Source organism: Leptolyngbya cf. ectocarpi LEGE 11479 (genome assembly GCF_015207065.1).
Classification (GTDB): domain Bacteria; phylum Cyanobacteriota; class Cyanobacteriia; order Phormidesmidales; family Phormidesmidaceae; genus Leptothoe; species Leptothoe ectocarpi.
Map to the genome: position 1 here is coordinate 1 of NZ_JADEXP010000005.1, position 50,379 is coordinate 50,379.

41 protein-coding genes are annotated in these 50,379 nt (G+C 49.0%); 23 read left to right on the forward strand and 18 right to left on the reverse strand.

Annotated elements, in window-relative coordinates:
• From IQ260_RS01400 to IQ260_RS01425, 6 genes are all read left to right on the forward strand, one after another.
• A partial coding sequence (locus IQ260_RS01400; RefSeq protein WP_193990147.1) for a transposase occupies positions 1–114 on the forward strand: 114 nt, incomplete at its 5' end.
• 104 nt (positions 115–218) lie between these two features.
• Positions 219–344, forward strand: a complete 126-nt coding sequence (locus IQ260_RS01405; protein WP_322744872.1) for a DUF933 domain-containing protein — start codon at positions 219–221, stop codon at positions 342–344.
• A 36-nt stretch (positions 345–380) separates the two neighbouring features.
• A complete protein-coding gene (locus IQ260_RS01410) occupies positions 381–854 on the forward strand; it encodes a VOC family protein (protein ID WP_193990149.1) in 474 nt (157 codons plus the stop codon).
• 122 nt (positions 855–976) lie between these two features.
• Positions 977–1,816 carry a GDSL-type esterase/lipase family protein gene (locus tag IQ260_RS01415; RefSeq protein ID WP_322744870.1) on the forward strand — a complete coding sequence of 280 codons (840 nt, stop codon included), beginning with the start codon at positions 977–979 and terminating at the stop codon, positions 1,814–1,816.
• Positions 1,817–1,878: 62 nt separating this feature from the next.
• Positions 1,879–3,099: a 4-hydroxy-3-methylbut-2-enyl diphosphate reductase gene (locus IQ260_RS01420; protein ID WP_193990151.1), complete on the forward strand. Its 1,221-nt coding sequence runs from the start codon at positions 1,879–1,881 to the stop codon at positions 3,097–3,099.
• Positions 3,100–3,564: 465 nt separating this feature from the next.
• Positions 3,565–4,932 carry a hypothetical protein gene (locus tag IQ260_RS01425; protein ID WP_193990153.1) on the forward strand — a complete coding sequence of 456 codons (1,368 nt, stop codon included), beginning with the start codon at positions 3,565–3,567 and terminating at the stop codon, positions 4,930–4,932.
• Here IQ260_RS01425 and IQ260_RS01430 read toward each other — a convergent pair.
• Positions 4,929–5,732 carry an ABC transporter permease gene (locus IQ260_RS01430; protein ID WP_193990155.1) on the reverse strand — a complete coding sequence of 268 codons (804 nt, stop codon included), beginning with the start codon at positions 5,730–5,732 and terminating at the stop codon, positions 4,929–4,931. The two genes, IQ260_RS01425 and IQ260_RS01430, sit on opposite strands and share 4 nt — an antisense overlap.
• Before the next feature lie 287 nt (positions 5,733–6,019).
• Between IQ260_RS01430 and psaD the strand changes: the two genes are divergently transcribed.
• A complete protein-coding gene (gene psaD, locus IQ260_RS01435) occupies positions 6,020–6,484 on the forward strand; it encodes a photosystem I reaction center subunit II PsaD (RefSeq protein ID WP_193990157.1) in 465 nt (154 codons plus the stop codon).
• 160 nt (positions 6,485–6,644) lie between these two features.
• Positions 6,645–8,189, forward strand: a complete 1,545-nt coding sequence (gene trpE / locus IQ260_RS01440) for an anthranilate synthase component I (protein WP_193990159.1) — start codon at positions 6,645–6,647, stop codon at positions 8,187–8,189.
• A 48-nt stretch (positions 8,190–8,237) separates the two neighbouring features.
• Here trpE and IQ260_RS01445 read toward each other — a convergent pair whose 3' ends face one another.
• Positions 8,238–8,915 carry a glycerophosphoryl diester phosphodiesterase membrane domain-containing protein gene (locus tag IQ260_RS01445; RefSeq protein WP_193990161.1) on the reverse strand — a complete coding sequence of 226 codons (678 nt, stop codon included), beginning with the start codon at positions 8,913–8,915 and terminating at the stop codon, positions 8,238–8,240.
• Between the two features lie 205 nt (positions 8,916–9,120).
• A complete protein-coding gene (locus tag IQ260_RS01450; RefSeq protein ID WP_193990163.1) occupies positions 9,121–10,200 on the reverse strand; it encodes a mannose-1-phosphate guanylyltransferase in 1,080 nt (359 codons plus the stop codon).
• Positions 10,201–10,546: 346 nt separating this feature from the next.
• Between IQ260_RS01450 and IQ260_RS01455 the strand changes: the two genes are divergently transcribed.
• Both IQ260_RS01455 and IQ260_RS01460 read left to right on the forward strand, forming a co-directional pair.
• A complete protein-coding gene (locus IQ260_RS01455) occupies positions 10,547–11,893 on the forward strand; it encodes an LCP family protein (protein WP_193990165.1) in 1,347 nt (448 codons plus the stop codon).
• Between the two features lie 12 nt (positions 11,894–11,905).
• The gene (locus tag IQ260_RS01460; protein ID WP_193990167.1) at positions 11,906–12,055 is read left to right on the forward strand and encodes a hypothetical protein; all 150 of its coding nucleotides are present in this window, start codon (positions 11,906–11,908) and stop codon (positions 12,053–12,055) included.
• Positions 12,056–12,072: 17 nt separating this feature from the next.
• On the opposite strand, the gene IQ260_RS01465 is transcribed toward IQ260_RS01460, so the two are convergent.
• The 3 genes from IQ260_RS01465 to glnA all read right to left on the reverse strand — a co-directional run bounded on the left by IQ260_RS01465 (position 12,073) and on the right by glnA (position 14,881).
• On the reverse strand, positions 12,073–12,771 hold the full coding sequence (locus IQ260_RS01465; RefSeq protein ID WP_193990169.1) for a GDSL-type esterase/lipase family protein: 699 nt from the start codon (positions 12,769–12,771) through the stop codon (positions 12,073–12,075).
• 232 nt (positions 12,772–13,003) lie between these two features.
• Entirely contained in the window at positions 13,004–13,204 is a 201-nt protein-coding gene (locus IQ260_RS01470; RefSeq protein WP_193990171.1) for a hypothetical protein, read from the reverse strand.
• Between the two features lie 255 nt (positions 13,205–13,459).
• Positions 13,460–14,881: a type I glutamate--ammonia ligase gene (gene glnA / locus IQ260_RS01475; RefSeq protein WP_193990172.1), complete on the reverse strand. Its 1,422-nt coding sequence runs from the start codon at positions 14,879–14,881 to the stop codon at positions 13,460–13,462.
• 846 nt (positions 14,882–15,727) lie between these two features.
• Between glnA and apcB the strand changes: the two genes are divergently transcribed.
• A complete protein-coding gene (apcB, locus tag IQ260_RS01480; protein ID WP_193990174.1) occupies positions 15,728–16,237 on the forward strand; it encodes an allophycocyanin subunit beta in 510 nt (169 codons plus the stop codon).
• 322 nt (positions 16,238–16,559) lie between these two features.
• Here the strand turns inward: apcB and IQ260_RS01485 are convergent, their stop codons facing one another.
• Both IQ260_RS01485 and IQ260_RS01490 read right to left on the reverse strand, forming a co-directional pair.
• Complete coding sequence (locus IQ260_RS01485) at positions 16,560–21,143, reverse strand: HD domain-containing protein (protein ID WP_193990176.1); 4,584 nt, start codon at positions 21,141–21,143, stop codon at positions 16,560–16,562.
• A gap of 3 nt (positions 21,144–21,146) precedes the next feature.
• Positions 21,147–21,443 (reverse strand): Pepco domain-containing protein, encoded by a 297-nt coding sequence (locus IQ260_RS01490; RefSeq protein WP_193990178.1) that lies wholly within the window; start codon positions 21,441–21,443, stop codon positions 21,147–21,149.
• Positions 21,444–21,541: 98 nt separating this feature from the next.
• On the opposite strand from IQ260_RS01490, the gene IQ260_RS01495 reads away from it, so the two are divergent.
• Complete coding sequence (locus IQ260_RS01495) at positions 21,542–22,801, forward strand: FGGY-family carbohydrate kinase (RefSeq protein WP_193990180.1); 1,260 nt, start codon at positions 21,542–21,544, stop codon at positions 22,799–22,801.
• A gap of 92 nt (positions 22,802–22,893) precedes the next feature.
• Here the strand turns inward: IQ260_RS01495 and petG are convergent, their stop codons facing one another.
• Positions 22,894–23,007: a cytochrome b6-f complex subunit V gene (gene petG, locus IQ260_RS01500; RefSeq protein WP_006516887.1), complete on the reverse strand. Its 114-nt coding sequence runs from the start codon at positions 23,005–23,007 to the stop codon at positions 22,894–22,896.
• Positions 23,008–23,454: 447 nt separating this feature from the next.
• Here petG and IQ260_RS01505 point away from each other — a divergent pair, with 447 nt between their 5' ends.
• Positions 23,455–23,865 carry a cytochrome c gene (locus IQ260_RS01505; RefSeq protein ID WP_322744871.1) on the forward strand — a complete coding sequence of 137 codons (411 nt, stop codon included), beginning with the start codon at positions 23,455–23,457 and terminating at the stop codon, positions 23,863–23,865.
• Between the two features lie 90 nt (positions 23,866–23,955).
• Here the strand turns inward: IQ260_RS01505 and IQ260_RS01510 are convergent, their stop codons facing one another.
• A complete protein-coding gene (locus IQ260_RS01510; RefSeq protein ID WP_193990182.1) occupies positions 23,956–25,014 on the reverse strand; it encodes a D-alanine--D-alanine ligase family protein in 1,059 nt (352 codons plus the stop codon).
• Between the two features lie 345 nt (positions 25,015–25,359).
• Here IQ260_RS01510 and IQ260_RS01515 point away from each other — a divergent pair, with 345 nt between their 5' ends.
• Entirely contained in the window at positions 25,360–25,683 is a 324-nt protein-coding gene (locus tag IQ260_RS01515) for a hypothetical protein (RefSeq protein ID WP_193990222.1), read from the forward strand.
• A gap of 24 nt (positions 25,684–25,707) precedes the next feature.
• On the opposite strand, the gene IQ260_RS01520 is transcribed toward IQ260_RS01515, so the two are convergent.
• The 3 genes from IQ260_RS01520 to IQ260_RS01530 form a co-directional block, all read right to left on the reverse strand.
• Positions 25,708–27,489 (reverse strand): TolC family protein, encoded by a 1,782-nt coding sequence (locus IQ260_RS01520; protein ID WP_193990184.1) that lies wholly within the window; start codon positions 27,487–27,489, stop codon positions 25,708–25,710.
• 203 nt (positions 27,490–27,692) lie between these two features.
• Positions 27,693–29,060 (reverse strand): TIGR03279 family radical SAM protein, encoded by a 1,368-nt coding sequence (locus IQ260_RS01525; RefSeq protein ID WP_193990186.1) that lies wholly within the window; start codon positions 29,058–29,060, stop codon positions 27,693–27,695.
• A 91-nt stretch (positions 29,061–29,151) separates the two neighbouring features.
• Positions 29,152–30,057 carry an undecaprenyl-diphosphate phosphatase gene (locus tag IQ260_RS01530; protein ID WP_193990188.1) on the reverse strand — a complete coding sequence of 302 codons (906 nt, stop codon included), beginning with the start codon at positions 30,055–30,057 and terminating at the stop codon, positions 29,152–29,154.
• 526 nt (positions 30,058–30,583) lie between these two features.
• Between IQ260_RS01530 and IQ260_RS01535 the strand changes: the two genes are divergently transcribed.
• From IQ260_RS01535 to nadB, 4 genes are all read left to right on the forward strand, one after another.
• Complete coding sequence (locus IQ260_RS01535) at positions 30,584–31,285, forward strand: DUF3120 domain-containing protein (protein ID WP_193990190.1); 702 nt, start codon at positions 30,584–30,586, stop codon at positions 31,283–31,285.
• Between the two features lie 327 nt (positions 31,286–31,612).
• Positions 31,613–32,608, forward strand: coding sequence for an adenylate/guanylate cyclase domain-containing protein (locus IQ260_RS01540; protein WP_228015351.1), 996 nt, complete (start codon positions 31,613–31,615; stop codon positions 32,606–32,608).
• Positions 32,609–32,729: 121 nt separating this feature from the next.
• Positions 32,730–33,146, forward strand: a complete 417-nt coding sequence (psbU, locus tag IQ260_RS01545) for a photosystem II complex extrinsic protein PsbU (RefSeq protein WP_193990194.1) — start codon at positions 32,730–32,732, stop codon at positions 33,144–33,146.
• A 277-nt stretch (positions 33,147–33,423) separates the two neighbouring features.
• A complete protein-coding gene (nadB, locus tag IQ260_RS01550) occupies positions 33,424–35,121 on the forward strand; it encodes an L-aspartate oxidase (protein ID WP_193990196.1) in 1,698 nt (565 codons plus the stop codon).
• A 3-nt stretch (positions 35,122–35,124) separates the two neighbouring features.
• Here the strand turns inward: nadB and IQ260_RS01555 are convergent, their stop codons facing one another.
• Positions 35,125–37,434: an NACHT domain-containing protein gene (locus IQ260_RS01555; protein ID WP_193990198.1), complete on the reverse strand. Its 2,310-nt coding sequence runs from the start codon at positions 37,432–37,434 to the stop codon at positions 35,125–35,127.
• 412 nt (positions 37,435–37,846) lie between these two features.
• On the opposite strand from IQ260_RS01555, the gene IQ260_RS01560 reads away from it, so the two are divergent.
• Positions 37,847–38,575, forward strand: coding sequence for a hypothetical protein (locus IQ260_RS01560; protein WP_193990200.1), 729 nt, complete (start codon positions 37,847–37,849; stop codon positions 38,573–38,575).
• Between the two features lie 126 nt (positions 38,576–38,701).
• A complete protein-coding gene (locus IQ260_RS01565) occupies positions 38,702–38,962 on the forward strand; it encodes a hypothetical protein (RefSeq protein ID WP_193990202.1) in 261 nt (86 codons plus the stop codon).
• Between the two features lie 437 nt (positions 38,963–39,399).
• Here the strand turns inward: IQ260_RS01565 and IQ260_RS01570 are convergent, their stop codons facing one another.
• Positions 39,400–41,460, reverse strand: a complete 2,061-nt coding sequence (locus IQ260_RS01570; protein WP_193990204.1) for a thioredoxin domain-containing protein — start codon at positions 41,458–41,460, stop codon at positions 39,400–39,402.
• Between the two features lie 60 nt (positions 41,461–41,520).
• Positions 41,521–42,240 carry a hypothetical protein gene (locus IQ260_RS01575; protein WP_193990206.1) on the reverse strand — a complete coding sequence of 240 codons (720 nt, stop codon included), beginning with the start codon at positions 42,238–42,240 and terminating at the stop codon, positions 41,521–41,523.
• Between the two features lie 191 nt (positions 42,241–42,431).
• On the opposite strand from IQ260_RS01575, the gene IQ260_RS31610 reads away from it, so the two are divergent.
• The 3 genes from IQ260_RS31610 (at position 42,432) to IQ260_RS01590 (ending at position 45,723) form a co-directional block, all read left to right on the forward strand.
• Positions 42,432–43,613, forward strand: coding sequence for an S-layer homology domain-containing protein (locus IQ260_RS31610; protein WP_193990208.1), 1,182 nt, complete (start codon positions 42,432–42,434; stop codon positions 43,611–43,613).
• A 19-nt stretch (positions 43,614–43,632) separates the two neighbouring features.
• Positions 43,633–44,253: a DNA-3-methyladenine glycosylase I gene (locus tag IQ260_RS01585; RefSeq protein WP_193990210.1), complete on the forward strand. Its 621-nt coding sequence runs from the start codon at positions 43,633–43,635 to the stop codon at positions 44,251–44,253.
• Between the two features lie 120 nt (positions 44,254–44,373).
• The gene (locus IQ260_RS01590; RefSeq protein ID WP_193990212.1) at positions 44,374–45,723 is read left to right on the forward strand and encodes a leucyl aminopeptidase family protein; all 1,350 of its coding nucleotides are present in this window, start codon (positions 44,374–44,376) and stop codon (positions 45,721–45,723) included.
• Between the two features lie 349 nt (positions 45,724–46,072).
• On the opposite strand, the gene IQ260_RS01595 is transcribed toward IQ260_RS01590, so the two are convergent.
• Positions 46,073–48,853, reverse strand: a complete 2,781-nt coding sequence (locus IQ260_RS01595) for an AAA family ATPase (protein ID WP_228015355.1) — start codon at positions 48,851–48,853, stop codon at positions 46,073–46,075.
• A gap of 108 nt (positions 48,854–48,961) precedes the next feature.
• Complete coding sequence (locus tag IQ260_RS01600; protein ID WP_193990216.1) at positions 48,962–49,258, reverse strand: hypothetical protein; 297 nt, start codon at positions 49,256–49,258, stop codon at positions 48,962–48,964.
• Positions 49,259–50,379: the final 1,121 nt, after the last annotated feature.

Sequence of the window (50,379 nt, forward strand, 5' to 3'; positions counted from 1 at the left end):
ANCTTTTTCGCTAAGTTGAAGCAATACCGGGCGATTGCAACGCGGTACGATAAGACAGCTCGCAATTTCTTGAGTGCTGTTCATCTCGCTGCTGTTGTCATTTGGCTTAATTGATGACACGCCCTAGCATAGTTAGGAAAATGACCGTTCAATTCTCTTATGGTCCGTACCTCTTCTAATTCATCTGGTTTGAATATGAAGCATTCCTGTTTTCTGATATCAGAAACGATCTAGTCGAACACGGCTCCATGAATGCCGCCAAGGAAAAAGGCTTACTTCGTAGTGAAGGAAAAGACTACACCGTTCAAGAAGGTGACGTCATGCTCTTTAGGTTTAATGTCTAGAGGTTTAATGCCTAGCCCAAACCCAATAAATATGGCATGAATACGGACAGTCCCATCCCCTCTAGCCTGCACTTAAAGCGGCCTTGTCTGCTGGTGGCCGATTTAGAACGCTCACTCACCCTGTATCGTGACTGCTTGGGGTTTACCCTCGACTATGTGGGGAAGGCCGATCCTGATTCATATCTTTATCCCGTATTTCGCCTCCCAGCAGCAGCCCAGCTAAGATTTGCCGCCCTCAGTACAGAACAAGAACCCCGCGCCTTAGCCTTAACCGAAGTTCAGGGGAGTCCATTACCGGCGGCATCTGTCCCCCATCGGGGTGCTACCGTGATTCGAGTGCCCTGCCTGGCTGAGATCGTACCGACGCTGCGGTCGTTAGGTTTGTCCCCGATTAAAGCCAGCTCATTTACCACCCCACCCAATCTAGTCTTTACAGAGCAAGCTGTTTGTGACTTCGATGGGCATTTGATTGTACTGTACGAGGTGCAAGGCTCGACTGATCAGGGCTAGCCCGCCGCAACATCAGAATATCTAGTTCAGCATTTGTAAATAAAGATCTACCGACAAAGACTATCTATCCATGGCGGATCCTATTAGAATCTGTCCAACGCTTTATCACTTGATCGGACACTGTGGCTAAACGGTTTCTGAAATTTCCGTTCACAATTCCCTCCTGGGCCATCCTCTCGCTGATGATGAACGGGGTGCTGTTTATTGCGCTTCTTGTTATCTGGCAAGAGAAATCTGACGGTGGCGAACCATCCGTACTGCCCCAGGCTAATGCAGCCTATGCCGACCATCCCACCCCCGCCGCTATCACTACAGCACCAGCAGGGGGTCGGCAGCGACTGACCTACCAGCAGTGGGTCACCCTGTTAGGCCAAGAAATAGAGACGATGGCCGCCAAAAATCCAGACCATCTGACTATTTTGCTGGGTGACTCCTTGAGTTTATGGTTTCCAGCAGAATTGCTGCCGGGCCGCCGGGTTTGGATGAACCAAGGTATTTCAGGAGAAAAGACCCATACGCTCTTGAATCGACTGCATCTGCTGGATGTGGCCGATGTGGACACGATCTTTTTGATGATCGGCATTAACGACCTGATCTGGGGCCAGAGTGATCAGCAAGTGCTGACTAACTATCGCGACATCATGGACTACTTGAGCACTCATCACCCTGACACTCAAGTGGTTGTCCAGTCGATTTTGCCCCATGGAGCCGAAGCTGCCACCTGGGAAAGTCGCGCGCTGCTGCTGGAGCTGCCCAATGAGCGGATCAGAGCCATGAATAAATCATTACAGAAGATTGCTGAGGGATATGATGCCCACTATCTAGAGCTGTATCCGATTTTTTCCAACGGCGACGGCAACTTGAGACCGGACTTAACTACCGATGGTCTGCATCTCAACCGGGAGGGCTATCTGGTGTGGCGAGCTGCGATCGCACTTTACAGTCAGCTAGAGCTGCCGTAAAGAAAGGATAGGGATTCGGTACACTAAGTGTGTCTTCTGCCTTTTGCCCCTTGATAAAACCAATGGATACCAAAGCATTTCGCCGTAGTCTCAACAAGTCTGATAACTACTACCGCAATCAGGGCTTTGGCGAAAAAGAGCAAATCGCAGCCCAGATGAGTGATGAATATCAAAGCGACTTGATTCAAACCATCCGCGACCGGGGATACTCCTATACCCAAGGGAATGTCACCATCAAACTGGCCAAAGACTTCGGGTTTTGCTGGGGGGTGGAGCGAGCCATTGCCATGGCCTATGAAGCTCGACAGCATTTTCCCAATCAGCGCATTTGGATTACCAACGAAATCATCCATAACCCTGGGGTGAATCAGCGGCTGCAGGAAATGAATGTGCAGTTTATTCAGGTCATTGACGGCGAGAAGAATTTTTCAGTCGTCGAACAGGGGGATGTGGTAATTTTGCCCGCCTTCGGAGCTAGCGTTGACGAGATGAAACTCCTCAACGATCAAGGCTCCACCATTGTGGACACCACCTGTCCTTGGGTCTCGAAGGTATGGACAACCGTAGAAAAGCATAAGAAGAAAGCCTTTACCTCAATCATTCACGGTAAATACAAACACGAAGAAACCGTCGCCACTCGGTCCTTTGCCAGTACCTATCTCGTGGTCCTCAATTTGGACGAGGCTCAGTACGTCGCTGATTACATCCTTAACGGTGGAGACCGTAACGAGTTTCTAAGAAAGTTTGCTAACGCCTATTCCCAGGGATTTGACCCCGATCAAGATTTAGACGCGGTGGGCATTGCCAATCAAACCACCATGCTCAAGGGGGAAACGGAACAAATTGGCAAACTGCTAGAGCGTACCATGCTCAAAAAGTATGGCCCCCAAGCCCTCAATGACCATTTTTCCAGCTTTAATACCATCTGCGATGCCACCCAGGAACGGCAAGATGCCATGTTTGAGCTGGTTGATATGAATATGGATTTGATGGTGGTCATCGGCGGCTTTAACTCCTCCAACACAACACACCTGCAAGAAATTGCCATTGAGCGAGGCATCCCGTCCTACCACATCGATGGTCCCCAACGGTTACTCCCCGGTAATCGGATTGAGCACCAGCCCCTACACCAAACTGTCACCATCTCCGAAAATTGGCTACCCGCAGGCAAAATCGTCATTGGCATTACCTCAGGAGCCTCTACACCTGATAAATCAGTAGCCCAAGTCATCCATAAAATCTTTCAACTCCAGGTAGAACTGCCAACACCTGCCACCGTGTAGGCCTCCGCTCCAGGGGACGATCGCCGGATGAATAAGTCGATGCTGCCAAGCAATAGGGTCTTTATAGCCACAACAGCAGCTAGAGAGGACGCATCAAGCAGATGATCACCGCTTACAGCTCAAAACCGTCACTAAACGCCCTCAAGCGTCCTAAGTGGCGGCGGACAGGGGTTTTTCCCTAAAATAGGGGAAGGGGTACGTGACGTTATCCACGTCTGCGCCCTTCAGGGTCAGCTGCTCGTTGACTACCCATCCCGTTTAATCTCACTAGATTAAAACAGTTAGATTAAATCCTTGTTCTCAGTCTATGGAGGCCATCCGTCTTTTTAGGCATAGGCAATACACGCTGTAATGCTTGAGGTGTAGCTTCCGTAGGGCCACGGGTGCATTACATTCAAAAATCGTTGATTCTTTTAGGTAGACTTAGCTGACACTCTTAAGTTCCTGATTGAGTTCCTGGTGATTATGACTCGCACAGATATCCAGAATGCCCAGCACATCCTATATGACTTCTTTTTGTACAGTGTTCAGACAGAACCTGTGGAAGCTGTGTTGGGTACATTTCGCCGCTTATTTGTAGAGTACACCGAATCATCCACTGAATCCGAACTCCCGGTGGCGCTATATTCTATTGTGATCGCCAACAGTGAGCAGCAGTTTCTCTTCACCCTCAAACGTGTCTGCTATATCTTGATCAATAACTGGGGTATTCAGCGGCGACCAGACGCCATCAAAAGTTTAATCGCCATGTTTGACGACCGCATTCTAATGCGGCCAGGGGTTTCACTCATCCTCAAACGCCTGCGCGGTTGGATGCAGGACTTTGTTCACAGTCAGGATTTTCAAGATCTCAAGCTGTTTGCCGCCCGCTATGAACAGGATGAGCATTGGAGCAGTCGCTACACCTCTTATCTTTTAGCCCCTCAATATCTCAATTTAGATAACCCCCTGGAGCAGCGCGAAGCAGCTCGTAATCTATCGTCACAGCTCAAATCAAAGTTTCGGTTTGATCTGGCGATGTATACCGCCAAATCCCAGCTCGAATCGTGCGTCGCTACCGTGGACAACCCGACGGTGCTAGGGGAAGCTGCCATTAATTTGGTGAAGATGCTCCTGATCCAACCAGGGCAGTTTAGCTATGAGAACCTGGCCAATCTTTTGCACAAACAATGCCAGCAGCTTAACTATTGGGACTTTAAACGGGCGCTATTGCACTATCTGGTCTACGCCTTACCGACTAAACCCATAACCTTTTCCCTCAAGGCAAAACTACCTGACTCTGTCCTGCCCCTATACAGACATAACAATTCAGAACCGATCACAGAAGCCTTGATTTTGCGCACCTGCAAACGTGTGGTGGATGTCCTAACATCTGAAGATGGAGAAAAGCCTTCAACTGTTTTTAGTATGTTTCTGGCCCAGGGTAACCCTCTGATACTGGTGGTTTTACTACTGAAGGTCGCCTTATTTTGTCCCCATGTGCAATCCCATTTAGAGCTGCGTATTGCCAGCCTTATTCGTTACTATGAGGCCTACTCAGAGGAGGATTGCCGCTGGGTGATCAACTTTTTTGAGGTGTTCCGCATTACCTTTGCGGTCTATGCCAGCGGCACCCTTTACAATCTTGTACCGGTTGCCCCAGGTGATTCGCCCGCATCCTCCCTCAGTGCCTATCGGATTTTCTCTCAGCTACGTGACCAACATTTTGAGCAGAACCAGGCCACCACACCACCAGAGAATCACCTGGCTCAGGATCTGCCCATACCGATGCCCCAGCTAGCTCCAGAGATGATGATGATTTCACCTCATATGCCAGACGCGATCGCAAGCTAGTCTTGCTGTCGTGCAAACTGACGGGCACCGTTAATCGACAGGGCCAGTGCAACTAGCAGCAGCACCGGGATCGAATACCAGGGAAACTGCGATAGGGGCTGGTAAGCCGCCGCCCGCAAACCAACCGTTGTATAGGTGAGCGGCAATAGATAAACAATCCCCTTAAGCAATGGGGGCAGAGTAGCCGGATCAAAAAACGTCGCTCCCAAAAACGACATCGGCACAATCAAAAAGTTATTAAATAGCCCCACACTTTCTAGGGACTGAACATTTAACCCAACAATTACACCCAGCCCTGCAAAAACAGCGCAGTTCAGCACCAGCAGCAGCAAAAACAGAGGATTGAGGAAACTCCACGGATCGCGGGTAAACAGCACCGCCACAAAGATCACCGACCCAGCCGTCAACAGCCCCCGTACAATCCCCGCCAGCATCTTACCTAAATGCATCGACAGCGGATGAATCGGAAACAGCAGCATTTCCTCAAAGTTTTTTGTAAACAGGCGCTCGCCACAAATAGAAAACGTGGTGCCCCCAAAGCTAATCACCATTGAGGACAGCGCTACCATCCCCGGCAAAATAAACTCTAAATAGCTGTCTCCCACAGGCGGCGGCGCTACTTGATCTAAGGAACTACCCAGACCCAACCCAAACGCCAAAATATAGATCAAGGGCGAAACCAAGCCCGATGCCGCCACTTGGGGAATACGCACACGCAAATCTAACCAGTCCCCCCAAAAGATAGTCAAACTATCGGCGAATAACGTTTGTAATGTGCGCGCTCTTAAAATTTTCACCATGGAACCGTCACCGTGGGGAGGTGAATTATTAAATCTATCTTTATTATCAACGGCAATGACCCAGTTTGCCCCACCTTATTTGCAGACAAGTAGCATACTAAAAATTTCGCCTGGCTGGCGTGGGCTGAATTATCCGTCCTCCGCCCAACTTGACAAAGTGCCACAGCACTGTAACGAAAAGGTGCATCCGAACTCTGAAGAACTGTTACACTTCCTCACAAACAGTGTAAATGGCGTCATGCACGGTGATAAATTGAGGAGCGATAAGGTTGAGAGATAATATTTTCATGTCTGAAGAAATTACCAAGACCGAAGGTACTGCGGCCCCCGAAGGCCCTAGTGGGAAAACTCCTATATTTGGTGGCAGCACAGGTGGTCTCCTCTCTGCTGCTGAACGCGAAGAAAAGTACGTTATCACTTGGAGCAGCAAGAAGGAACAGCCCTTTGAGATGCCCACAGGTGGTGCCGCCATCATGAATGAAGGCGACAACATGCTCTATCTTGCTCGTAAAGAGCAATGCTTGGCCCTCAGCCGTCAGCTTAAAACCAAGTTTAAGCCCAGAATTACTGATTATAAGATTTATCGCGTTCTGCCTAGCGGTGAAACCACTTATCTACATCCTGCCGATGGCGTCGTTCCTGAGAAGGTGAACGAAGGCCGTGAGTATAACGGTAAGAAGGATCGTCGCATTGGTGAAAATCCTGACCCCGCGACCATTAAGTTTAGTGGTAAGCAACCCTGTGAAGTGTAAGGATTTTAGCTGCTGTACCCAGCGTACACTGGCTTAAGCCAAACCATTATGGTTTCGAGGAGGCAGTCTATGGGCTGCCTCTTTTTTATGGGATAGTTTTCTGTATAGCAATTTCTGGGTCTAACCTGGATGTAGTTTGTGCCCACTGCCCCAAGGCTTCATGATTTTTCCAGATCTCGCTACATTTAAGCAGCTTGCCAAGCAGGGAAACTTTGTCCCGGTGTATCAGGAGTGGGTTGCCGATCTCGATACGCCTGTATCTGCCTGGTGCAAAGTATGCGCGGGCCAGCCCTACAGCTTTTTACTGGAATCGGTGGAAGGGGGTGAAAATATTGGTCGCTATAGCCTACTAGGATGCGATCCGCTTTGGACCCTAGAAACGAGAGGCGAGCGTACGGTCCAGCGATTTCGAGACGGTGCTGAGCAGGTATTTAAAGGCAACCCGTTTGATGTGTTGGCGGACTGTTTAGCGCCCTACCAGCCCGTCAAACTGCCTGAGTTACCCCCTGGCATTGGGGGGCTATTTGGGTTTTGGGGCTATGAACTGATTAAGTGGATTGAGCCGACGGTGACTATCCATCCGGCCAGGGCAGATGAGCTGCCGGATGGGCTGTGGATGCAGGTGGACAGTTTATTGATTTTTGACCAGGTCAAACGCAAGATCTGGGCCGTTAGCTATGCGGATCTGAGATCGCCTGAGGCGGATCTTGCTCAGGCTTATCAAGAGAGCTGCGATCGCATCGCCAACCTGGTCAACAAACTCAACCTCCCCCTCTCCAATCAGGACAGTCGCCTAGCCTGGACGCCACCGGCCAGTAATCGTGACAGTAACCCAGCGACTGAGCTGGCCTATACCAGTAACCGTAGCAAAGACGAATTTTGTCACAGTGTCGAAACCGCAAAAGCTCACATCAAAGCTGGGGATATTTTTCAGGTAGTCGTCTCCCAACGTCTCACCACAGACTACATCGGTAATCCCTTCGACCTTTATCGGTCTTTGCGACTGGTCAATCCCTCGCCATATATGGCCTATTTCAACTTTCAAGACTGGCAAATCATTGGCTCTAGTCCCGAGGTCATGGTCAAAGCCACTCGCGAAGAGGATGACCATACCCTCACAGCCGTTCTACGTCCCATTGCCGGCACCCGCCCCCGAGGCAAAACTACAGCCGAAGATGACGCCTATGCCGCAGACCTAATGGCGGACCCTAAAGAAATTGCCGAGCATGTCATGCTCGTGGATCTGGGCCGCAACGACCTAGGCCGTGTCTGCACCAGCGGCACCGTCAGCGTGGACGAGCTGATGATTATTGAGCGCTATTCCCACGTCATGCACATCGTCAGTAACGTCATCGGGGAGCTGGCACCTGGCAAAACCGCTTGGGACCTGCTCAAAGCCTGTTTCCCAGCAGGCACCGTCAGTGGCGCTCCCAAAATCCGCGCCATGCAGATTATCCATGACCTCGAACCCTGCCGTCGTGGCCCCTATTCCGGTGTCTATGGCTACTACGACTTTGAGGGCCAGCTGAACAGCGCCATTACCATTCGCACCATGGTGGTCGAAAACAAAAAAGATGGCTCCCACCGGATCAGTGTCCAGGCAGGAGCCGGTCTAGTCGCTGATTCAGTTCCTGAAAACGAGTATCAGGAAACCCTAAATAAGGCGCGAGCCATGCTAGAAGCCGTCAGATGCTTAAAGCCCTAACGCGCTTTATTCAAAAGTATTGCTTCAACCATTTCTTCAACGCAGCATCTACGCACCGAGTGGATTCACATCCTCGGCACCAGAAACTTGCTGCCCCTTGAGTACTTTGTAAACCATTAAGAGGGCCAACAATAGCACAGGGGTAATAGCGACTCCTACCAACCCTGTTACCAGGGCTCCAAACGCAGCATTCATAAAAATTACGCTGAGGATGATCACAGGTATCAGCAGTACGAGGGTAATTGCAAAGACTGGCCAAAAAATCTGCCACCAGCGGCCTTTAGTCAATGCCCAGCTTGCCGCAAGGGCCTCAGTGGGCGATTTATGCTCCAGCATGACCTCATACTGTGTAGCAAACAACCTGACAGCCAGATAAATTCCAGGCACCAACAGGAGCACCATACTGGGAATTAAAATAACCATCAATAGCAACGAAGTCAGAATCAGCTGCCCTGCCCGCTGCCACGCCATGGACAACGCTGTACTCAGATCTGCTTTTTCTCCAGTCAAAACGCGATTGGCCAATACTATACTGGCTCCACCTAAAATAGGCGCGACCAAAATAGCAAACGCAACGTTAAAGACCGCGCTAAGCGCTTCGCCAGGAATCAGCACCGGCAGAATATTCGCTGGCAGCGCTAGGATTGCAACCGGCACAAACACCGGTCCCACTTGGCTAAAGGCATCACGTAAAATTTCCCCTGGGTTCAAAGACGTTTGTGTCATAAGTGTGTCTCAACAATATTTTCGATTGTTCACACCTCCAAGGGTACCGTTCTGACTAGAAAGCCCTAATCCCAGCGTTTAAAAACGCAACATAGCCCCCAGCTGACCTGAATGTCACGTTTAGGGGCTATGTCGCAGTCTAATCATGGATGCTCCAAACCGCCTGATACTGCAGATGCGTCCATGAGAAAATGAGGTCGCCCATCTACAGCAGATGCAGGAATTTATCCTCTTTACCCAGGGCCTTGACCGCTTTTTTGATTTCCTGAGTGCGCTCTTTTTTCACAATCAGTGTGGCATTACCATCACGAACGACGACCACATCTTCTAGACCAATGGTGACGACCACTTCCTCGTCATCAGACGAGTAAACAATACAGCCGTTGGTGTCATGGGCCTGATGCTCACACATATCTACATTGGCAGCCTCTCCCTTCATCAGACGCTCAATGGCATTCCAGTCACCCAGGTCATCCCAGCCAAAGTTAGCGGGCATCACATAGGCTTTGGTGGTTTTTTCCATGACGGCATAGTCAATGCTGAGCTTTTCTAGCTCAGCGTAGGCATCCACACCTTTAGCCAGCAGCGGCTCCATGAGTTCCGGTGCATAGGTTTTGAGTTCGTCGATCATCACCCCAGCGGGGAAAATAAACATGCCGCTGTTCCAGCTGTAGCGACCGCTGGCTAAAAATTCTTCGGCAACGCTACGCTCAGGCTTTTCGGTAAAGCGGCTCACCCGGTACGCCGCTAGATCGCCGTACTGACCAGCAGCATCCCCCTGCTCGATATAGCCATAGCCCGTCGAGGGGAAGGTGGGCTGGATACCCAGGGTAGCGATAGCCCCTTGACTTTGGGCGAGGTCAGCCGCCGCCCGGATAGTGGCACGAAATTTGGGTTCGTCGGTGATGTAGTGGTCGGCTGGGAAGAAGCATGCGATCGCATCATCCCCATGACGCTTAGCCACTTCCAACGTTGCCCAAGCCACAGCTGGCGCGGTATCGCGTCCTTGGGGCTCCACCAAAATATTTTCCACCGGCAGTTCTGGCAGCTGCTGTTTCACACCGTCGGCTAAATGGGATGCAGTGATCACCCAAATCGCATCCCAGCCACCGGCTAAAGGCAATAAGCGGTCAGCCGTAGACTGCATCAAACTGCGACCGCTGCCGTCTAAACACAGAAACTGCTTGGGATTCTTCAGACGGCTTACCGGCCAAAAACGTTCTCCCTTACCCCCAGCTAAAATAATCGGCACTAATGTTGGAGTTTGACGGATAGGTTGTGTCATTGCTTACTTAATAAAGTTAAATTACGGCGTTAAAATGAGTTGACCTTATAGAGTTCTGAACAATATTAGCGATTACGCGTGACTCACCACCCGTAGACGGCTTAATATTAGTTAACTTCTCACCTATATGTAGAACGTATCAAAAGCTCCAAAAATTTCCGCTTTAGCCAATACCTACATAAAGCCTGACCCATATCCCCATAAAACCCACCGTTTAAGCCCGCCCTAAAACAGTCAATTCATGTTCTGACCCTTGATTTCGGAGTCCGTAAGTTAACTGTAGGCACCTCTATAAATTCATGGCTCAACGGGATATCCCCGAGACGAGCATTCCTATAATTAATCTATGTTTCCCTTTCCATCATCCAAGTCTGGCTCAAACGCTGAAAGCGATATGCCAAAACAACGTTCACTCCTGGGCAAGGCCTTTAGAGTCTTGATCTGGACTGGTATTTTTGGAACAACCGCCGTGGTCTCCGCAGCGGCAGGAGCGGCGTTTATACTCACCGTGCCGTTACCCAAAAGCGTGGGAGAAGTGACCGCCAATCCCCCCCTTAGCGATCTCTGGAAATCTGGCTTTCGCTATCAGGTCTCTCGTCCCGTGACGCTTTTGCTCATGGGTCTGGACGAAGCTAAAGATATCGATGGCGCCACCGAAACCGATTTGGTCGGTCGTACTGACACCATGCTTCTAGCCCGGATTGATCCGGACACTCAAGCCATTAATATCATGTCCATTCCCCGAGATACTCGGGTAGAAATTCCTGGCTATGGCACCGACAAAATCAACCAGGCCAATGTAGAAGGTGGCGCAGAACTCGCGGCACAAACCGTCAGCTATAACTTTAATCAAGTCGAAATTGATCGCTATGTGCGGGTGAGCACAGCCGCATTTCGAGAAATTGTGGATTTGGTCGGTGGCGTTGAGGTGTTTGTCCCCAAAGCCATGCAGTACGAGGACAAAACCCAAGGCTTAGTCATCGACTTAGAACCCGGTTGGCAAACCCTGAACGGTGATGAAGCAGAGCAGTTTGCCCGATTTCGGCAGGATAATCTGGGTGATATTGGTCGGGTGCAGCGGCAGCAGATATTGTTAAAAGCGCTGCGCGATCGCATGCTCAACCCCACTGTGATTACGCAACTGCCACAAATTGTCCGTATCCTGCAAAGTCACATCGATACCAACCTATCGACTGAGGAAATCCTGGCTTTAGCAGGTTTTGGTCTCCAGCTTGACCGCGAAGCCTTAAATATGGTGATGCTGCCGGGGCGCTTTAGTGATCCAAACGAATTTAACGCTAGCTATTGGGTGGCCGACACCAACAGTACTAACGATGTCATGCAGCGGTTCTTTGATGCCGAACCCGCTGCCGTCCTCGCCAATGACACCCCACAGCGTTCCATCAGCCGACTGCGAATAGCGGTTCAAAATGCCTCCAGGGATCCCTACATGGCCCAAGACGTTGCCGATCGACTGCGCAATGAAGGCTTTCGCAATGTCTATATCGTTGAAGACTGGCCCGATTTTAATCATCAGACCAAGGTGATTGCCCAGCGGGGTGATCTCAATGGAGCCGACTTTTTGGAAGCCATCCTAGGGATGGGTAGGGTCATTGCAGACTCCACAGGCGACCTCGAATCGGACTTTACCATTCGTGTCGGCGATGATTGGACTGAGCAAATGATCCAGTAATTCAGCGCGCCCATGACTCCGTCTCAGACCACTGACGCTGATAACGAATTAGCTGGATCGCAGCTATTCATATCCATGGGGGTATCTGTCCTCAGGCCAATTGCGATCGCGACAGTTTTAGCCTGTGTCTGGGTACTGTTATCGGCAAGTGCAGCCAGGTAGCCCCTGCTTGAAACGGCCTAAAGCAGTGCCTGCATTAACGGCTCCCAGGCCAAGATATCGGCCATCAGCGTACGATAGCCCAACACATTTGGATGCAGACCGTCACTACACAGACGCTCATTACACCAAGCGTCTCCTTGGGAGCGCCATTGCTGATAAAGATCTAGATAGGGAATCTGCTTGGCTTCACAAGCATGGCGCGTCATTTGGCTATAGTGGGCCTGGTCAGCATGGGAGAAGTGCAGGATATCGGCATAGGGCATGACCGCTTCATTAACGGGGACCATCCCCACAAACAGCGTCGGACAGAGCTGCGTGGCCTGGTCAAGTAAGCTATTGAGTTCCCGTGAAAAGTTCAGCTCATCCGTCATGGGCCGCCCTGTGGGTCGCCCTAGTCGGGCACTGTCATTTAGGCCCACCGACAGCACCAATAGATCGGGCACCTGACGGCGCAGTTCGCCCCGCAGTTTAAATTCTCGTTCTAGCCGCATCGACACCTGCTGGACACCATCCCCCCTGACACCCAGGTTATAAATAATCGGTCCAGGCTGAGCAGGATCCATCCACTGACGGCGCAGCCGCTCAACCCAGCCTCCGCCTTCGGTATCACCGTAGCCATAGACCAGGCTGTCACCTACCATTACAACCTTTTTAGGATGAATCGCCGGAGAGAAACCACTGGGAGCAGCAACAGTACGATTGACAAGAGCAGCCATAGAAAAGCTCAAAACTGGGTTGGAGGAATAACAGTACTAAAGCATTAGCCCAAACAACCAACGCATCAGCACAGACTTCCGCAAATTAACATTTTGTACTGCTTATTTTCAAATCTTTACAGCTGCCAGATCAAACAAAGTTCTCTATAAAGTGCCTTTTCATAGCAAAACCCAGGGTGCGATCGCACCCTGGGTAAAAATGATGAAACCTTTAAGTCAAGCGACGTAGCCGTTAGCTCATGGTGGCACCGCTGCGCCCATAAGCATGCTGAACATCGTATCTAGGTTTGCCCTGAATACGACTACCGGCACCAATTGAGTCCATGGGCATCCCCACATCTGCAGCAGCACGACTCAACAAAGAACGCTGACGATTGGTCACAGTATGGCGATTAACAACGGCATGCAGTCGAGCAGATTCTTGAACAGACATCTTTATTGACCTCCTAAGGATGTAAACCCACAGCACCGTGCGCGACGTCACATGTGCTTTCTGTTTCAAGTATAGACACAAATTCCGTATATTTCGATACTTTTTAGGATTTATTTCTGTGAATAAATATGTCTTTTCTTGCGTCTCACCATCGCAGGCCATCACCGGCCCCTGGAGTAAAGCCACAAAAAAACGCCAGTCCGAAGACTAGCGTTAAGCCAAACACAATGACTCAATCAAGCTGTGCTGTCTAAGTTAGCAGTCGTAGTAAAGCGCTAGCTCGTAGGGGTGAGGACGAATATCCATGGGAATGACCTCAGTATCGAGCTTGTAAGAAATCCAGTTTCGGATAAAGTCCTCGGTAAAGACTCCACCCTGCGTCAAGAACTCATGATCGCTCTCTAGAGCAGATAGCGCTTCCTTGAGCGAGCCAGGGGTAGACGCAATCTTAGCTAGCTCGTCAGGGCTCAGCTCATAGATATCTTGATCGATAGGCTCAGGAGGTTCAATCTTATTCTTGATACCATCAATACCCGCACACAGCATGGCCGCAAAGGCCAGATAAGGATTTGCCGTCGGATCGGGACAACGAAACTCTAGGCGTTTTGCCTTCGGGTTGTCGCCAGACAGGGGAATTCGAACGGCTGCAGACCGGTTACCGTTCGAGTAAACCAGGTTGACAGGCGCTTCAAAACCAGGCACCAAACGCTTGTAGGAGTTAGTACTAGGGTTAGTAAACGCCAACAAAGCAGGCGCATGCTTCAAAATACCGCCAATGTAGTGGGTAGCTAAATCGCTCAGCCCAGCGTAACGCTCACCCGCCATCAGAGTGTCGCCGTTTTTCCAGATGGACTGGTGAGTGTGCATCCCGGAACCATTGTCCTCGAACAGAGGCTTGGGCATAAACGTCACCGTCTTGCCGTACTTCTTACCAACGTTCTTGATGCAATACTTGTAGGTCATCAACCAGTCAGCCGCTTCAATCATTTCGCCAAACTTGAAGCCCAGCTCACACTGGCCGCCAGTCGCCACTTCGTGGTGATGCTTTTCAATGGGCACACCACAGTCTGCCATCGTCAGCAACATCTCAGTTCGCATGTCTTGAGAGGTATCTGTGGGAGCCACAGGGAAATAACCACCCTTGTAGTTAGGCTTGTACCCTAAGTTACCGCCTTCTTCATCACGACCTGTGTTCCAACGTCCCTCAACAGAGTCAACGTAGTAGTAGCTAGAGTTAGATGTCGTGTCGTAGCGAACATCATCAAAGATGAAAAACTCAGCCTCAGGGCCAAAGTAAGCAGTATCACCAATACCGCTGGACTTCAAGTAATCCAGGGCTTTTTGTGCGATCACACGGGGGCAACGGTCATACCACTCACCCGTACGAGGCTCTTTAATGGAGCAAACCAGGCTCAGGGTGGGTTCCTTCATGAAGGGATCAATCCAAGCCGTTGTGGGATCAGGAACCATGGCCATATCTGACTCGTTAATGGCCTTCCAACCACGAATACTGGAGCCGTCGAATGCCACACCGTCGGTAAAGCTACTCTCATCAATTTGGCTGCGATGCACCGTAAGGTGTTGCCAGATACCTGGCAAATCGATGAACTTTAGATCAATCATTTGAATGTCTTGATCGTTGATCATCTGCAAAACTTCTGCGGCAGTCTGGGCCATGAATCACTCCTTATTTATTCACTAGAACCGTTGTGGCTTTACGGTCAGAACAGGCCAACACATTCAACGGCGAAAGTATTAAACAATGCGTAAGACTTAAAATGTGGACCTGTTAGAAATTTTCTATATTTCTCATCCAAGTCATCCAAGCAACGCATATTCGGTAGATCCCCTCCATCAATGCTTGACTAGGGAAAGCACCTATCTCAAGTAGACTTCCACTATTCGCTAAGACCTAAAAATTATTAAGCTAACGAGACAGCTCAAACGCTACATAAACGCTACCGAGAATAGGCTATGGCAAGCCTGGAACAATCCTAGGAACAGTGATCCTCAGCGATTGTATCCCCTGTTACAAATTAAGTGTTTCTCTAGTATTGTGAGGCCCCATGAACTACGGGGGTCAATATGATTGACCTTTATTTTGAACGCCACCGCCTGTGGATACAGCCGAGGCTGTTTGAACTAACGACTCGATCTGTCCTAAATGCCCCATTAATTATTACGAAAGGTTGCGTATTGTAAAAATACTCGTGTCAATTCGCCTCTCAATCACGTGTATTGTCTGCTGTTTAATTCACCGTGGTAGACTAAATTTTGGTATTTAAGTGTTGGTAAGCGTTGCCGCTGGGGGCTTTGAGGTTCTAAAGGCAGCGACAAGGCACATGAAAAAATGCCTAGACAAGCAGTCAGAACGCTCTTGCGCTTGTTCTCATATTTGGGTCATGCCAACGTTTGGTCAGTGCTTGACTGATGAATTATATGGGGACTTTCATCCCTGGCTTAGTTACAAGTTCCTACTTGATTTTTTGAGTCGTACATTAATCGCACTGGGAGAAAGATTTCATGCGGGATACGGTGACGGGTTTAATCAGCACCTACGACATTACGGGTCGTTACCTCGATCGCAACGCTATCGATTCTTTAAAAGATTATTTTGGCAGTGGCACCGATCGAGTTCAGGCTGCTGCCTATATCAGTGCAAATGCTTCTAGCCTAGTCAAGGCTACAGGCGCTGCGCTGTATGAGCAGGTACCAGAGCTACTTCGTCCAGGGGGTAATTCCTACACCACTCGACGCTATGCAGCCTGTTTGCGGGATTTGGATTACTATCTGCGCTACAGCAGCTATGCGCTAGTAGCGGGTAACTGCGACGTGCTGACAGAGCGAGTTCTGAACGGTTTGCGTGAAACTTATAATTCGTTGGAAGTGCCTGTAGGTCCTACAGTTCTTGCCATCCAGCTCATGAAGGGTGTGCTGAAGGAGCAGCTGGAAGCTCAGGGTATATCTGATACGTCTTTTGTGGATGCTCCCTTTGATCATCTAACTCGTGAACTGGGCGAAGTCAGCGTTTAGGCTTCATTTACATCGGATAGACTTGCAAGGGGTTACTCGAATTTGAGTGCCCCTTTTTAGATGGCGATGGTTACCACCATTGTTAAGCTTAGAAGGCAGGTTCCGGACTTCGACTCCGCTCAGTCCTCTGCTACCAAGCAGGTGGACAGAAATATTACATCTCTAACGCCGCTGGCTTCGACTTCGCTCAACCAGCTCCATCTCTGAGTTTCAGATAATTGAGGGCTGAGCGAAGTCGTTCGTGTTAACGTCTCCAGCGGAGAAAGCCCGACCTCAAAAGATAATTATGACGCTCTAATTACTAGCTCTAAGGCTCTGGATTTTATTGATTTCTCTGTCCGTAGTCAGAGCTACTCTCAGGTGTACAGATCTGCCAGGCGCTTGGTGGACCTTTAGGTAGGGTCAAGCCGAGTACAGGAGCGAATCGCTGAAAGCGTTCTAGGGTAGATGTAAGCGGTTCGTTAAGAGCGAGTGCGGCTAGGATAATGCGCGTTGGGTGAACGTTGCCCTGTAGCAGGTCGTTTGAGCTTCTGAGTTCTTTGGTCAGGTGCTTGGAAAAGGCGACTACGTTATCTTCAGTATCGATTAGCTCTTGCAGCAGGGTTTGGTCTACCGGGGGGAGCTTGAGCCCGAGAGGCGTAAATTTTTGGAAGCGTTGGTAAACGTCAGCGATTGATTCGTTGAGGTTAACGGCTGCTGTGATCAGGTGGGCTGGAGTGACTTGGTCCGTGAGCCAAGTGCTGACGATGGTTGAATAGCTGGATTGGAATTCTTCGGAGAATGCGATCGCATCCTCCCGCTCAATCACAATATTCTTGACCGCATCAGGCTCCACATCCGGCAGTAATAACCCCAGGGGTCTAAATCGCTGAAACCGCTCCAAGGCTTCACTGAGGGATTCACCCACACGCCACGCCGCCTGCACGATCTGAGCCACCGGCAAATAATCCTCAGGCCAAGCAACTTTCTGATTGATACCTCCTATAGATAGAGCCAGAACATCTGTCTCAGTAGCTCGAAATTGGCTTAAGGCATCCAAGTCAACTTTTGGCAGTTGCAAGCCTATATCAACAAATCGTTCAAACCGGCTGAGCGTATTAGCAATTGGCTCATTTAATTTGTCTGCTACAAACGCTATCTGAACAGGTGATATAAAATCTTTTGTCCATGCTTCTTGACCATCCAATTGCTTAGAAAGGGCAATAATATCTTCCGGTGTTATTTTAATTTCTGTGAGTTTTTCTAAGTCTACATCTATAACTTTTAACCCTACTAACCTAAGTTTTTGTAATCGTCGGATCGTTTTTTCTATTGGTTCATATAAACGTGTAGCAGCTAGAACTATTTGAGCAGCGGATATGCGGGTTTCGCTCCAAGGTATTCTCCACTGTGTTTTACCTGCATCTGAACCGAAGGAATTTATCTCCCTTATTCTTCTTGAAAGGACAATTACGTCTTCTTCCTCAATATTTATTTTATTTATAGCTTGAAGATCTATAGCAGGAATTTTTAATCCCAGTTTGACAAATTTTTGTAGACGTTTGACTACAGCTACTAACGATTCATTCAAGATGTGCGAAGTATGGATAATGTGCGCTGGAGGAATAGATTCGTCGACACACTCCATCGAAAATCGTTCCGGATGAAGATCTGCTGATAACAGTACTCCATCACCAGGTTGAGGCTGTGGAAAGTTTTTGAGTGGTATTTCTTTTGTTAGCTCATCTAACAAATTTCCTGGAACTTTAAATAGCCCATGCTGACTCCACAAAATTACTCGGTAAGGTAATAGCCACCAGGGACTTGGAAAATGAAGAGTCCTTCTAATTGAGGTTTCATAATTGAAATAGCACAGATAAAGGTCGGGCGAGAAACAACCTAGTTGAGAAACGGGCACCTTTAACTGATTTAAATTACTGGTACTTGCAATCATCAATGGAATTCTTATCTCTTCATTAGATATTATCTCCACAATTTTTAAGGCTACCTGTGGCTGTTTTCTCTCCAATTTCCAAAGTAAATTGAGGTCTAAATATTGCCAGCCCAGTAACGGTTTAATAGCCTTCATCAAGGACTCACGAACCCATGAACGATCCCATTTAACAATTTGCTTACGATCAACCGTTAATTTGGGTAGATAATCTTGACGTAGATTAAAAATAAATCCGGGTTGAGCTTCAGCTGTCCATAATCCATCAGACAGAATGCATCCATTTCTTAAATGCTCATATTCACTTTCTGGTACCCACCAAATATCTGTATCCCCTATATTCAGACAGTAGCTGTCAGGATAATAGGGATGTCTCAGCTGGTTTGGCAGCCAAATCTCATATCGCCCAAACTGTTTAACTTCGGTCTTAAACTCAGCTACCCACAGTAATTTTCGTAGAGTCTCAATACAGGAAATCAGCTGACCTTTATGATGCGTGCGATTGAGATATAAGCGTACTCGGGTACCCGCATCGTTTCCTAATCCCAGCTTTTGAACACGAAATAGACCACTGCTCCCTGGCACACGAATCTGTAGTCTTTGGCCAGGGTTTCCATCACGGTCTAACCGACAGGTTTCCACTTCGATTTCATCCGCCAGCATGAAGTAGCTCAGAACTCCGACGCCAAACTGGCTATTAGGGTAAAGCTTGATAGGAGGATCGCATTTGCGCCATTCAGCCTGCTCTTCAATAAACTCTGGTAAATCAGCAAATCGACGTCCGGCCCGAGCAAAACATTTCGACAGGTGGGTCATGGCCATACCAATACCGTTGTCTTCGCACTCTATGTAGGCGCGTTCGTTTTCATCCTTGCCCTGACGAAATAGGATACGTCCTTCCCATTCTTGACCTGCTGACAATGCTCCTGTTTGCTCTAAATATTGAAGCCGTGCCTGCCGATAGCGACAGGCATCCAGAGCATTTTGGTACAGCTCACGAATGGCCAGCATCGGGTCACCATAGAGCTGCTCACCCATCAGCAACTCCCGCACTTCATCATGGGCCAGCTGAAATTTAACGTGAGGAATTTGATAAACCGGAGCCCCATCCGCCTGTTGAGCAGCTGCTATGCCGTCGGATTGCAAATAGGCTGGCAGCCCCGTCAGGGCCGCCATGCCGCCATGGTTATCGGCCACGCACCGCAGCATATGGGAAAGCACGTCGTCCAGACTTTTAACATAATCAGTCAGGGCTAAATCAATGGCTGGATGATGACAGGTGACCGTTAGAGTACGCCCCCGCCCCATCGGATTCCATCGGGCTTGATTGATCACCTGGAGGACCTGTTCAGGAGTTAGGGGATCCGCCAGACCGATGTGATCCACCAATACCTCCGGCAGCTTACGGATATCAATAGCTAGCAGCTCCGCCAGCTGCAGCAGGTAAGCCACTATCTTTTCGCGAATCGTCTGCTCTTCTCGATAGGAGCCAACCACTAGCCTATTGTGCAAAGCATTGGAGCGCTCATCATTGTCGATGCGCTCCAGATCTGCGTACATGCAATAGGCCAGTTCGAGCAGACGCTGCGGTTTTAGGGTTTCTCTAACTAAGCGTGATTGACCCTGGGCGCTCCCGAGCGACGTGAGCAGTTCATCTGCCAGATAGCCTCCTTGGGATGCGGGCAGCCAAACTTCCAGGGTTTTGAATAGACACTGATGCAATAACCAGGTCATCACCGTATCTTTGTCGCTCAGGCGGTTTTGGTCCTGCAGTCGTTTGGCTTTGCGCTCAAATCGCTGCTGGGTTTGGTGAATTTTTTCCAGAGCCTGCCGTAGCTTACTCGCTGATTGAACTCGCTCCAGAGACAACGGAGCAACTGCTGCAGCCTGGACAATGCTACTGGCCAAAACGGCTTCACGTACAAAGGGAACCGCAATCACCAGAGCAATTTCGGCAGCTGACAGCTGGATAGCAGGATTCGACCACAGCACCAGCATTTCTAGAGCTTCTAGCACTCGAATCGGTAATCTTTCATCCCGCCAGGCGTCGTCTGGAAAAGCCCTGATTGCCGCCTGCCACTGCTGCCAACAGACACCTACTACTCTGCTAACTTCATTTTTGAGAGCATTGGCCGGGCAACAATCATGGATACCTGTTTCGGGCCAGAGAGAAGACTGTAAAACAGCGTCTGTCCACGGGGCAATCGTTGCTTGTTTAGCTGTAGCGGCACTATCACAAATAATTCTGGCAGTGATATCGTCTCCTACCGCACTTTCATAGGCACGGTATATATCTTGTGGGCGTCTACTGTTTTCAGTAATCAGCTCAGCCAATCTACGCTGAGTCATGTCTAAGACTTCGCCTAGCTTAGTGGCCGGGTGGTTGACATCTATTACGGCTGCCAAGGCTGTAGAAAATAAGCTAGCACCACGTTCACTGGCTACGTACTGGCTGACCTGCCCCGGACCGCAGGAAAACACCAAAACATAGCTGCGATGATGGGCTTTTCTAATCTCTCCACGACTCCAATTGGTTAAACCAATGTCCTTGGTGCCCAGTTTGACGCCATGGCGACACGCATCGATAAAAAACACAATGGTCTTGGCGTCGCACTGATCAATGGCGTCGCTCATAGCATCTGGCGTAATCAGATATTGCACAAAGGCCGGATCATCAAAATCAGCATCTGAGGGCAGCAGATAGTCATTGCCCTCATAGTGAATGCCATGGCCAGAAAAATAGAGCAGCAAAACATCCAGACCTTTAGCATGGAGTAGTTCCTTGCGAAAGGCTCTCAGTAGCTTATTTTGGCCAGTTTGCTCGATACCGTCTGTGCCCATTGTTCGCACACTGTAGCCAGATTGTTCGACAGCGGCATGGAGAATTTCTAAATCACGGCGGACAACGGGTAAATCTTCAAGGACACTGCTTTCATATTCAGGAACTCCAACCAGGAGGGCTCGACGCTTTTGCATTCGCTACTCCGAAAACGTGAGGGTGATGGCACCGGTTCCACCCAACTTAGCTGTCCCTACCAGTTCGATGCCACCTTCAGCGGTGACTTCTACCTGAACTGTTACTTCTTTTAAGCGAAAACGCCCCAATTCCTGAACATCGCTGAGCATAGATGCCATTCCCTGACAGACGGAACTCAAGTTTTTGCGCAGTAGGTCTGTGGGTAAATCACGCACTGCGATCGCAGTTTCAACTGAAAACAGACCTTTTACCGGCTCGTCATCGTCCGGCAGACTGACCAGAAACGGAATGGTATCCATGGGTTGTTCACTGAATTTGTCTACTCAAATATAGTTGATGTAGTACAGGCGCAGAAAATATCAATAAAGCTGGATTGAGCGCGTTTTATTTATCCTAAATGACTGTTTTGGAAAGCTTTTACCTGGGAATTGATTTTGGGACTTCAGGGGCACGGGCGATCGCAATTGACTCCCTAGGACAGATCATCGCCGAAACTCGCTGCCAGTACCGATCAGACGCACCTAATGCAGACGATTGGAAGCACACACTATGGACACTCCTCGACCAGATACCGGGCAACGTGCGACATCAAATCGGTGCGATCTCAATTAATGGCACCTCCGCCACGGTTTTACTGTGCGATCGCAACCACCGCCCGCTCACACCGCCTCTTCTCTACAACGATGCCCGTGGAGGAATTCCAGCAGTAGCCCCAGTTAGCAGTCCAGCCCATAGCGCCACCTCCAGCCTGGCTAAAGCCCTGTGGTGGCTAAAGTATTTACCTGACAATACTCTGACCCAGGCGCAGTATCTGGTACACCAGGCCGATTGGTTAAGTAGTCTGCTCCACGGCCATCCTGGCATTAGCGATTACAACAATGCCTTAAAGCTGGGATACGATCCGCAGCACTTAACCTATCCTGACTGGCTGCAGACGCTAGAGATTGGCCCATGGCTGCCGAGGGTCTTAGCTCCAGGAGATGTAATTGCGCCGATTCAGCCCGAGGTCGCCCAGCGTTTTAATATTTCGCCTACCTGCTTAATCAAAGCTGGCACGACAGATAGTATCGCAGCCTTCCTCGCTAGCGGTGCCAGTCGTCCAGGTGACGGGGTCACATCCCTAGGCTCCACACTTGTGCTAAAGCTGCTCAGTCCCATAGCTATCAATGACACCGCTAGCGGTGTTTACAGCCATCGTCTAGGGCAACAATGGTTAGTGGGTGGTGCATCCAATACCGGTGGCGCGGTGCTGCGCTACTACTTTGACGATGCTGAGCTGCGCAACCTGAGCCAGCAGATTGATCCGACGCAGACCAGTGGTCTTGATTACTATCCGCTGCTCACTAAGGGCGAGCGGTTTCCCATCAATAACCCACAGCTGGAGCCCCAGCTGAGCCCCCGTCCGCAGGCACCTGCCAAATTTCTGCACGGACTACTAGAAGCCATGGCCCGGATTGAAGCGTTGGGCTATCAAAAACTGATGGCTCTGGGGAGTGGAGATGTCAAACAGGTCTATACAGCCGGTGGCGGAGCCCAAAATACGGCCTGGCAACAGCTGCGATCGCAGGCTTTGGGTATTCCCATCGTCCCAGCCAGCCACACCGAAGCCGCCTACGGGACTGCTCGATTAGCGGCGGGACTCATTCAGCTGAATTAATCGAGATCATACCTGCACACTAACTACACCCTAAAAAGCCAGCACCTATAGAAAATGCTGGCTAACAGTTGCTAGATAAAATCCAGTCAAATCTAAAAGTTGAGCTGATCGCCACGACGATACTGCATATAAGCCGCTACAAACAGACCGGCCAATGTAACCGGAATTAGGCCTAAAACAATCCCCAACAGCAAAGGTTCAATCACGCTGCGTTTCCTCAATGACTTACAAAGCTTACAGAAGCAGTGCTACACATTACTTCTTCTACCTTTATATTAAGCCATTCCTTTACTTGAGCCTAGGGCACATCATCAATTGCCCCTAGAACAGTGGATGCATGGGGCATATAGCGCAGCGCCCAAGGCAATTAAACTACTTAGGGTCTGTGGGCTAGGACCTGTGAGCCAAGAGGTTTAACGTCAATTCATAACAGACCTCAGTGCCCTAAGATGTCTAGACATCCATAAACGTACCCATAGCTAGCCTCCCAATTTTCGTGGATTATCGATGAAATCTCCGTCTCACCTAAGCCATAGCTTAAGCAAAGCTACAGATTTCACACCCATTTTTTAGTCTGAATGCCTTGCAATGGCTTATAAGAAAACTTTAAACTATGTATCATATGCGTAATAACAAAGTGTTACGTTTTGCCTGTGACCCAAAACACGATCGATAGTCCATCTCTTTCTCAGCCGTCAATGGAGAACCAGAACAATCGGCTGGTCGTTCAGTTTGCGTTAGCAGCAACCACTATTTTTTTATGTGTCGTTCTTATTATCTGGGGTATCCATCGGGTACAAGTTTCAGACCCTTATGTGCATGATGTTCTGGAGTCTACTGCCGATCTTGAACGAGGACAGCAGCTATTCTGGCAAAACTGCGCCATGTGCCACGGAGTAGATGGCACTGGAGAAGTCGGTCCAGATCTACAGCATGTGTCTGAACGCAAGTCACAGGTGGCACTAATCAAGCAGGTGATCAGCGGCAAGACCCCGCCTATGCCGCAGTTTCAGCCCAATACTCAAGATATGGCTGACTTACTCGTATTTTTAGAAAGTTTATAGGTCAAGCAAGATCTGAATTTTTAAGCTTTGAATTCCTCAAAGGTTGATTCGCATACAATCCAGCAATCATCAGCAAGCAGCCTCCCCTGTTTAAGACTGCTTGCCTGTGCGCTCCAGACCTAACTGAATCAACCGATCTACCAGCTGATCAAACTCCACCCCCGAGGCTTGCCACAACATGGGGTACATACTGGTGGCCGTAAATCCTGGGAAGGTGTTGATTTCATTGATAATCACCTCACCCATTGCTTCTAGATAGAAAAAATCTACCCGCGATAGACCGGCCCCATCGATCGATTGAAAGGCCTGAACGGCCTGCTCTTGAATCGTTGTAACGATATTGGCAGGCAGCGGTGCAGGAATCGCTAAATCAGCCTGACCACCTGTGTATTTGGTTTCATAGTCATAAAAATCTGCATCAAAGCTAATTTCACCAATCACCGAGGCCTGGGGGTTATCGTTACCCAAAATGGCACATTCGACTTCACGGGCCACTACGCCAGCCTCCACAATGATGCGACGATCGTAGCTGGCAGCACTATCAAGGGCAGCTTCTAGCTCTCGGCGGTCCTTAGCTTTTGCAATGCCGACGGATGAGCCCAGATTGGCAGGCTTGACAAAACAGGGATAGCCCAGGGCTTCTTCTATGTCGTCACAGAGTTTGGGAAACACACAGGGGTTGGAATATACCTGCGATCGCAACACCTCCATATACTTCACCTGGGGCAGCCCCGCCTGAGCGAACGCAGACTTCATTGCTAGCTTATCCATACCCACCGCAGAGGCCAGCACACCACAGCCCACATAGGGCACCTGCATCAATTCAAATACTCCCTGAATTGTCCCATCCTCGCCATTGGGACCATGGAGCACAGGGAACCAAAGATCTATATTGGTCGCCGCCGTCGGTATCCGCTCCACGGCTGACACCTGCACATCCACAGTGGGCAATGGTTCTCCTGACGACAGCACAGCCTGAGCATCCATCACCCAGACGCCATCCTTACGGATATAAACAGGCACCACCTCATACTTCTCGGCATTATCCTTAAGACCTAACCCTCGGGCAATCGCCTGGGCAGAGCTAATAGACACCTCATGCTCCCCAGAACACCCACCAAACAATAAGCCTATGCGCATCTTTGCCATGGAGTTTGCCCCTCTTGATTTATCGAAAATATTAAGGGGTTAGCCTATCACAGACCTAACTAACACACTACATAGGACAGCCATGCCCCCCTTCTCGTCTGACACAAAAAAATTGACAAAAAAAACTCCTAAGCCTTAATCAGGCTCAGGAGTCAGACATCAGGGTGCATCTACCAACTAACTGTCCACCCCATTCCTGTTATCTCCGGACAGAACTAAAAATCAAATGCAATTCAAGCATTCTCACCACAGGTCATAAGGAAGCATCAAGATTTCAGAGACTAGGTGAAAAAAAGAACATGACCAGAGATAATGCCATTGAACCTTTGACCTTCCTTGGGATCTGTGAAGTACTTTTTCTTGTCCGATGGCTGGACAACCGGCAGAGTGTGGGAGTTTGGCGGCCTGTGGAATGAAATCGCCTGGCAGCGTAAACCCATCATTAAAAAATTAGGGCTTTACATCGAAGAAGCCACAGAAAAATTATGGCTGTATCAGGTCGAAGACGATGTCCTCATGGTGGAAGTGATGCCCGAGGGCTCCACAGCTACGGCCATTGGCCAAGTTGTCCTCAAACGACTCATTACCGCAGAACAGGTCATTGATAAACTGTGTGAAACCAGCTTTAAAGCTGTCCCCGATGACAGTCCTATCCCTCAACAGCTCTAGCCGTTTCAGTTGACTGCACGCTGACTATAGTGTGGAGCGCAAATTACTCACTGCTCGCTGTAACGAAGCCAATGCTCGGTTGTAGCCTAGGGCCGCACTAACCCAGTTGCCCTCAGCCTGTGTCAGCTCAGATTGGGCCGTCAGTACATCTAACTGAGTCCCTACACCCGCATCCAAACGCAAGTTGGCCAATTCCAAAGCCGTTGTGGCTTGGGTAATCGCAGTTCTCGCTGTGATTACATTTTCTTCGTTAGACCGCAATGTAAAGTAGGCCTGCTCAACTTCAAAACGCACCTGGTCCAACACTTCAGAAAAACGCTCTTCAGCAATATCAGCATTAGCTTCTTGCTGACGCGCCCGCGCCCGTGCTGCCCCCCCATCGGCCAGGACCATATTGAACTGGGCACCAAAGTTATACGTATCTGAAGTATCGTCTAACAAATCACTCCAGCTGTAGTTAGCAAACAGACTGACCTGTGGACCATTGGCCGCCCGTGCCGCCCGTGCCTGTTGAGTACTAATCTCCCGTTGAGCTAACTGCTGTTCTAATTCCACACGCCCCTGAAACGCGAGCAAAATACTATCTTCTAGGGTGAGGCCCCAACGCTCATAGGTTGATTCCCAATTATCTGGGGCTGGCACAGGGGTGGCATTGACATTTAAGGTTGATGGGAAATTTAGCAATCGCGCCAAGTTGCGCCGGGCAATCCGCTGCTGGGCTTGAGACTGAATCAGGTCTTGCTGAGCATTGGCCAGCTGAACATCGGCCCGCAGTACATCGAAACGAGTCCCCACACCAGCCTGTCGACGCAGCTCGTTATCGCGTTGATTACGCTGAGCTTCCTCCACAAAAGACTGATTAATGCGAATTTGCTCACCACTTTCCTGCAGATCGTAGTAAAGGCTCGTGGTTTCTAGCCGCAGTTCTTCACGACGGCGATCAACTTCCAGCTCACTCAAACGGACCTGCTCCTGCGCTGCCTGCAGCGTCGCAGCGCGCTGTCCTGAGGTAAATAAATCGTAGCGTACCCCCACCGATGCATTCAGGGTGGTATCAATACCATCGTCACCCACGGTCCCAAAAACGGTTTGTGTGCTGTCGGACTCCTGGGCTGTTAGATCAGCGGCCGTCGTCACCACTGGGGAAAATGCCGCCCGCGCCTCGGCTAAAGTCGCTTCAGCCTGCTCTAGCTCTAACAGAGATACCTGCAGATCTTGGTTGTTAAAGTAGGCCAGCTCGATCGCTTCCTCAATAGAAATTTCCCGTTCATCGCCTTCTTGCAGCATGATCTCTGACTCTAAGGTCGGGACGCTGAGGGGATTGGGATCCGCTAGCAACTCTGTCGGGGGTAAATTGTCTGTATCGAGCAAATCTTCATCCGCAGTGGAGGGGGCCTGTCCTGTATCCGGCACAATTTCTCCGGTGTCGCTTTCTCCGGTATCGCTTTCTTCGGTATCGCTTTCTTCGGTGTCGCTCTCTTCGGTATCGCTTGCAGGCGGTAGTACAGGAGCAGCCTCAGTCGGCGTTTCAGTATTATCCTCCTCGTTTTCAGACTCGCCTTCAGGTAAATCGGGCAGCTGAGAAAACTGGGTCAGTTCCAATGGCAAAGAAACCCGATTGTCAGCGTCTGATGTGGCAATGAGGTTTGTTGATACTGCACTTGTCAAGGCAGCAGGAACATATATATCCGTATGGGACGGGTCATCATCGGTTAACCCCTCAGCCAGGACTGGAAGCGGCAGCAAAAATAGCGTTCCTCCAAGCACTGCTATCCGAATCAAGAACGAGTGGTTGATGTATCCCATAGTATTTGCGTCAATGTATAGCTAATTACCGTAATGACTCTGTTCACAAATCAAGCAACAAGGCCGCAGGATAAGGGTATACACGTCGTTTTGTGACAAGGCTACCCACCCATAGAAATGTTTTGCCAGTGCAATGCCTATAGTGTCAGGGTCTAGTATCAAGGTCTAGAAGAGTTTCCAAGGGGCAAAATTTGATAGTAAACCTAAGCTGAGGATACAAAGTCTGTCGTAACACAGGCCGATAGCAACCCGTCAATACCCTCCACGGGAAAAATTGGGCATCGCAGTTGATCTACTAAGTCTGATAGGGCCATATCGTCTAGGAAGTAGGCAGCTTCAGACGTAGCATGATCGCCCTGCTTTAACATCAAGGACGGTAACAACACACCATCTCCTAAGTTACGCTCCTTTAACTTTTCTAGGATATCGTAACCCGTCAATAGTCCAGTGACTGTAATCTGCTGGCCCCAATATTCACTGTTTAAGGCCGCCAGCGTGACCGTCAACCCTTCCACTTGATTGAGCCGAGTAACGAGGGGCTCAAAGGCTTTTTCAACTGCATTGCCAACAACCCACGTGAACTTTTTCGGAGTTTCAATCCGCTCGGGCAGACTCTGGGCAGCTGTCTCAAACTGTTTTAGAAATAAACGAATAGAGCCGACACCATTGCCAATTTGAGGATAGGTTTCATAGTGGGACTCCAGGGGCAGTGGTCGCCGCGCAATGAGAAACCATTCGTCGGCGAGCCAGGCAAAGGTAGACCCCAATGTGGCTTTAAATTCGGTCTGTAGCTGCTGCACTTGATCAATGACCTCATTGGCTTTGAGGGTATTAACCGGCACCAGCTCGTCAGCGCTAGGCCGAAAACGAGTCAGTCCCACTGGGACAATGGCAGCTGAGGCAACGGCAGGAACATCACCTGTGTGAAATTTGGCTAGATCTCGCAAAGTCTGCTCTAAATGAGCCCTGTCATTGATACCCGGGCAAACAACGACCTGGGCATGGATCTGTAAACGATGCTGCTGAAACCATCGCAGCTGCTCTAACAGCAGCCCGGCTCGAGTATTTTTGAGCAGACGCTGTCGCACCTCTGGTTCAGTCGCATGGACAGATACATACAGGGGAGACAGCCGCAGTTTAGCAATCCGGTCCCATTCTGCTGGGGGCAGATTGGTTAGGGTGAGATAGCTACCGTAGAGAAAGCTTAGACGATAGTCATCATCTTTTAGGTAGAGGGTATCGCGTTTACCAGGGGGTTGCTGATCGATAAAACAAAAGGGGCAACGATTGTTGCATTGGATCAACCCGTCAAACAGAGCACTTTCAAACTCCAAACCGAGGTCTTCGTCAAAGTCCTTTTCGATTTCTACCGTATGCGCAGCTCCAGCCGAGTCTAAAACCTCTAGGGTCAACCACTCATCGGAACAGAGAAAACGATAGTCGATTAGGTCACGGGGGGATTCACCGTTAATAGAAACCAAGCGATCACCGGGTTCAAAGCCAATGTCTTCGGCAATGGAGTCCCTCAGCACACTGGTAATGACAGCCGGCTGGATAGACGCACTACGCATAAACCATCAGCCTAGACAATGACTCCATAATACTGAGGCAACTGGATCATTGCAGGCTGAGTCTGCCAAATAAGCCGCCTAAAGATTTTGATTAGACATTTTGAATAGTTTTGGTGGCAATGCCAATTAGAATAGCGACCCCAAAGGCCAGGCGGTACCATACAAAGACCCAGGTGCTATGACGTCTGAGAAACTTGATCAGCCATGCGATCGCAAGATAAGACGAAATCACCGCTGCAATCAGCCCGCCAATCAGGGGCATCAAACTAGCGTTTCCCACCGCCGACATATCCTCCAATAGCCCCTTGAGCTCCACCAGGCCAGATATCAAGATCGCTGGAGTCCCCAGCAGGAAGGAAAATCGCGCCGCCGTATCCCGCTCTAGGCCCAAAAATAAACCGGCTGTCAAGGTAGACCCTGAGCGTGATACCCCAGGGACTAAGGCCAACGCCTGACCCAGACCAACGCCAATACCGTCCCACAAATCCAGTTTTTCAAAATTACGCTTGCGCGTGCCCACTTTCTCAGCTACTCCCAAGAGTATCGCCATCACAATCGACGTAATTGCGATCGCTTGGGTGCTGCGAATCACAGACGTCTCATATTGAGTTTCAAAAAATACTTTGATTAAGAGACCGCAAAACACAATGGGAATTGAACCCAAAAGAATCCCCAGTCCCAAACGAAAATCGGAGGACTGATAGCGCTTGGCCATAGCAGCCGTAATGGTATTGCGGGTCACAGAGGTCAAATCGTCCCAGAAGTACCACAAGATAGCCGCCAAACTGCCCAGCTGAATAACCGCCGTAAATGCTACACCGGGATCGCCCCAACCCAGTGCCACAGGGATAATCTTGACATGGGCCGTACTACTGATGGGCAAAAACTCCGTCAATCCTTGAACAATACCAATCACAATGGCCTGGAATAAATTAATTTGTGCTGCTTGACTGACAGGCGCTTGGCCCAACAGTTCCAATGATTGGCATACAAACATGAACAACCCTCCAAAGCTCCAACTCATCAACCGGATATAGCGCAGACCGCTCTTAAAGGACACGAAGTATCGGTCAGGGCATCCGGACTACCCTGACCAGCTTTTACGGATTCGCCATACACTCTATGCGCCCTCTCAGTGGTCGCGGGACCCGATAAGCGCATGCATCCTCAGAATGTCGGCAGCTGCCCTAAACGACATCATGCAGTAATCCCATAGAGCCCAACCGATAACACCATCAACGGCCCAAAGCAGCAGTTTTCCAAAAGAGCCCATCCCAAAAAAAAGCTGAAGTTTTATAGAAACCGAGCTGATGCCCGTTAATCTACTGCTGGCGTAGCCCAAAAGGACCAGTCATCCACATCAGCGATTGCTGGGTACTGGCTACTCCCAAAATAAAATTTACATACCGCAATATTATCTAGGTCGCCATTTATAAAGCTACAGTTCCTGAGCGACTCAATTGGCATGTTATGTTAACAATAATTAACCTCTCTCAGAATTCTATTGAATTCGTCAGGCAGCATTGCTATCCGAAACTACGCCTCAAACTCGACTTCCCGAACCATTAATAGTCGATTCTGATGGGCCCCAAGCTCATCGACTACTTGCTCTTCTAGCAGCTGTCTTTCTAGTCAGCGTTCCTGTATTTATCCAGGCTCCCCTGGTACGTCTTCAGCCTTGGGTAAGTTTGTTGACAACCCCGGTTTGGCTGCTCAGCGGTGTAGCCTTGCTGCGTCAGCCATCCCTGAGACTTTGGGGTGATCTTGCCATTGGCTTTTCATGGACATGGCTAGCAGGTAGCCTCTACTGGGGCTGGTTGCGGGAAAATCCTTATGTCCATTTACCCGTTGAAGCCATTGGGTTACCGATTGTCATTGTCCTGCTCAGTCAAAATCGTTTGATTGTAGGCAGTTACTTTTATCTTGGCTCCTTACTCGGCACAGCCATTACCGATCTTTATTTCTACTGGGTTGACCTCATCCCCTATTGGCGGCAGATGATGCAGGTAGCCCCAACGGATGCTGGAGCCGTGCTGCAAGCAGCGTTACTGCAGCTGGAAAACCCCATAGCCATTACCCGAGCAACGATATTGCTGGGCATCCTCGTCTGTGTGGGTGGGTGGTCCATTAAATCTAATAAAACGCATTGGTGGGCGTTTGCTGGGGCAGTGCTCAGTACAATTTTGGTGGATGCACTATTTTTACTGGCCGCAACGTTAGCCTAGATCCCAATCCACCCAGGTCAGAACGTTAGGCTCGGTCACAGCATAGGCCGTAAGATCTACCTCTTGACAAATTGGAAAGATTATTCCAGTCTATGCATCTAACAGGATGCAGCTACCAACTATTTCGATTGAAGATATGGACAATGTACGCAGCTTTGACCCTATAGCTAGAAGATCAGCAGTATCTTATAGGTAGTGCACAATAAAATAAGCACAAAGGCTATAGTGCAGTTAGGAACAGTAGCGCTAAGGTATAGGACATAGGCTGGCTCGAATTGTCGAGGTATAGTGGTATTCCCTGAAAAGACCCCACAAGTTGGACCCTATTTGGTCCTTAAGACAGACTCAGGTCAACGTCACTTATCGTTGATTGGTAATAGCTGCTGGACGATTGGCCGCAGCGATGACAATAACTTTGTCTTGCCTGATCGTTGGATTTCCCGCAACCATGCAATGTTGCAATTCATGGACAGTGGAGAATTTTATTTGATTGACTTGGGCAGCCGCAACGGTTCATTTGTCAATGGCCGTCGAGTGAGTGTCCCCGTAACCTTACGAAATGGTGACGCTTTAACATTCGGACAAACTGAGCTGCAATTTTACTGCCCGGCACCGGCACCCAATGCCAACAATCAGTCTTCTTCCATCAGTTCTAACGATCATGAATCTACAGCTACAGCCACACTCCACGTGCGTCGGCTGATATCAGTGATGGTGGTCGATATTCGTGACTTTACCGTGATGACCCGACAGATTGATGAGAAAGTTCTGTCTGAGGTTATCGGTACTTGGTTTCGTCACGCTGGCAATATCATTGGCGAATATGGTAGCTGGGTTGATAAGTATATTGGCGATGCGGTCATGGCCGTATGGATTCACGGCACACAGGAAGTAGAAGCTGAAGAAATGTTAAAAATCAGTCGTTCCATCAGTGCCCTCAACGACATGACTCGGCAGCTTCATAAGCAATTCCCTCTGCCCTTTCCCCTCAGAGTAGGAGCGGGTGTAAATACTGGCTATGCCGTCGTAGGCAATACAGGTACCAGCGATCGGCCTGACTACACAGCCCTAGGTGATACTGTCAATGCGGCATTTCGATTTGAAAGTTCTACTAAACAGCTGGGTTTGGATGTGGCACTCGGGGCAGAAACCTACAAGTATTTGAGTAAGCTAGGCGCTAATGAACAAACCTTTAAGCGCTATTCAGCTTTATTAAAGGGGTATGACAAACCGTTAACAACTTATGCCTGTACGTTTTCTGACTTGGATCGCTTCTTGATGAGTTACGATCGCAAAGCTTCAGTTCCGGTGCAGTCGTCCTAAATTTATTTTTTTGCGTAACAGTCCGCAACGGATTCTCATCATTCCTCAACATTGGCACAGCGAAAGTGATAGGCTTCTCATTAATGCTGTGTATTAGATTGAATAAATCCGGCGGAGAGAGATGAAACGATTCTTTGGCCTATTAATGGCGCTTGGACTAGTATTTGGTACGTTGGTGAGCCATGCTCAGCCTGCAGTAGCAAGCATGTTAGATAGCGGTACGGTGTTTCTAGCAGACGCTAGCCTGCCCCGAAACGCAGTTGATGACAAGCTCACTACAGAATACGGCTACAAACTTGACGTAAATAACACCAACGTCGCTGCGTTTAGAAAGTATCGGGGTCTATTTCCGACGATTGCAGGCAAAATCGTTCGAAATGCTCCCTATGACAATCTAGAGGATATTCTTGAAATCCCTGGATTAAGCGATGTGGAGATATCTCGTATGCGTGAAAACATGGATGTTTTCACGATTTCCCCTCCCAATCCCGCGTTGGTAGAAGGTGACGATCGCTATAACAACGGTGCTTACAAGTAAGCATTGTCGTTGCTGATTTAAGGGATGAATCGATCTGTTAAATATGCTGGTGGCCAATAGTTGGCGGATAAAATCATACCGGGGATCAGCAACGCCTAAGTATTTATTGCTGCGTTTAATGTTGAGCCTTGGGTAGAGTGGCGGTATAAAGCGCCATTCCTCAATAAAGTTGAGTATTGGACAGTTTTCTCAGGTCTCAATTCTGTAGCATTGTCTTGATCCATCATTGCTCTTGATAGAGTGGGTTAATCCCTCTGTCAGGAGCAATTTTTGATTGGTGCACTCCTCTCCTTCTCCTTCTCTGCTGCCATCACGGTTTGATGTTTTGGTCGTAGGTGGCGGAGCAGCCGGACTTTATTCCGCTCTGTGTTTGCCAACAACACTTCACATCGGCCTGATCACTAAAGATACACTCTCTATATCAGCCAGTGATTGGGCTCAGGGTGGAATTGCTGCTGCGATCGCACCCGATGACGATCCAGAACTTCACATTATCGATACGCTGAAAGCAGGGGCAGGGCTGTGCGATCGCAACGCCGTTGAAGTCCTGGTGCGACAGGCAGACGACTGCATCCAAAACCTGACCCAGATGGGAGTCGCCTTTGACCGCCAAGGCGACCAGTTAGCCATGACCTTAGAAGCGGCCCATTCGCGGCGACGTGTGCTGCATGCTGCTGATACTACTGGGCGAGCCGTCGTCACCACCCTGGCAGCTCAGGTACTCGAGCGACCCAACATTCATGTATTTAACCAAGCCTTAGCCCTAGACCTCTGGATGCACAATGGCGAATGTCGCGGGGTACAGCTAGTTTATGAGCAGCAACTGTATTGGGTAGAAGCCAAAGCAGTTGTCCTGGCTACCGGCGGCGGCGGCCAAATTTACTCACAGACCACTAATCCGGCTGCTAGCACAGGGGATGGTGTGGCCATGGCCTGGCGTGCTGGAGCCCAGCTGCGCGACCTAGAATTTATGCAGTTTCACCCCACCGCTTTAACCAAAGAGGGCGCTCCTCGATTTTTGATTAGCGAAGCCGTGCGGGGAGAAGGCGCCCACCTGATTGATAGTACGGGCAGGCGGTTTGCCTTTGACTATCATCCTGACGGAGAATTAGCCCCCAGGGACATCGTCAGTCGGGCCATCTTTAACCATTTGCAAAAAACACCTGGAGAATCAGTCGTCTACTTAGATCTACGCGTGATTGAGCCAGAACGTGTCCAGCATCGGTTTCCGAATATCATCCGTAAATGCCAGAAGTGGGCAGGCATCAACGTATTTGAAACACCGATTCCCGTTTCGCCTGCAGCCCATTACTGGATGGGTGGCATCACCACTAATCTCAATAGCCAGACGACCATCCCTCGCCTATATGCCGTTGGCGAAAATGCCAGTACCGGCGTCCATGGAGCCAATCGACTGGCTAGCAATTCCCTCTTAGAGTGTTTAGTCTTTGGCGCACAGCTACAGGAAATTAGTCCAGAGCCGTTGGAAAGCGCACCCATCAGTGCAAACGCTGACAGCAACTCATTAGCAACACTGCCAGCGCTCGATGACGATATTGAGTGGCTACAGCAGCACCGAACTGCTATTAGCCAGCTGGTTTGGCAAAGCGCTGGCATTGCCCGTGAAGCTAGCTCCATGACGACAGCACTAGAACAGCTGGGACAGTGGCAAACTGAGTTTGACTTACTAGCCATGTCGAAAGCAATCAGTAAGGTCAATCAGCAGATAGAGCATCCACTACCAGCTCAACTCACGGTTCAAACTCTAAGACTGTGGACAGAAACTCGAAATTTGCTGGCAGTCGCCATCCTAGTTCTTAAAAGTGCCCTGTTTCGTACAGAAAGCCGTGGCGGGCACTATCGCAGCGATTACCCTGAGAAAGATCCGGCCTGGCAGGTCCATACGCTTTTGGAGGATGATCATTGGGTGCGATCGCACCCAATCCAACCCAATGCCTCAGGCCCTCTAACTTAACCTTTACAGAGAGTCATCAGGCGGCAGCATTGTCAGCAATAGCATAGAATTTGCCAACTGTTTACGCTGCTGATCGTCCAAATAAGAACGGTTCATACAACTAGACAGCAGCTTAGTCACATCGTAATAGGCTCGCAGCTGCTTCGCCTGTTCTGACGTCAGCTCAAAAATATTGGGCAGTCCCAGCCCCTGCATAAAGATAGCCACTCGTTTAGCCCAAGCCATTCGTTTTTGTTTCCACCACTCGTCGGCCAGCTCAGCCTGCTCTTTTTTGAGCTGTACTAGCCAGCCTTCCAAGACTTCCGTCTTTTGAGGATTATTCTCTAAAAAGGTCTTAAGTTTCTTAAACAGTGAAATTACCTTTTGGAGAGAGGGTTCTTTCTTCAAGAGACAATGATAGGCCTTGTATAGATGCTCATGGCCTTCCAGTATCTCGCCTGTAATCATGCTGGTCGCAAATTCAAAATCTGGCAGATCAAAATACGTATAGAGATTACCTAAATTCGTGACCTGTCCAGTATCATGCAGCGCATAGGCAAAGTACCAAGCACGAATATAAGTCTGTAGATGAGAACGCTCACCATTGACAGAATAGGCTGAAAAGGTCGCTGCTCGATTTAGATTTTCTAAAAACTCTCGTAGTTTTACGTCTCGACTAATCTGAGAATCGATTGTCTGCTTAAACCCAAGAAAAAAGTCCCAAGACACTTCTTGAGGAATCAGTTCAGCCACTAGACCAGCCACAAAATGCCAGCGTGAATCGTACAGATGGTCATAAACATCTGTATAAGCCGATGTATTCACCAGATGAGCCGCTGTAAAAAATTCCTGATAAGTCAGATGGGAAAATGCACAAAAGTCCTGTGACCATCTCACCAACAGCCCGTTAGATTGCTCAATGCCTTGCAGAATAATGTCACCGGGGACACTGTCTCGATGAATTCCATGGACCTCACTAAAGTAGTCTTGAATAATTCGCTCTACATCCCGCGTAGTAAATAAAATCTGGGCTTTGAGGTTAATAAAAAAGTAGCTAGCAACTCGACAGAGAATATTGTAAATATGATGGTCTTGAAGCCTTGGAATACTTGGAATATGGGTTTCTAAGTCTGTTGTAGTGCGGGTTAGCTGTGAAATACCGCTCTCAAAAACAGCCCCTCGCCGCGTTGGAAAATCTCCCTCTACCTCAAAAACAATACATAGAAGTTTGAGCAATACGGGACGGCGGGCCAGTTCTCGAATGCCTTGATATCCCTGAGAACGGAGTTTCTCAAGCATCAGGGTTGCCATTTCGGGCTGCTTGCCAGACTGAGTAAACCAGCGTTTGACAAATTCAGGAATGTGCTGCCTGGGGCGCAGCGGGGCCAAGATCACCTTCTGAAAGCCACCAAAGTAAGGGAAGCTCATAGCCAATCGAGAGCTAAAAATGTAGCGGCATTTATCATAATCCCGCAGCAGTGCCTCAATCATGCTCTCAATGCGTGTCCGTTCAGACGTCAGCGTTTCGTCAAGGCCATCAAAGATAAACACAGCCCTCCCTGACTCTAAAACCCGGCGGGTTTCTCCCGCAGAAAATCCCCAGCGTTCAAACATCTCCTCAAAAAACGTCAGGAGCGTTCCAGCACAGTTTGTCGTGGTAAACCGACGAATTTCTAGAAATATCGGTACATAATCCTGCAGAACAATACCTTCAAAGCATTTCAGTGCCACCCACTGCAAATAGCTCGATTTACCAGAACCCGGCTCACCGTAAACAAACAAATTTTTATGATCGTCTAAGGCTTTGCGGCTTGTCGTTTTTTGCCCACGTAACAGACGTACACCCAAACGGTCAAAATCATCATCCCTGGAGTCTTCGGACTCTAAGAGTGCTCTAGGATCACCAACTGGGTACTCAGAGGGCAAAAATTCAACTTTAACGAGATCAGGCTCAATAAAGTTATTTTGAACCCACTGATGCTGAGGCTGTGAGCTAGATGTTAGATGACCATACTCAAATCTAAACTCAACCTTGCTGCGAATTTGCTGAACCAGACTATCGATATCTCTACTTTGAAGCAGGTCTGACGTAATGCACGCATCTTGCCAATCCGTTTCAAAGCAGTCACAAATCGCCTTCACATTTCTAGAACGTCCTCGTCTGCCAGCCAAAATACGGGGCACCGTATCTCTACTAATCTCAATCTCATAGCTAGTCAGAATTTCCTGACATAAGCCAGCAATGTATGCCTGTCCAAATTTCTCTATGGCAAGTTCTCTAAACCGTTGGCAGAAATCGGGGCGTAGCGTCAGAAAAGCAGGGGGTACACACATAGAATTGGTCTGATGCACTGTCCTATGGTAAAAGCACTCTAAAAAGAATTTTCAGGGTTTGAAAGAAAAATTTTCAGGCTGTGAGAGAAAATAGAAAACAGGGTCGGCTTTTTGAAGTGTGTTCATCCGTACTTATGATGAATGCCGTTTTTGAAATTCATCTTCTATGATGTACGAGGCAGTCTTGGTATTCAAAGATGTTCAAACTATTGATTTCTTTAAGTCTGCATTTTTGTATCGGTGCTGAATGATTTAGTCAGGGTGTGAAGTAATAGCTACTAACCTATATTTCTGAACACTGATACTCATACAGCGACACTGTTTTGAAGATGTATCCAGGCTAACGGGCTAACGGTTGTACATAACTAGAGCAAATCCCATGTCAATCGAGTGGTCCCTGGTGCGTCGAGCCATGCTCACGCAGGATAATCTTTTCCCTGAGAATCCAACCGCAGGCTGTATGAGTGCGTCTGTCCCTACTGACCAGATTGAACTGGCTAGGCGCTGTATTAAGGTTTTCTATCAGGGATTAAAGTGGGCAGACCGGTCTGGCATCCATGGTGGGTATGTTGCCAATCGCGACTTTCAACGCGTCTTTCTGATGGAAGATAGCCATGTACTAGGCGTCTTTGACAATCGCAATTCTCCAAGTAACACCAAAGTAGACACACATAACCCATCATGTACAGAAGAATTCATTCGCTACTATCAGCGCGGCAAAGGTAATATCAAGACTTTAATTGTTTTAGAAAAAGACAATCGGCGCTTAGCAAACAGCGAAACCGTAGGTTGTCAATCTAAGTTTCTTATTGATGTTATCTATCCAGCGATAGAAGGAATCCGGGCTAAGTTCTCAGGTGATGAGTATGGTCGCCGCTGGCAAAAAATATTATCTGAAGCAAAGTATACTACATCTTTCCAAGACTCACATCCAGGAAATATATTACAGACGAGCCTGTTATCTGATATCTACCATAACCCAAAGAAAGCAGATGAGCGACTAGCAAAGAATTCACCTCTTAAGCTTTTTTACACATGGAACTCTCCCTTAAATTTAGAATTTAGATCCGAACAGGATATATTGAGCAAACTCATGCCCTGGGAGATTGATAAGGATCTAAGAATGTTCAGCACGTTTTAATTTCCCAGGTAAACCTAGAGTTTGTAAAGAATCACAAACACTTTAGCGGCAGCACCCGCATAAGCACCCGCATAAGCATTTTCGGGTTTTATGGTTGAGCCATGCCACATTTTGGAGGCTCATACCATGTTTGTTAACAACTGTGGATTCTTTCAAGCCAACCATCTCGCTCCAGCCCCCATCTATCTGCCTTGGTTAGACGACGAACAATCAGAGCATGAGGCTGTGATTGAAGATATCTTAGAACCCGGTAAGGAATGGCGAGTACGTTACAAAGCTAGTTTCTGGAAAGCCCATGCCATTAAGGGCAATCTCAATTTCTCCCCAAAAGATGTTGTTCAAGTCGTTGGACGACAGAATCTAACGCTTTTAATTCAAGGCATATAGCAAGATTGTCGTCACTAGGATTTCAACAATATACCGAACGACTCAGAATCAGACAATGTCAAAATCTTCTGAAAGGCTTTTACAATCAGACTTTTTCTCTCTCCATGACTGTCCTAAATGCAACGGACACAGCCTATTACAAGTGAATACAAAGTTTAGGTGTCTTGTGTGCGAGTATTATCGCGATCTAGAAAAGCCACAATCAACCAAGTCATCTGGTGATCTACCTGGTGCGATCTTTATTGCAATTATCTTGGTTATAGTCGTGCTTGTTGTATCTCCCTAAATAGACAACCGTTATTCCTGGTTACTATCCAAGATTTGGTAGGAGTAACCAGGACCAAATTCCCCCTTACTCTTTAATTTCAGGAGAACCCGTGGCTATCCGATAGATGAGAATCCCATGCTCTGAGCATTTTCCAGGCGTTATCAATCTCCTATGCCCTTTGTTGGCTAGCACCCAGTTGCTCTATTAACTGGTCATAGGTGGCCGCTGGCTCCTGGCAGGTTACTCCCTGACAGACTAAGCCTACTATCTGGTCTGGCAGATCAGCCCTGGCAGATATCACCCCTGTCGGCAAGTACTGGGGTAAAAGACTAGCTACGTGAGCAGCCGATGTTTGTACCAACGTATGATGACGATACCAGTCTAAACTTTGCAATAAAGTGGGACAAGCTCGTGTTGCCTGCTCCATTACAACACTAAAAGACTTTAGAGCATGTTCTGCACGATCCAAATAGGCCAAATTTTCTGTCAGCAATACCAGTCGCAGCAAGTTGGCAATGGCCACACCATTAGCCGCAGGTGTAGCACTGTCTTGATAGCTGCGTTCGCGTATTAGCAGGCTATCGCTCGCATCACTTGCAGTGTTGTAATAGCCACTGGCAGCGTCACTCCATAGCCACTGGTCAAACTCGGCCTGAATTTTTGTAGCCTGTGTCAACCAGTCTATTGATGTGTCGGCTGAATCTACAAAGGCTAGGCTTGCTTGCTGAATATCTAACAATGCTTTGATAAATAGTGCATAGTCTTCTGACTGGGCAACAACAGCAGGGGTGCCATTATAGTTAAGCCGGTGAAAGCGGCCGTTTACCCACTGGTTATCTAAGATAAACGTTGCGGCTTGGGTGGCTAAATCCAGGTAATCAGCTTGGCCAAGGACCGCTGCCGCGCGAGCTAAACCAGAAATCATCAGGCTATTCCAGGCAACGATCATCTTAGTATCTGTCACCGGGGGAATACGTCCTGGCCAGGCTGTGTTTTTGGCAGCTTCGGCATCAACCGCTGGGGCAAATGTGTCTAGTTCAGGCTGTCCATAACGAACGGCAAATAGCTTTTTCAGAGCAGACTCTGTCTCGGGCTGAAGCTGTCCAGGTTGTCTGCGCTGGAGTACGATGTTGCCTTCAAAATTGCCATCAACTGAGATCAAAAAGTCATTACTCAGGTCAGAAAATTCCGAATCTGACAAGAGTTCTCGCAGCTCGGCTTCACGCCACACATAAAATGCGCCTTCTTCTGGTTCAGCCTCATCAGGAGTCGTAAAACTATCGGCATCTTGGGCTGCGTAGAAATAGCCAGCCCACATTTCTCGCTTCAGCCATTGCACTGTACCGGCAATCGCTCTCTCAAAGGCAGGTTCCTGATGGCCTTGACTCCAAAGTTCGGCCAGGTACTCCATGATCAAACCATTGTCGTAGAGCATTTTCTCAAAGTGAGGCACAGTCCAGGTGGGGTCAACGGTATAGCGATGAAAGCCTCCGGCCACATGGTCATAGATGCCGCCTAGGGCTAGATCTAAGCCTCGGCGTAGACAGATTTGCTCAGGGTTTAGGGTATCGGTGGGCTCAACTAAACGAACGGCCCTCAGCGCGCTGAGGGCATAGGGAATCATGGGAAAGCTGGTGCCCTGCCCTGATGGAATGAGGATTTTAGCGCTAGCTGTCAGTCCCTTTATCAAAAGCTCGTTACTGAGGTTATCGTCTGCGGGGAGCAACGTAGACTGCTGCAGCGTTTCTAAAATTTGGGATTTGACAGCACCGACTTTGGGCTTATCGGTGTCGTAGAGGTTGCGCAAAAGCTGTAGCAGCTGCAGAAATCCAGGACGACCGTAGCGCGGCTCAACGGGGAAATAGGTGCCGCCGTAAAACGGGACGAGATCGTCAGGTGAGAGAAATATGTTGAGGGGCCAGCCGCCTTGCCCTACAAGCATTTGTAAGGCTTGCATATAGATGCTATCTAGGTCAGGACGCTCTTCGCGATCGACTTTAATCGGTAGAAAATTGGCGTTGAGGTAGGTTGCGATCGCACTATCCGAAAACGCCTCTCCCTCCATCACCGTGCACCAGTGACAGCTGGAATAACCCACAGACAAAAAAATCGGCTTATCTTCACGCCGTGCTGTTGCTAACCCCTCATCACACCACGGCCACCAATCAATGGGATTATGGGCATGTTTACGTAAATAAAGGCTGGGGCTTTGAGCTAGCCGATTCACCATGGTGGCTCAAGAAGGCGAGAAACAGTCCCATGAGTGTATCAAGGTTAGACCCAACACAGCTCAAGAACAGCCCTCGGTCCAAGTCACCGCTGGTAGCTGTCCTGCGCGAAATTGAGTCACCCGATCCGAGTCATCCGTTTCAAAGACAAGGCTATACAGATTGCTACCAGATGCATCCGGTGTCAGCGTTAGATAATTACCCTTCGTGTAGGGACGGGGAGTCACCTCAATCTTGGCATCATAGGCCGCTTCGACCTCTGCGCGAGTTGAGCCAATTCCTAGACCGCTGATCGTTTTAACTGAGCTATCGGGCCAAATATCAATCCGGATCACCTGATCGTTAACCACCATCAGACCAATGCCATCAATTGGAGCAGTAGGCATAGCCTTCTCCGGGTTGAAGACCTCCGGCAGATAGTACTTGCATTCTGGCGATTGCGTTAGCGGAGCCACGACAAAGCTCACTTGGGCAGCATTGGCCGCTTCTTGAATCGTCATGCCTAGCCTCACTGGCCCTAGACCACCCACGGATATGGTTTCTGTTTCTAAAGGATGGCCCGGAGCCAAACGCTTCTGCACTTGCTCAATCAACGCATCGGCAGCCACAGCCCTAACCATAATATGGGGCACCAAGGCGGACACAGGCCGCAGAGACGATAGCTGTGAAGCCATAGCCAAACAGCCACTCAAACTCAGCACAGGCAACGCAGCCATAACCAGATGCTGAACAGAGCCTGCCAGCGTCAGTCGTGAATCAAGCTTTTGGAATCGCGAAATCATGGGTCAGCCTTAAAAGCAGTGGCCCGCTAGGGACACACCTTAGCGAAAAGAAACTAAACACCTACGTAAAAGCCTAGTAGAAAGAATAATTGAGAAATGTAAGTAATAACTCTTAATTGTATTCCTTTCTGCTTTATCTTTATATGGGAAATATGTTTTTGTTAGTCTCATATAGGTGTTAGGAGTCTGCTGTGTCACAAATTCCGTCTGACCCAAATACCAGTAGGCGCGATCGTCGTTCACTAAGCTATGACGAGCTGATTGCGTTGTTTGTAGCTTTTTTAACATTGGGTAGCGTATTGTTCTGGGGGTTGACTCGATCAGGTGTCAACTTATTTGGCACAGCAGGACTATTTAATCTAGACGGAGCGCCTCCTTTAGTGGGTGGTCTAGGTAGTGAGAGTCAGTTAGATCTATCCGACGACCTCAATATAGGCATTGATTCTGAGGGCAGTGATGGGGAAATCGGCTTTGGCTCTGCAGAGGCCTTAGGCATTGCAGGGGCTAATAATGACATACTCGGAGACTTAGGGCGCTCAGGAAAAGCAGCCGGTCAAACCAGCACGCTTCCTGGCCAGCGTTCCTCAAGTCAGTCAGACAGCCAAGCTGACGTACCTGCAGCTAGTGCAACCACTCCAGGCTCCCCCCAGTCTCCGGCTCAACAAAACGCGCAGCCAGCCACAGAACCATCAACAGACGCACCATCGCCAGAAGCCTCGTCAAAAGATCCCAACGTAGCCGCTGTACCCACTACACAGATCCCGTTGGAAGCCAGTCGTGAGGCCCTGCAGTTTCAAGATGTTCCCGATGATTACTGGGCTAAACCCTACATTGATGCCCTCAGTGAGCGCCTCGTGATAAGTGGCCTTTCTGAGGAAACATTTGCCCCTGATCAGCCTGTTAGCCGTGCCCAGCTAGCCAGTGCCATTGCTGAGGCTTTTCCGCCAGAGGCCAAGGAAGACGCGATCGCATTTTCTGATATCGCACCTGATTATTGGGCCGTCGAGCCTATCAACAAAGCGGTTCAAAGTGGCTTTATGAATGGCTTTCCTGACGAAACGTTTCAGCCAGCCTTGCCTGTACCCCGTGCTCAGGTCCTGACCGCACTGGTGACAGGGATAAATTCTACGACTCCAGAAAATTCGCAAGCCGTTGTCACCCGGTACACCGACGCAGCTGAGATTCCTGATTGGGCCATTGGGAAAATGGCCGCCGCAACCCAGTCAGGTATTGTCGTCAACTATCCTAGTTTGGATGCTCTTAATCCCAATCAACCCGCAACTCGGGCTGAGGTTGCTGCCATGATTTATCAAGCCTTAGCCGCCCAAGGCAGGATTGAGGATATCGCTGGTGACTATGTAGTCAAACCATAGCTATCTAGTGGACGCCGGTTTGACTGACGGTTTGATTGCAGGTGCTGATGGGCAAGTACGTTGCTGGTGGCCCGGTGAGGATGCCGAATATTTGGTGTATCACGATCATGAATGGGGCCACCCAGTGGCAGACGACATCCAGCTATTTGAAAAAATCTGCTTAGAAGGCTTTCAAGCGGGGTTGAGCTGGCTAACAATTTTACGCAAACGGGATAATTTTCGAGCCGCTTTTGAGCACTTTCAGTTTGAAGCGGTGGCCCGTTATACCGAAACCGATGTCGAGCGTCTACTGCAAAATGCTGGCATCGTTCGCCATCGCCGCAAAATCGAGTCCACCATCAACAATGCTCAGCGTGCCTGTGATTTGGTAGATGAGTATGGGTCCCTAGCTTCTTACTTTTGGCAGTATGAGCCAGCAGCGCGGCCCGAACGGTGCGACTATGCCACCCTGTCTCAGCTGAGTAAAACAGCTGAATCTACGGCCCTAAGCAAGGACTTAAAAAAACGCGGCTGGTCTTTTGTAGGACCGACGACAGCCTACGCATTTATGCAGGCGATGGGACTTGTCAACGATCACCTGGAAGGCTGCTTTGCCTGTAGGTCTGTAGAAAAAAAACGTTCTTTGTTTGAGCGTCCGTAAAGGTGGATGATTTTAAGGTGTAAATCTTGGAATAACGTCAGCTGCTACACAGTTGTTGACGGCTATAGTGCACACTAAATTCGTTTGAGCAAGTGTCTTTGAACACGTGGAGGTTCCCCCTTGGCAGATGCGATCGCAATTTACCTAGTCAACGCAGAGCAGCTTCAGATCAAACACTCTGATAGCAGCAACTGGTGTCAAACATCTGGGTTTTCGGGCAAAGCAGGTACCGTTTGCCTAGTACCTGACGTCACAGGCAAAATCGCTAAGGTATTAGTAGGGGAACCCGATACCCTAGACACATGGACCCTGGCGGAACTCCCCAAACTCTTACCAGCAGGTAGCTACACCCTCGCTGATACCTTTTCTAACCGCGAAGCTACCAAACTCTACCTCGGCTGGCAGTTAGGCAGCTACAGTTTTGATCGCTATAAGTTAAATAAAGCCGGTCTACTGGCCACCCTACAGCCGTCAGACGGCGTAGATATGGATTATGTTACAGCGGCTACCGAAGCCACCTATCTTGTCCGAGATCTCGTCACCACCCCGGCCAACAACATGGGTCCCGAGCAGCTCGAAGAAACAAGCCGCAGTTTAGCCGAGCGCTATGACGCTACCGTCAAAGTCATCGCTGGCGGCGATTTAGTCATCGAAAACTATCCGATGATCTACGCCGTGGGCAAAGCCAGCACCCGCGCACCACGGCTCATAGACATCCACTGGGGCAGTACAGATGCCCCCCAGGTAACCCTGGTGGGTAAAGGTGTTTGCTTTGATAGTGGCGGCCTCGATGTCAAATCAGCCACCGGCATGCGTCTTATGAAAAAAGATATGGGTGGTGCAGCCCAGGTATTAGGCCTGGCTCAAATGATCATGGCCATGGATCTGCCAGTGCACCTGAGGGTGCTCATAGCCGCCGTTGAAAATAGCATTGCCGGTAATGCCCTAAGACCGCTGGATATTTTGACCTCCCGCAAGGGCACCACCGTCGAGATCGGTAACACCGACGCCGAAGGACGTTTAGTTCTAGCCGATGCGCTGTGGGAAGCTAGCAGTGAGGAGCCCAACCTATTAATTGACTGTGCCACACTCACCGGAGCGGCCCGCGTTGCTCTCGGCACAGAGCTGCCTGCCTTTTTCTGTAATCATGACGCCACCACGGCAGCCCTACTCAACGCCAGTCGCACCTGGGACGACCTCCTCTGGAATCTGCCATTGCATCATGCCTATCGCTCCATGCTAGATAGCCCCGTGGCCGATATCAACAATATCGCTGGCGGCTCCTATGGAGGTGCGATCACAGCCGCATTATTTTTACAGGAGTTCATCCAGCCCAATACTCATTGGATCCATGTAGACTTCATGGCCTACAACCTGCGGAGCTTACCAGGGCGACCTGAAGGGGGAGACGCCATGGGTATGCGAGCCTTATTTGAGCTAATCAAGCACCAGGTAACCCCCCAGCCTTAGAGCAGACTGCTTCACCGGACCCATAACCTAGCGTTATCGATCCTCAAAATAATTTCATCTAACGGCGGTTGACATTTCTTAACAATGTTATGTATTGTTAAGTCAACGGGGTTAAAACCCTGTCGCTTATAAACTAGCTGTCTTTTACTTTAGGCAGTGAATTACATAACCGCTTAAAGAGGACTTTAAAAATGGCTATCGTATTAGGATTTGTGATCGTAGGCTGGATTGGTGCTGTGCTGATTGGCTCTCAGGCATATGCTTTGGAAGATTAGTCCAAGCCTGTCCATGGGGCACTCAAGTCGCGATTATTGATATAGTGAACCGATCATTTCTTCGGCTCCTTTAACTACTCATCGCGCTCTACAACAATGACGTTCTCCGTGACCTTCTCAAAGGTATCGTCATGGCTGATGACAAACAGCTGTTTGAAAGTCTTGAGGCGACCGATAGCTTCAGCAAGACTTTCACGGCGAGGGCGGTCCATATTAGTGGTGGGCTCATCAAAGAAGGCGATGTCTATATCAGCCAGTACCTTGAGCAGGGCCAAGCGCACGGCCAGAGCAGCACACATTTGCTCTCCACCCGAAAGATTAATAAAGCGCCGCCTGTTACCCCCTTCTTGCACAATGATTTCATAGTCGCGAGTCCACTCTAGCGCTACGTTCGGACGATTCAACAACTCCCGCAAGAGTCGATCGGCCTCTTGTGAGATGCCCTGAACATAGCGCTCGGTGATGCGAGGACCGGCTGCTTTATAGGCTTTGCGGGCAAAGTTAATAAAACGCTTGACCCGTTCTTTTTGTTTAAGCTCGGTCTGGGCTTGCTCTCGTTTTTTGGCGACCTGTCGTAGAGACTCCAGCTGATTAGTGAGTTCAGACTGAAGTTTACGCTGCTGAGGCAGACTGCCAGTGATGCGATCGCACTGGGATTTCACCTCGGCATATCGCTGCTCGAGTGCCGGTAATGCGTCAGGATCACAATCATCAGCTAGCTGGCTGTGCTCAGTAGCCAGCCTGTCATGCTGCTGAGTTAAATCTGCAATCACCTGAGCCGTGGCAGTCAGCTCGGTCGTGAGCCGTTCTAATTGCTGAGCATCTTTTTCATTCTGAATATAAATCAGATAGCCCGCCTGATTATCCTGCCGTAGCTGCTGCTGCTGTGAGATTTCTGTATCCAGATCGGTAAAGCTGGCAATCTGTTCTGTTAGTGCGCTCAAGGTATCTGCCAACGTTTGCCGCTGGACTTGCAGACGTTCGTACTCGGTCTCGATATTAGCCATAGCCTGCAGCTGCTCTTGCAGCACTTGGCAGCGGCTTTTAGGATCGCCCAAAGCCGCTATAGCTTTCTCTAACCCGCTCAAGTGCCGCTCTAAAGAGTCAGCCTGGGTTAGCTGCTGATCCAGCTGAACAATCTCGGCCTGGAGCCGTTGCTGCTGAGTGATGAGTTCAGTTTGTTTTTGCTGCAGCTGATGCCGATGACTGAGCTGTGCCTGATGGCCATAGGCTATGGTGAGCTTTCCTTGTACGGTCTTGAGATTGTGTTTGAGCTGTGTCGTATCTATTTGCTCTAAAAGATCGCCCAGAATACTCTCTAAAGATGACAATGTGGTTTGACTGAGGGTTTGTCCGGTTGCGATCGCAGCTTTCAACTGAGCGATGACATCACTGGACAATAGCGGTAGACTCTCCTGCAAATCTCCCAAAGCATCAAGGGCCATGGCTGCTTGCTGGGTATAGTCAGTAGCTTGGGTGCGGTGACTAGTGACTAGCTGCTCTAACTCTGCCTCAAACTGTTGTGCGGCTTCGACACGACTGAGCTGCTGCTGCCAACGCTGTTGCTGTTGTTCTAGAGTGGGAATCGTTTCAACGCTGCTTTGCAAAGCCTCTAGGGCTTTCAAGTCAGTTTCCACCTGTTGCAGGTCACGCTGCAGTCTAGCCAGACTATCTTGACCACTCTGACGATGCACCTGCAGCTTAGTGAGCCCCTGTTGTTGCTGCCTCAGGTTGCGCAGGTTAGTATCCAACGCCTCTTGTTGCTCACATGGAGTCGCTAGCTCTGCAATCTGTTTTTGTAGACGATCACGCTGCTCAAGCTGCACTTGGAAACGGGCAAGAAGGCTGGCTTGCTGATCTAGACTACGCTGCTGGGCCTGCTGTTGTTGCAACAGCTGTTGACGCTTTTTATCTTGCTGCGTCAGTATTTTTAAGGTGTTTTCGACGTTCAGATAGCAACGATGGGCATCCGTATGGACCTGACACAGTTTAGTTGCTTGTTGCGATCGCAACCGTGCCTGCTCGAGTAATTGCAGGGCCTGGCGTTTAGCCTCTAACTGCAGTCCTAACTGCTGCTGTTGCTGCTGCAAGGATTGTATTTCTTGTACTTTGATAGTTAGAGACGCCTTAGCTGTCTGTAGTTTTTCCAGGGTTTCTTGCAGACTTGTTAGCTGTTGTTCGCTAGTGGTGATCTCCTGAACAATACTAGCCTGCCGTATCTCCAAGGTCTCCCAAGTCTGCAGCTGTTCTTCATAGTGCTGCAGCTGGGTTTTAAGGAGATCAATCTGAGCCTCTGCATGTCGGCGTAAGCTGTTGGAATCTTTGTGGACTCGTCGATATTCTTCTACTTTAAGAACGCTGTCAAAAATAGGCTTACGCTTTTCAGGGCTCAACAAAAAGTCAGCGGTAAAGGTACCCTGGGGCACCCCAATCGTATTGGCAAATAGCTGTCCTAAATCCGTGCCCATGGGCACCCCCAAATGCTGCACCAGCCAAGGTTCCACCTCATCCTTGATGCGACTATAGGGCAAACGCTCTCCCAGCTGGGGATCAAAAATGGTATAGCCTCGGCTGGTGCAGCGCTCTACCTCATAGGTACGACTATCGTAGCTGGAGACAAAAGCGACCCTAGCTTGGGCACTACCGCTGCCGTTACGAATCAAATCTTCTTGCTTATAGCTGCCCCGGTGGTTAAATAATGTCCAAGCAATCGCCTCTAAAATGCTGGTTTTACCAGCACCATTAACCCCACAAATAGCATTGGTACCCAGCTGAAACTCAAAGTTGCGATCGCGATGAGTCTTAAAATTAGTGAGGGTAACCGACAACAAATACATGACAGCCCTTGGCTCCATCCCTAAATCAGACGTTAGCCCAGTTTACCTCCTTAAACCTTGATTTAGGTCGGGGAATGTGGACAGCGCAAATATAGAGCTACTGGCAGTCTAACCTTGTTTACATCGCTAGAAAGACCCTAAACGTCTAGCCCCCTTAGCTGGTTGCCGTAAAATCGGAAGTGCTTGCTGAGCCCAAACTTGTACTTTAGGGTGGGAGCTTGTTGCCAGCTGGCGGCATAGTCTAATCGCAGCGGGTAACTGACCACTCTCTTTGTAGGCTCTTACCAACCAAATATTGGCCGAGTAATATAACTTATCCGGTGGACGCACTTCAGACGCAATGCACTCCAATACATGAATACCTTCCTCAAACTGTCCGATCCTAACTGCGCTGACAGCAGCCTCCAGCATCTCTTGTGACATATATCTTTATCCTAAAAAAATGTGTTATTTCAAACCAATCATCAAAACGATCAGCTGTTATCAAACTCTACAACTATTGATTTAGCATCACTTTACTGACCCAGATTGAGGCCGATCACGGCTACGGCTAAAGCCTTTCAGTAGCCACAACGCTATTTCCTTAGCAAGAATAAAATCTCCGCTACCTTTATCCTCCTCTTATGCATCAAGAAGCCTATCATCAACAAAGTTATATCTTTAGAAATCACAGCACATCGGTTTGTTCCTCAGACCTTGAAATTAAGCTAGATTACTGACACATCATAAAGAAACAACGCTGCCGCTCACTTCATGAATGCACCAGTCTGTGAACTGCGCTACCAAGACTTAACTTTGCAGATAACAGTCTATCGAGGAGCAGCAACTCCAACAAAACTCAATAGAACAAAGCTATGGCCCCATCCACTTAGTGCTCCATAGAAAGCTGATGCAAAATATATTGTTATTTTTCACTCCTTCGAATCAATCCTCGTAAAAACAGCGAAAGCACTTAGTTTCTAAGTATAAAACTTTTTATGGCTGTAGCTTTCACAAGTAATCCTTGGAGTTTTCCCAGTATTTTCCCTCAAAGCATCTGTAGCCACTATCCGCAAAATCTACAGATATCTGCGGACAGTGGATCGCAATAATATCTAAATTCCACTAATCTACGCACAGTATTAAACATAAAGTTTAATCTGGCTTCTCAGTGCAAAACGCATTCATCGATCGTCTACACCGGTCATCACTGAAGTGTTTGAACGGATATCTCCGTAGTTTTACTGTTTTTTTAAGACCAAAATATCAGCCAATTGGCTGATATTTATCAATAAAAATAAGTATGACGCTTTCACCAAATATTGGGAAACAAAATCAACCCTTAAAGCACGGATATATTAAAGGAAGAAAAATTGGTATTTTCCGTAAAATCACAGCCTTCCTAATTAATAGATTAACCAGGATTGATAGCTTGATGTACTTCCTACGAGATTTCATCGACAATTCATAAAAATCGATATATTAAATCCCTTTGATGCTGGATAAACGATGGTTTCACCCCCCTAGCCCATTCACAAAAAACTCTATATGTTGAATATAAGAAC

Coding starts and splice junctions, on each gene's coding strand:
- IQ260_RS01530 (WP_193990188.1), bottom strand. CDS start 30,057: ATGTTTGTATGCCAATCATTGGAACTGTTGGGCCAAGCGCCTGTCAGT.
- psaD (WP_193990157.1), top strand. CDS start 6,020: ATGTCTGAAGAAATTACCAAGACCGAAGGTACTGCGGCCCCCGAAGGC.
- IQ260_RS01600 (WP_193990216.1), bottom strand. CDS start 49,258: ATGTCACAAGAGATGCTGGAGGCTGCTGTCAGCGCAGTTAGGATCGGA.
- IQ260_RS01595 (WP_228015355.1), bottom strand. CDS start 48,853: ATGGAGCCAAGGGCTGTCATGTATTTGTTGTCGGTTACCCTCACTAAT.
- psbU (WP_193990194.1), top strand. CDS start 32,730: ATGAAACGATTCTTTGGCCTATTAATGGCGCTTGGACTAGTATTTGGT.
- IQ260_RS01455 (WP_193990165.1), top strand. CDS start 10,547: ATGTTTCCCTTTCCATCATCCAAGTCTGGCTCAAACGCTGAAAGCGAT.
- IQ260_RS01510 (WP_193990182.1), bottom strand. CDS start 25,014: ATGGCAAAGATGCGCATAGGCTTATTGTTTGGTGGGTGTTCTGGGGAG.
- IQ260_RS01425 (WP_193990153.1), top strand. CDS start 3,565: ATGACTCGCACAGATATCCAGAATGCCCAGCACATCCTATATGACTTC.
- IQ260_RS01420 (WP_193990151.1), top strand. CDS start 1,879: ATGGATACCAAAGCATTTCGCCGTAGTCTCAACAAGTCTGATAACTAC.
- glnA (WP_193990172.1), bottom strand. CDS start 14,881: ATGGCCCAGACTGCCGCAGAAGTTTTGCAGATGATCAACGATCAAGAC.
- IQ260_RS01565 (WP_193990202.1), top strand. CDS start 38,702: ATGTTTGTTAACAACTGTGGATTCTTTCAAGCCAACCATCTCGCTCCA.
- IQ260_RS01460 (WP_193990167.1), top strand. CDS start 11,906: ATGACTCCGTCTCAGACCACTGACGCTGATAACGAATTAGCTGGATCG.
- IQ260_RS01555 (WP_193990198.1), bottom strand. CDS start 37,434: ATGTGTGTACCCCCTGCTTTTCTGACGCTACGCCCCGATTTCTGCCAA.
- IQ260_RS01495 (WP_193990180.1), top strand. CDS start 21,542: ATGACTGTTTTGGAAAGCTTTTACCTGGGAATTGATTTTGGGACTTCA.
- IQ260_RS01490 (WP_193990178.1), bottom strand. CDS start 21,443: ATGGATACCATTCCGTTTCTGGTCAGTCTGCCGGACGATGACGAGCCG.
- IQ260_RS01525 (WP_193990186.1), bottom strand. CDS start 29,060: ATGCGTAGTGCGTCTATCCAGCCGGCTGTCATTACCAGTGTGCTGAGG.
- IQ260_RS01560 (WP_193990200.1), top strand. CDS start 37,847: ATGCTCACGCAGGATAATCTTTTCCCTGAGAATCCAACCGCAGGCTGT.
- IQ260_RS01410 (WP_193990149.1), top strand. CDS start 381: ATGAATACGGACAGTCCCATCCCCTCTAGCCTGCACTTAAAGCGGCCT.
- IQ260_RS01485 (WP_193990176.1), bottom strand. CDS start 21,143: ATGCAAAAGCGTCGAGCCCTCCTGGTTGGAGTTCCTGAATATGAAAGC.
- IQ260_RS01450 (WP_193990163.1), bottom strand. CDS start 10,200: ATGACACAACCTATCCGTCAAACTCCAACATTAGTGCCGATTATTTTA.
- IQ260_RS01570 (WP_193990204.1), bottom strand. CDS start 41,460: ATGGTGAATCGGCTAGCTCAAAGCCCCAGCCTTTATTTACGTAAACAT.
- IQ260_RS01430 (WP_193990155.1), bottom strand. CDS start 5,732: ATGGTGAAAATTTTAAGAGCGCGCACATTACAAACGTTATTCGCCGAT.
- IQ260_RS01470 (WP_193990171.1), bottom strand. CDS start 13,204: ATGTCTGTTCAAGAATCTGCTCGACTGCATGCCGTTGTTAATCGCCAT.
- IQ260_RS01575 (WP_193990206.1), bottom strand. CDS start 42,240: ATGATTTCGCGATTCCAAAAGCTTGATTCACGACTGACGCTGGCAGGC.
- apcB (WP_193990174.1), top strand. CDS start 15,728: ATGCGGGATACGGTGACGGGTTTAATCAGCACCTACGACATTACGGGT.
- trpE (WP_193990159.1), top strand. CDS start 6,645: ATGATTTTTCCAGATCTCGCTACATTTAAGCAGCTTGCCAAGCAGGGA.
- IQ260_RS01445 (WP_193990161.1), bottom strand. CDS start 8,915: ATGACACAAACGTCTTTGAACCCAGGGGAAATTTTACGTGATGCCTTT.
- IQ260_RS01465 (WP_193990169.1), bottom strand. CDS start 12,771: ATGGCTGCTCTTGTCAATCGTACTGTTGCTGCTCCCAGTGGTTTCTCT.
- IQ260_RS01520 (WP_193990184.1), bottom strand. CDS start 27,489: ATGGGATACATCAACCACTCGTTCTTGATTCGGATAGCAGTGCTTGGA.